54 protein-coding genes, 3 tRNA genes and 2 pseudogenes (1 of these 59 cut by a window edge) are annotated in these 55,738 nt (G+C 69.2%); 34 read left to right on the top strand and 25 right to left on the bottom strand.

Translation table 11 applies throughout. The features are described from left to right. The 4 genes from B118_RS0118725 to rdgB all read left to right on the top strand — a co-directional run. Window positions 1-864: the 3' portion of a PLP-dependent cysteine synthase family protein gene (locus B118_RS0118725; protein ID WP_018220917.1), read on the top strand. Its footprint begins 102 nt before the window's first position; only the last 864 of its 966 coding nucleotides appear in the window; its start codon lies beyond the left edge, outside the window; its stop codon occupies window positions 862-864. Window positions 865-1,032: 168 nt separating this feature from the next. After that, window positions 1,033-1,779 carry an MBL fold metallo-hydrolase gene (locus B118_RS0118720; protein WP_028193216.1) on the top strand — a complete coding sequence of 249 codons (747 nt, stop codon included), beginning with the start codon at window positions 1,033-1,035 and terminating at the stop codon, window positions 1,777-1,779. 89 nt (window positions 1,780-1,868) lie between these two features. Beyond that, on the top strand, window positions 1,869-2,594 hold the full coding sequence (gene rph, locus B118_RS0118715; protein WP_018220915.1) for a ribonuclease PH: 726 nt from the start codon (window positions 1,869-1,871) through the stop codon (window positions 2,592-2,594). Between the two features lie 49 nt (window positions 2,595-2,643). Then, window positions 2,644-3,258, top strand: coding sequence for an RdgB/HAM1 family non-canonical purine NTP pyrophosphatase (rdgB, locus tag B118_RS0118710; protein ID WP_018220914.1), 615 nt, complete (start codon window positions 2,644-2,646; stop codon window positions 3,256-3,258). Window positions 3,259-3,324: 66 nt separating this feature from the next. Here the strand turns inward: rdgB and hutH are convergent, their stop codons facing one another. From hutH to B118_RS0118680, 6 genes are read right to left on the bottom strand one after another with little or no spacing between them, the layout of a single operon-like run. Further along, window positions 3,325-4,863: a histidine ammonia-lyase gene (gene hutH, locus B118_RS0118705; RefSeq protein ID WP_018220913.1), complete on the bottom strand. Its 1,539-nt coding sequence runs from the start codon at window positions 4,861-4,863 to the stop codon at window positions 3,325-3,327. Then, entirely contained in the window at window positions 4,851-6,029 is a 1,179-nt protein-coding gene (gene hutI, locus B118_RS0118700; protein ID WP_028193215.1) for an imidazolonepropionase, read from the bottom strand. Before hutI ends, hutH begins: the two co-directional genes overlap by 13 nt. Beyond that, window positions 6,022-7,383 carry a formimidoylglutamate deiminase gene (locus B118_RS0118695; RefSeq protein ID WP_018220911.1) on the bottom strand — a complete coding sequence of 454 codons (1,362 nt, stop codon included), beginning with the start codon at window positions 7,381-7,383 and terminating at the stop codon, window positions 6,022-6,024. Before B118_RS0118695 ends, hutI begins: the two co-directional genes overlap by 8 nt. Further along, window positions 7,380-8,594: an allantoate amidohydrolase gene (locus tag B118_RS0118690; RefSeq protein ID WP_028188902.1), complete on the bottom strand. Its 1,215-nt coding sequence runs from the start codon at window positions 8,592-8,594 to the stop codon at window positions 7,380-7,382. Before B118_RS0118690 ends, B118_RS0118695 begins: the two co-directional genes overlap by 4 nt. Before the next feature lie 10 nt (window positions 8,595-8,604). Next, a complete protein-coding gene (gene hutU / locus B118_RS0118685; protein ID WP_018826463.1) occupies window positions 8,605-10,254 on the bottom strand; it encodes a urocanate hydratase in 1,650 nt (549 codons plus the stop codon). Between the two features lie 10 nt (window positions 10,255-10,264). Next, window positions 10,265-11,116: a MurR/RpiR family transcriptional regulator gene (locus B118_RS0118680; RefSeq protein ID WP_018820851.1), complete on the bottom strand. Its 852-nt coding sequence runs from the start codon at window positions 11,114-11,116 to the stop codon at window positions 10,265-10,267. A gap of 86 nt (window positions 11,117-11,202) precedes the next feature. Between B118_RS0118680 and B118_RS0118675 the strand changes: the two are divergent. Further along, a pseudogene (locus tag B118_RS0118675) lies at window positions 11,203-12,015 on the top strand (MOSC domain-containing protein); the annotation flags it as partial. An 88-nt stretch (window positions 12,016-12,103) separates the two neighbouring features. On the opposite strand, the gene B118_RS0118670 reads toward B118_RS0118675, so the two are convergent. Further along, window positions 12,104-12,640, bottom strand: coding sequence for a GNAT family N-acetyltransferase (locus B118_RS0118670; RefSeq protein WP_018220906.1), 537 nt, complete (start codon window positions 12,638-12,640; stop codon window positions 12,104-12,106). Window positions 12,641-12,723: 83 nt separating this feature from the next. Here B118_RS0118670 and B118_RS0118665 point away from each other — a divergent pair, with 83 nt between their 5' ends. Further along, window positions 12,724-13,140, top strand: a complete 417-nt coding sequence (locus tag B118_RS0118665) for an ASCH domain-containing protein (protein ID WP_018220905.1) — start codon at window positions 12,724-12,726, stop codon at window positions 13,138-13,140. 1 nt (window position 13,141) lies between these two features. On the opposite strand, the gene B118_RS0118660 is transcribed toward B118_RS0118665, so the two are convergent. From B118_RS0118660 to B118_RS32460, 3 genes are all read right to left on the bottom strand, one after another. Continuing rightward, window positions 13,142-13,228 (bottom strand) — tRNA-Leu (locus B118_RS0118660). A 113-nt stretch (window positions 13,229-13,341) separates the two neighbouring features. Next, complete coding sequence (gene bcp, locus B118_RS0118655; RefSeq protein WP_028193213.1) at window positions 13,342-13,818, bottom strand: thioredoxin-dependent thiol peroxidase; 477 nt, start codon at window positions 13,816-13,818, stop codon at window positions 13,342-13,344. 10 nt (window positions 13,819-13,828) lie between these two features. Then, a complete protein-coding gene (locus B118_RS32460) occupies window positions 13,829-13,969 on the bottom strand; it encodes a hypothetical protein (protein WP_018812901.1) in 141 nt (46 codons plus the stop codon). 91 nt (window positions 13,970-14,060) lie between these two features. Here B118_RS32460 and B118_RS0118645 point away from each other — a divergent pair, with 91 nt between their 5' ends. From B118_RS0118645 to B118_RS0118630, 4 genes are read left to right on the top strand one after another with little or no spacing between them, the layout of a single operon-like run. Beyond that, entirely contained in the window at window positions 14,061-14,777 is a 717-nt protein-coding gene (locus tag B118_RS0118645) for an energy-coupling factor ABC transporter permease (protein WP_028193212.1), read from the top strand. After that, a complete protein-coding gene (locus B118_RS0118640) occupies window positions 14,774-15,166 on the top strand; it encodes a PDGLE domain-containing protein (RefSeq protein ID WP_018220902.1) in 393 nt (130 codons plus the stop codon). Before B118_RS0118645 ends, B118_RS0118640 begins: the two co-directional genes overlap by 4 nt. A 10-nt stretch (window positions 15,167-15,176) precedes the next feature. Next, window positions 15,177-15,947, top strand: coding sequence for a cobalt ECF transporter T component CbiQ (cbiQ, locus tag B118_RS0118635; protein ID WP_018826457.1), 771 nt, complete (start codon window positions 15,177-15,179; stop codon window positions 15,945-15,947). A gap of 16 nt (window positions 15,948-15,963) precedes the next feature. Further along, a complete protein-coding gene (locus B118_RS0118630; protein WP_026185378.1) occupies window positions 15,964-16,716 on the top strand; it encodes an energy-coupling factor ABC transporter ATP-binding protein in 753 nt (250 codons plus the stop codon). 10 nt (window positions 16,717-16,726) lie between these two features. Here B118_RS0118630 and B118_RS0118625 read toward each other — a convergent pair whose 3' ends face one another. Further along, complete coding sequence (locus B118_RS0118625; RefSeq protein WP_018812904.1) at window positions 16,727-17,443, bottom strand: DsbA family protein; 717 nt, start codon at window positions 17,441-17,443, stop codon at window positions 16,727-16,729. After that, window positions 17,436-17,960 carry a MauE/DoxX family redox-associated membrane protein gene (locus B118_RS0118620; protein ID WP_018812905.1) on the bottom strand — a complete coding sequence of 175 codons (525 nt, stop codon included), beginning with the start codon at window positions 17,958-17,960 and terminating at the stop codon, window positions 17,436-17,438. Before B118_RS0118620 ends, B118_RS0118625 begins: the two co-directional genes overlap by 8 nt. Before the next feature lie 278 nt (window positions 17,961-18,238). Between B118_RS0118620 and B118_RS0118615 the strand changes: the two genes are divergently transcribed. The 3 genes from B118_RS0118615 (at window position 18,239) to B118_RS0118605 (ending at window position 21,336) form a co-directional block, all read left to right on the top strand. Beyond that, complete coding sequence (locus B118_RS0118615) at window positions 18,239-19,903, top strand: copper resistance CopC/CopD family protein (protein ID WP_028193211.1); 1,665 nt, start codon at window positions 18,239-18,241, stop codon at window positions 19,901-19,903. A gap of 16 nt (window positions 19,904-19,919) precedes the next feature. Then, complete coding sequence (locus tag B118_RS0118610; protein WP_018812907.1) at window positions 19,920-20,660, top strand: YcnI family copper-binding membrane protein; 741 nt, start codon at window positions 19,920-19,922, stop codon at window positions 20,658-20,660. 103 nt (window positions 20,661-20,763) lie between these two features. Then, window positions 20,764-21,336: a hypothetical protein gene (locus B118_RS0118605; protein ID WP_028188906.1), complete on the top strand. Its 573-nt coding sequence runs from the start codon at window positions 20,764-20,766 to the stop codon at window positions 21,334-21,336. Between the two features lie 176 nt (window positions 21,337-21,512). Here B118_RS0118605 and B118_RS0118600 read toward each other — a convergent pair whose 3' ends face one another. Next, complete coding sequence (locus tag B118_RS0118600; protein ID WP_026185377.1) at window positions 21,513-22,769, bottom strand: glycosyltransferase 87 family protein; 1,257 nt, start codon at window positions 22,767-22,769, stop codon at window positions 21,513-21,515. 74 nt (window positions 22,770-22,843) lie between these two features. Here B118_RS0118600 and orn point away from each other — a divergent pair, with 74 nt between their 5' ends. Together orn and B118_RS0118590 are read left to right on the top strand one after the other, a co-directional pair. After that, a complete protein-coding gene (gene orn, locus B118_RS0118595) occupies window positions 22,844-23,434 on the top strand; it encodes an oligoribonuclease (protein ID WP_026271008.1) in 591 nt (196 codons plus the stop codon). 88 nt (window positions 23,435-23,522) lie between these two features. Continuing rightward, a tRNA-His gene (locus tag B118_RS0118590) sits at window positions 23,523-23,598 on the top strand. A 77-nt stretch (window positions 23,599-23,675) separates the two neighbouring features. On the opposite strand, the gene B118_RS0118585 is transcribed toward B118_RS0118590, so the two are convergent. Further along, window positions 23,676-24,134 carry a hypothetical protein gene (locus B118_RS0118585; protein ID WP_028193210.1) on the bottom strand — a complete coding sequence of 153 codons (459 nt, stop codon included), beginning with the start codon at window positions 24,132-24,134 and terminating at the stop codon, window positions 23,676-23,678. A 155-nt stretch (window positions 24,135-24,289) separates the two neighbouring features. On the opposite strand from B118_RS0118585, the gene B118_RS0118580 reads away from it, so the two are divergent. The 4 genes and pseudogenes from B118_RS0118580 to B118_RS32455 all read left to right on the top strand — a co-directional run. Then, window positions 24,290-25,474, top strand: coding sequence for a helix-turn-helix domain-containing protein (locus B118_RS0118580; protein WP_028193209.1), 1,185 nt, complete (start codon window positions 24,290-24,292; stop codon window positions 25,472-25,474). 96 nt (window positions 25,475-25,570) lie between these two features. Then, window positions 25,571-25,762 carry a hypothetical protein gene (locus B118_RS33025; RefSeq protein WP_080678081.1) on the top strand — a complete coding sequence of 64 codons (192 nt, stop codon included), beginning with the start codon at window positions 25,571-25,573 and terminating at the stop codon, window positions 25,760-25,762. Beyond that, complete coding sequence (locus tag B118_RS33020; protein ID WP_026274039.1) at window positions 25,762-25,989, top strand: hypothetical protein; 228 nt, start codon at window positions 25,762-25,764, stop codon at window positions 25,987-25,989. The genes B118_RS33025 and B118_RS33020 overlap by 1 nt, the downstream gene beginning before the upstream one ends. Window positions 25,990-26,040: 51 nt before the next feature. After that, window positions 26,041-26,680 (top strand): annotated as a pseudogene (locus B118_RS32455) (right-handed parallel beta-helix repeat-containing protein); the annotation flags it as partial. Window positions 26,681-26,739: 59 nt separating this feature from the next. On the opposite strand, the gene B118_RS0118565 reads toward B118_RS32455, so the two are convergent. Further along, window positions 26,740-27,924: a L,D-transpeptidase gene (locus B118_RS0118565; protein WP_202902344.1), complete on the bottom strand. Its 1,185-nt coding sequence runs from the start codon at window positions 27,922-27,924 to the stop codon at window positions 26,740-26,742. Window positions 27,925-28,292: 368 nt separating this feature from the next. On the opposite strand from B118_RS0118565, the gene B118_RS0118555 reads away from it, so the two are divergent. Together B118_RS0118555 and B118_RS30685 are read left to right on the top strand one after the other, a co-directional pair. Further along, window positions 28,293-28,368 (top strand) — tRNA-Lys (locus B118_RS0118555). A gap of 208 nt (window positions 28,369-28,576) precedes the next feature. After that, window positions 28,577-29,035 (top strand): NUDIX domain-containing protein, encoded by a 459-nt coding sequence (locus B118_RS30685; protein WP_080678080.1) that lies wholly within the window; start codon window positions 28,577-28,579, stop codon window positions 29,033-29,035. Here B118_RS30685 and B118_RS0118545 read toward each other — a convergent pair. The 4 genes from B118_RS0118545 to B118_RS0118530 all read right to left on the bottom strand — a co-directional run bounded on the left by B118_RS0118545 (window position 28,980) and on the right by B118_RS0118530 (window position 32,253). Further along, a complete protein-coding gene (locus tag B118_RS0118545) occupies window positions 28,980-29,549 on the bottom strand; it encodes a flavoprotein (RefSeq protein WP_028193206.1) in 570 nt (189 codons plus the stop codon). The genes B118_RS30685 and B118_RS0118545 overlap by 56 nt on opposite strands. Then, the gene (locus tag B118_RS0118540; RefSeq protein ID WP_028193205.1) at window positions 29,546-30,880 is read right to left on the bottom strand and encodes a hypothetical protein; all 1,335 of its coding nucleotides are present in this window, start codon (window positions 30,878-30,880) and stop codon (window positions 29,546-29,548) included. The genes B118_RS0118545 and B118_RS0118540 overlap by 4 nt, the downstream gene beginning before the upstream one ends. A 304-nt stretch (window positions 30,881-31,184) precedes the next feature. Continuing rightward, on the bottom strand, window positions 31,185-31,385 hold the full coding sequence (locus B118_RS0118535) for a DUF397 domain-containing protein (RefSeq protein WP_016818015.1): 201 nt from the start codon (window positions 31,383-31,385) through the stop codon (window positions 31,185-31,187). After that, complete coding sequence (locus B118_RS0118530; RefSeq protein WP_028193204.1) at window positions 31,378-32,253, bottom strand: Scr1 family TA system antitoxin-like transcriptional regulator; 876 nt, start codon at window positions 32,251-32,253, stop codon at window positions 31,378-31,380. The genes B118_RS0118535 and B118_RS0118530 overlap by 8 nt, the downstream gene beginning before the upstream one ends. 1,403 nt (window positions 32,254-33,656) lie before the next feature. On the opposite strand from B118_RS0118530, the gene B118_RS0118525 reads away from it, so the two are divergent. From B118_RS0118525 to B118_RS0118495, 7 genes are read left to right on the top strand one after another with little or no spacing between them, the layout of a single operon-like run. Then, window positions 33,657-34,508 (top strand): sugar phosphate isomerase/epimerase family protein, encoded by an 852-nt coding sequence (locus B118_RS0118525; protein WP_043541564.1) that lies wholly within the window; start codon window positions 33,657-33,659, stop codon window positions 34,506-34,508. Beyond that, window positions 34,505-35,440 (top strand): Gfo/Idh/MocA family protein, encoded by a 936-nt coding sequence (locus B118_RS0118520; protein WP_028193202.1) that lies wholly within the window; start codon window positions 34,505-34,507, stop codon window positions 35,438-35,440. Before B118_RS0118525 ends, B118_RS0118520 begins: the two co-directional genes overlap by 4 nt. Beyond that, window positions 35,400-36,614 carry a methionine adenosyltransferase gene (locus tag B118_RS0118515; protein ID WP_028193201.1) on the top strand — a complete coding sequence of 405 codons (1,215 nt, stop codon included), beginning with the start codon at window positions 35,400-35,402 and terminating at the stop codon, window positions 36,612-36,614. Before B118_RS0118520 ends, B118_RS0118515 begins: the two co-directional genes overlap by 41 nt. After that, on the top strand, window positions 36,611-37,483 hold the full coding sequence (locus tag B118_RS0118510) for a phosphoenolpyruvate carboxykinase (ATP) (RefSeq protein WP_028193200.1): 873 nt from the start codon (window positions 36,611-36,613) through the stop codon (window positions 37,481-37,483). The genes B118_RS0118515 and B118_RS0118510 overlap by 4 nt, the downstream gene beginning before the upstream one ends. Next, window positions 37,480-38,538 carry a glycosyltransferase family protein gene (locus tag B118_RS0118505; protein WP_028193199.1) on the top strand — a complete coding sequence of 353 codons (1,059 nt, stop codon included), beginning with the start codon at window positions 37,480-37,482 and terminating at the stop codon, window positions 38,536-38,538. Before B118_RS0118510 ends, B118_RS0118505 begins: the two co-directional genes overlap by 4 nt. Then, window positions 38,535-39,263, top strand: coding sequence for a coenzyme F420-0:L-glutamate ligase (locus B118_RS0118500; protein WP_028193198.1), 729 nt, complete (start codon window positions 38,535-38,537; stop codon window positions 39,261-39,263). The genes B118_RS0118505 and B118_RS0118500 overlap by 4 nt, the downstream gene beginning before the upstream one ends. After that, a complete protein-coding gene (locus tag B118_RS0118495) occupies window positions 39,260-40,018 on the top strand; it encodes an NAD-dependent epimerase/dehydratase family protein (protein WP_028193197.1) in 759 nt (252 codons plus the stop codon). Before B118_RS0118500 ends, B118_RS0118495 begins: the two co-directional genes overlap by 4 nt. A gap of 343 nt (window positions 40,019-40,361) precedes the next feature. Here B118_RS0118495 and B118_RS0118490 read toward each other — a convergent pair whose 3' ends face one another. After that, window positions 40,362-41,018, bottom strand: coding sequence for an HAD family hydrolase (locus B118_RS0118490; RefSeq protein WP_028193196.1), 657 nt, complete (start codon window positions 41,016-41,018; stop codon window positions 40,362-40,364). Between the two features lie 1,136 nt (window positions 41,019-42,154). Here B118_RS0118490 and B118_RS0118480 point away from each other — a divergent pair. The 6 genes from B118_RS0118480 to B118_RS28545 all read left to right on the top strand — a co-directional run bounded on the left by B118_RS0118480 (window position 42,155) and on the right by B118_RS28545 (window position 48,735). Next, window positions 42,155-43,042, top strand: a complete 888-nt coding sequence (locus B118_RS0118480) for a replication-relaxation family protein (RefSeq protein WP_028193195.1) — start codon at window positions 42,155-42,157, stop codon at window positions 43,040-43,042. A gap of 379 nt (window positions 43,043-43,421) precedes the next feature. Further along, entirely contained in the window at window positions 43,422-44,342 is a 921-nt protein-coding gene (locus B118_RS0118475) for a DUF2637 domain-containing protein (RefSeq protein ID WP_337588124.1), read from the top strand. Then, entirely contained in the window at window positions 44,317-44,727 is a 411-nt protein-coding gene (locus tag B118_RS0118470; RefSeq protein ID WP_028193193.1) for a hypothetical protein, read from the top strand. The genes B118_RS0118475 and B118_RS0118470 overlap by 26 nt, the downstream gene beginning before the upstream one ends. Further along, window positions 44,724-46,193 carry a tyrosine-type recombinase/integrase gene (locus B118_RS0118465; protein WP_028193192.1) on the top strand — a complete coding sequence of 490 codons (1,470 nt, stop codon included), beginning with the start codon at window positions 44,724-44,726 and terminating at the stop codon, window positions 46,191-46,193. Before B118_RS0118470 ends, B118_RS0118465 begins: the two co-directional genes overlap by 4 nt. Before the next feature lie 149 nt (window positions 46,194-46,342). Further along, window positions 46,343-48,004 (top strand): GmrSD restriction endonuclease domain-containing protein, encoded by a 1,662-nt coding sequence (locus B118_RS28550; protein WP_162173355.1) that lies wholly within the window; start codon window positions 46,343-46,345, stop codon window positions 48,002-48,004. 11 nt (window positions 48,005-48,015) lie between these two features. Beyond that, complete coding sequence (locus B118_RS28545; RefSeq protein WP_050592833.1) at window positions 48,016-48,735, top strand: JAB domain-containing protein; 720 nt, start codon at window positions 48,016-48,018, stop codon at window positions 48,733-48,735. On the opposite strand, the gene B118_RS32175 is transcribed toward B118_RS28545, so the two are convergent. The 5 genes from B118_RS32175 to hsdR all read right to left on the bottom strand — a co-directional run bounded on the left by B118_RS32175 (window position 48,703) and on the right by hsdR (window position 55,372). Then, on the bottom strand, window positions 48,703-49,440 hold the full coding sequence (locus B118_RS32175) for a restriction endonuclease subunit S (RefSeq protein ID WP_162173354.1): 738 nt from the start codon (window positions 49,438-49,440) through the stop codon (window positions 48,703-48,705). The two genes, B118_RS28545 and B118_RS32175, sit on opposite strands and share 33 nt — an antisense overlap. 398 nt (window positions 49,441-49,838) lie before the next feature. Further along, entirely contained in the window at window positions 49,839-51,332 is a 1,494-nt protein-coding gene (locus tag B118_RS0118450) for a class I SAM-dependent DNA methyltransferase (protein ID WP_043541560.1), read from the bottom strand. Window position 51,333: 1 nt separating this feature from the next. Beyond that, on the bottom strand, window positions 51,334-52,230 hold the full coding sequence (locus B118_RS0118445; RefSeq protein ID WP_028193190.1) for a nucleotidyl transferase AbiEii/AbiGii toxin family protein: 897 nt from the start codon (window positions 52,228-52,230) through the stop codon (window positions 51,334-51,336). Then, window positions 52,227-52,826, bottom strand: coding sequence for a type IV toxin-antitoxin system AbiEi family antitoxin domain-containing protein (locus B118_RS0118440; RefSeq protein ID WP_028193189.1), 600 nt, complete (start codon window positions 52,824-52,826; stop codon window positions 52,227-52,229). The genes B118_RS0118445 and B118_RS0118440 overlap by 4 nt, the downstream gene beginning before the upstream one ends. A gap of 80 nt (window positions 52,827-52,906) precedes the next feature. Further along, a complete protein-coding gene (gene hsdR / locus B118_RS0118435; protein ID WP_155256565.1) occupies window positions 52,907-55,372 on the bottom strand; it encodes an EcoAI/FtnUII family type I restriction enzme subunit R in 2,466 nt (821 codons plus the stop codon). Between the last annotated feature and the right edge of the window lie 366 nt (window positions 55,373-55,738).

Here is a 55,738-nt window from a genome sequence, read left to right as displayed (position 1 = left end):
CTCTGGGCGAAGCTGGAGGACCGCAACCCGACCGGCAGCGTGAAGGACCGGGCCGCGCTGTTCATGGTCCGCGCGGCCGAGGAGGCGGGCCGGCTCCGGCCGGGTGCCACGATCTTCGAGCCCACCAGTGGGAACACCGGTATCGCGCTGGCCATGGTGGCGAAGCTGCGCGGGTACCGGCTGGTGTGTGTACTGCCGGAGAATGTCTCCACCGAACGGGTGCAACTGCTGCGCATGTACGGGGCGGAAATCATCTTTTCGCCCGCCGCGGGTGGCTCGAACCAGGCCGTCGCCACCGCCAAGCAGATCGCTGCCGAGCACCCCGACTGGGTCCTGCTGTACCAGTACGGAAACGAGGCCAACGCGAAGGCCCACTACCTGACCACCGGTCCGGAACTGCTCCAGGACCTACCCACGATCACCCACTTCGTGGCCGGGCTCGGCACCACGGGCACGCTGATGGGCACCGGCCGCTACCTGCGCGAAAAGGTGGCGGGGGTCCAGGTGGTGGCCGCCGAGCCGCGCTACGGCGAGCTGGTGTACGGGTTGCGCAATATCGACGAGGGGTACGTGCCGGAGCTGTACGACGCCTCGGTGCTCACCCGGCGCTTCTCGGTCGGTACCCGAGACGCCGTGCTGCGGACCCGACAGCTGGTCGAGGTGGAGGGGCTCTTCGCCGGGCTCTCCACCGGTGCGATCCTGCACGCGGCGCTGGCGGTGGCGCACGAGGCGGTTCGGGAGGGGCGCCGCGCCGACGTGGCCTTCGTGGTCGCCGACGCCGGCTGGAAGTACCTCTCGACCGGAGCCTACGACGGCACTCTGGCCGAGGCTGAGAAGGCGCTGGAGGGGCAGCTCTGGGCCTGACCCACCATCTGGGACGGTGTCACGTTCGTGACACCTTTCCGGGGATGATTCATGCGTTCGGGTGGCCGAGCGTAGGCTGCGCAGCGTGGCGTACACGGCGGTTGGGAGAATGCTCCGCGGAGAGGCAACCGGCCCGGACACTGCAGAATGTGACAGTGAGACGACTCAATGCGACTGACAGTGTTGGGTTGCGCCGGGACCTTCCCCGGCCCGGACTCCCCCTGCTCGGCCTACCTGGTCGAGGCTGCGGGCTTCCGGCTCCTGGTCGACTTCGGCTCCGGGTCGCTGTCGACCCTCCAGCGTTACGTGGGGCTCCACGCTCCCGACGCCGTCCTCCTCACCCACCTGCACGGTGACCACTTCCTCGACGCCGCGCTCTACGTGGTGGTTCGCCGGTACGCCCCGGACGGCCCCTATCCGCCGCTGCCGGTCTACGGCCCGGCGGGCACACCGGAGCGGCTCGCCNCCCTCAGCGGAGTGCAGGACAGCACCGTCGAGGATGTGTACCAGTTCGCCGCCCTGACCCCGGGGACGTTCCCGATCGGCCCGCTGACCGTCACCGTCGACCGGGTCAACCATCCGATCGAGACGTACGGGGTCCGGCTGGAACACAACGGTCGGGTGCTCTGCTACTCCTCCGACACCGCCCCCTGCGAGGCGCTGCTGCAGCTGGCCCAGGGAGCCGACGTGTTCCTCTGCGAGGCGAGCTACCTCGATGGGGTGGACAACCCGCCGGATCTGCACCTGACCGGCGGGGAGGCCGGCGAGGTCGCCACCAAGGCCGGCGTCGGGCGGCTGCTGCTGACCCACCTCGTGGCGGCTTGGGGCAGCGAGGCGCAGACCGTCACGTCCGCCGCCACCGCCTACGCCGGCCCGCTCGAGGTGGTTCGACCGGGCGCGCGTTACGAGGTCTGACCGGCGCGGACCGGCCCGGACCTCGGCGGGTCGAGCCGACCGGGGGCACCCCGGGGCGGGCCGCCCTCGCCACCACATAGGGTGCAGACATGGCGCGACCTGACGGGCGGCTGCCCGACCACCTCCGACCGGTGACCCTGACCCGCGGCTGGAGCACCCATCCCGAGGGCTCGGTGCTGGTCGAGTTCGGCGCCACCCGGGTGCTCTGCACCGCCAGCGTCACCGAGGGGGTGCCCCGCTGGCGCAAGGGCTCCGGACTCGGCTGGGTCACCGCCGAGTACGCCATGCTGCCCCGCGCCACCAACACCCGCTCCGACCGGGAAAGTATCAAGGGGCGGGTCGGTGGGCGTACCCACGAGATCTCCCGGTTGATCGGCCGTAGCCTGCGCGCGTCGATCGACCTGAAGGCGCTGGGCGAGAACTCCATCGTGCTCGACTGCGACGTGCTCCAGGCCGACGGCGGCACCCGTACCGCCGCGATCACCGGCGGGTACGTGGCGCTGCACGACGCGGTGACCTGGCTCGCCACCCGCCGTTCCCTCGTCGGTCGGCCGGAGACGGTGATGCATCGCTCGGTGGCGGCGGTCAGCGTCGGCGTCATCGCCGGTGAGCCGCGGTTGGACCTCGACTACGCCGAGGACGCAACCGCCGAGGTCGACCTGAACGTGGTCTGCACCGGCGCCGGTGACTTCGTTGAGGTGCAGGGCACCGGTGAGGCGGGCGTCTTCAGCCGTGGACAGCTCGACGCCCTGCTCGACCTGGCCGTCGCCGGCTGTGTGGAGTTGGCCGAAGCCCAGCGGAAGGCGCTTTCGTGAGGATGGCTCCGCTGCTGGCTTCCGTGGTCGTGAACAAAGGTGACTCAGCATGAACAAGGTCCTGCTCGCCACCCGGAACCGGAAGAAGCTCATTGAGCTGCAACGCATCCTCGATGGGGCCCTGGGCGCGCACCGGATCGCCCTGATCGGCCTCGACGACGTCGAGGCCTACCCGGAGCTGCCGGAGACCGGCCTCACGTTCGGTGAGAACGCGCTGATCAAGGCCCGGGAGGGGTGTCGGCGCACCGGGTTGCCCACCATCGCCGACGACTCCGGCCTGGCGGTGGAGGCGCTCAACGGCATGCCCGGTGTCTTCAGTGCCCGCTGGGCCGGCCAGCACGGTGATGACCACGCCAACCTTCAGCTGGTGCTGAACCAGATCGCCGACGTGCCGGACGAGCATCGGGGCGCGTCCTTCGTCTGCACGGTGGCCCTGGCGCTGCCCGGCGGCAAGGAGCACCTGGTGGACGGCCGGCAGGCCGGTCGCCTGCTGCGGGAGCCGCACGGCGACGGTGGCTTCGGCTACGACCCGATCTTTCGCGGCGACGGGCAGGACCGGACGAACGCCGAGCTGACGCCGGCGGAGAAGGACGCGATCAGCCACCGCGGCAAGGCGCTGCGCGAACTGGCGAAGCTGGTCGCCAGGGTGTTGCCGCCGGCCTGACCTGCCGTACTCGGGCAGCGGCCACCGAACTCGGCAGCCGCTGCCCGGGCACGCCGAGCAGGAGGGTCAGGCCAGCGTCCCGACCTCACGTTCGATCGCCGCCCGAAGCTCCGGGCCGGCAATCACCGTACGGGCGGTCTCCAGCACCGGCGCGAGGAAGATGTCCGGGCCGGGCTCACCGGCGGCCCCGGCCAACGCGGCGATGGCGGCCCGTCCGGCCGGTGACGGTTGTAGCGGCGCCCGGAGCTGGAGCCCGCGGACCGCGGCGAGAAGCTCGACCGCGAGCAGACTGGTCAGGTTGTCCAGGACGGTCCGCAGCTTCTTGGTCGCCGCCCAGCCCATCGACACGTGGTCTTCCTGCATCCCGCTGGTGGGCAGGGAGTCCACCGAGGCGGGGGCGGCGAGTCGGCGGTTCTCCGCGACGATGCCGGCCGCCGTGTACTGGGCGATCATCAGCCCGGAGTTGACCCCGGCGTCGGGGGAGAGGAACGCCGGCAGGTCCCGGGAGCGGGTCACGTCGAGCAGCCGGTCCACCCGTCGCTCGGCGATCGCGCCGACCTCGGCGGCGGCGACGGCGAGGAAGTCCGCGGCGAAACCGAGCGGCGCGCCGTGGAAGTTCCCGGTGGACTCGACCCGGCCGTCCGGCAGGACCACCGGGTTGTCCACCACCGAGACCAGTTCCCGGCCCGCCACCTGTCGGGCGAAGTCCAGGGTGTCCCGGGCCGCGCCGGCGACCTGCGGCGCGCACCGCATCGAGTACGCGTCCTGCACCGCGTGCACCACGTCGTCGCGGTGCGACGCCATCACCGCCGAGTCCTGGAGCAGGCGGTGGATGTTCGCCGCCGAGGTGGCCTGACCGGGGTGCGGCCGGATGGCGTGTAGCTCGGGCTGGAACGGTCGGTCCGTGCCGAGCATCGCCTCGATGGCCAGGGCGGCCGTCACGTCGGCCAGGGTGAACAGGTGCGCGGCGTCGTGGTTGGCCATCAGCAGCATGCCGAGCATGCCGTCGGTGCCGTTGATCAGTGCCAGCCCCTCCTTGGCGGCCAGCTCGATCGGCGTGATACCGACCCGGCGCAGCGCCTCGCCGGCCGGGATCCGGTCACCGGCCGCGCCCAGCACCCAGCCCTCGCCGAGTAGCGCCAGCGCGCAGTGCGCCAGCGGCGCCAGATCCCCGGAGGCCCCCAGTGACCCGTGCTCGGGCACCCACGGGGTGACATCGTGGTTGAGTAGGTCCACCAGCGCGGTGGCGACCAGCGGCCGGACCCCGGAGCGGCCGAACGCGAGAGAACGGACGCGCAGCAGCATCATCGCCCGCACCACCTCGCGGGGCATGGCGGTCCCGACCCCGGCGGCGTGCGAACGGATCAGCGCGTGCTGTAGCTCGGCCCGCCGCTGTGGGGCGACGAAGGTGTTGGCGAGCGCCCCGAAGCCGGTGCTCACGCCGTACACCGGCTGGCCGGCGGCCTCGATCCCGTCCACGACGGACCGGCTGTTGGCCATCGCGTCGATCGCCGTCGGGTCGAGGACGACCTTGGCGTTGCCGCGGGCGACGGCGAGCACGTCGGCGGGGGTGATCCCGGTTGGCTGGATGACTACGGTCGACATTGCGGTTCTCCGTTGTGCAGGACCTGGCGGATCAGTGGCACCCCCGGCCGGTAGGCCAGGTGCAGGTGGGACGGGGCGTCGAGGATCATCAGGTCGGCCCGGGCGCCGGGCGCCAGCCGACCCACATCGGTACGGCGCAGCGCCGCGGCGCCGCCGGCGGTCGCCGCCCAGACCGCCTCGGAGGGGCTCATCCGCATCTCCCGGACGGCCAGCGCGATGCAGAACGGCACCGACGAGGTGTACGACGACCCGGGGTTGCAGTCGGTGGCCAGCGCCACGGTCACGCCCGCGTCGAGCAGCCGCCGGGCGTCCGGGTAGGGCGAGCGGGTGGAGAACTCCGCCCCCGGCAACAGGGTGGCCACGGTCGTTCCGTCGGCCCCGACGAGCGCGTCGACGTCGGCATCGGTGAGGTGGGTGCAGTGGTCGACGCTGGCCACCCCCAGCTCCACCCCGAGCTGGACCCCCGGGCCCGGACCAAGCTGGTTGGCGTGCAGCCGGGTGTCCAGCCCGGCGGCCTGCCCACGGGTCAGGATCGCGCGGGTGTGGTCGGCGTCGAAGGCGCCCCGCTCACAGAAGACATCCACCCAGCGGGCGTACGGCGCGGCGGCGGCGAGCATCGGGCCGCAGACCAGGTCGACGTAGTCATCCGGCCGGTCGGCGTACTCGGCGGGGACGAGGTGCGCCCCGAGGAAGGTGGTCTCCGAGCTCACCTCGGCGGCGATCCGCAGCGAGCGGGCCTCGTCGGCGACGGTGAGACCGTACCCGCTCTTGATCTCGATGGTGGTGGTGCCCTGCCGCAGCGCCTCCGCGTGTAGCCGGCGGGCCGTGGCGCGTAGCTCGTCGTCGGTGGCGGCCCGGGTCGCGCCGACCGTGGTGCGGATGCCGCCGCCGGTGTACGGCTCGCCGGCCATCCGGGCGGCGAACTCGACCGCCCGATCCCCGGCGAAGACCAAGTGGGCGTGGCTGTCCACGAAGCCGGGCAGCACGGCCCCCGACTCGGCGTCGAGGCGTTGATCGGCGGCGGGCGCGTCCCCGCTCGGCCCGACCCAGGCCACCACGCCGTCCTCGACGAGCACAGCGGCGTCGCGGCGGATGCCCAGCGGCCCCTCCCCGGCGGTCGTGTTGGTGACCAGCTCTCCGATGTTGTCGAGCAGCAGGCTACTCATGCGCTCCGGTCACCTCCCCGATCGACGTGGCCAGCTCGGTGGGGACGTCAACGGTGCGGTGCCGTCCGTCCCGCACCACCACCTGGCCATCCACCACCACCTGGTGAACATCCCCCGCGGTGGCGGCGAAGAAGGCGCCGGCCGCCGGTACCCCCGCGGTCCGCGGGCTGTCCAGCCGGAGGGTGACCAGGTCGGCCCGGTCGCCCACGGCGAGCCGGCCGGCGTCGCCCCAGCCGAGGGCGGCGTGCCCGGCGGAGGTGGCCGCGGTGACCAGCTCGCCGACGGTGAAGTGCCCGCGTCGTCGGGTACGCAGGCGCTCGTCCAGTTCCACCGCGCGCGCCTCCTCGAAGAGGTCCACCACCGCGTGGCTGTCGCTGCCGAGACTCAACGGGCTGCCGGCGTTGGCCAGCCGGCGGGCCGGTCCCATCCCGTCGGCGAGGTCCCGCTCGGTGGTCGGGCAGAGGCAGACCCCGGTGCGGCTCTCCCCGAGCAGGGCCACGTCCGAGCTGGTGGGGTGGGTGGCGTGCACGGCGGTGGTGTGCTGGTCGAGGACTCCCCGGTCGGCCAGCAACCGGGTGGGGGTGCAGCCGTGCGCGGCCCGGCAGGCATCGTTCTCGGCCGGCTGCTCGGAGAGGTGCAGGTGCAGCGGGATGCCCCGCTCCCGCGCCGCGCCGGCCACCGTCGCCAGTTGGTCGGCGGGCACGGCCCGCACCGAGTGGATCGCCGCGCCCGCCCGGACGTGCGCGTCGGTGGGGGTGAACGCCGCTGCCCGCTCCGCCCAGCGCACCGCGTCCCCGTCGCCGAAGCGTCGCTGCGGCCCGGCCAGTGGCTCACCCGCCACGCCGGCGGTCAGGTAGCAGGCATCCAGCAGGGTCAGCCGGATCCCGGCGTGCGCCGCCGCCTCGACCAGGGCGGCCCCCATCGCGTTCGGGTCCGCGTACGGGGTGCCGTCCGGGCCGTGGTGCAGGTAGTGGAACTCGCCGACGCAGGTGATTCCGGCCAGCGCCATCTCCGCGTAGCCGGCGCGGGCGAGTGCGAGGTAGTTCTCCGGGTCCAGCCGGGCGGCCACCTCGTACATCCGGTCCCGCCAGGTCCAGAAGTCGCCGCGACCGCCGTGGGTGCGGCCGCGCAGCGCGCGGTGGAAGGCGTGCGAGTGGGCGTTGGCCAGCCCCGGCAGGGTCAGCCCCGGCAGGCGGACCGCGTCGGCGAGGACCTCGACCCCGGTGGTCGGCCGGCCCTCGGTGCTCAGCGGGGTGACCGCGGTGATCCGGCCGGCAGCGGACTCGATCAGCACGTCCGGGGTCGGCTCGGGCTGCTCGGGTAGCCACGCGTACTCGGCCAGCCAGCGGGTCATGTCAGCTCCTCCAGCGCGGCGGTGAGGGCTTGTACCCCGGCCGCGCAGTCGTCGTCGTTCGCCGACTCCGCGGGGGAGTGCGACACCCCGGTGGGGTTGCGGACGAAGAGCATCGCGGTGGGCAGGTGTCCGGCCAGCACACCGGCGTCGTGCCCGGCCCCGGTCGGCAGCACCGGCGCGTCGAGCAGTCGGGCGAGCCGGTCGGCCAACCCACCGTCGAACGCGACGAGGGGCGTGGCCGACTCCTCGGTCAGCCGCAACCCGGTGCCGTCGCGTCGGGCCCGCTCGGCGGCCCGGTCGTGGACCGCCTCGACCAGCCCGGCGAGGGTCTCCGGCTCGGCCGCGCGGGCGTCCAGCCAGCCGGTCACCGCAGCCGGGATGGCGTTGGTGGCGTTCGGCTCCACCCGTACCCGGCCGACCGTGGCGTGGGCGCCGAGCCGCCGGGCCTCCTTGTTGGCGGCGAGCACCGTGAACGCGTACGTGAGCATCGGGTCGCGGCGATCCATCATCCGGGTCGTACCCGCGTGGTTTCCCTCACCGGTGAAGTCGAAACGCCACCGGCCGTGCGGCCAGATCGCGCTGGCGACGGCGACCGGAGCGGCCTGCTCGACCAGGGCCCGGCCCTGCTCGACGTGGAGCTCGACGAAGGCGGCGAAGCGGCCGAGCAGCTCCGGCCGGGCGCCGGCCGGCGGGCCGCCCAGCGCCTCGGCGAAGCTCACCCCGGCCGGGTCGCGCAGCTCGGCCGCCTGCTCGACCGGCAGCGCCCCGGTGAGCAGCCGAGACCCCAGACACGGTACGCCGAACCGGGCGCCCTCCTCCTCCACGAAGGCGGCGACCGCGATCGGCCGGGTGGGGGTGGCGCCGGCGGCGCGTAGCTCGTCCACGGCGAGGAAGGCGCTGACGATGCCGAGCGGCCCGTCGTACGCCCCGCCGTGCGGTACCGAGTCGAAGTGGCTGCCGGTGAGCACCGCGTTCCCCGCCTCCGGGGCGCCCCACCAGGCGAAGAGGTTCCCGTTGCCGTCCTCGGTCACCGGCATGTCACGCTGGTCGGCCTGGGCCCGGAACCACTCCCGCAGCCGCAGCTCCGGGTCGGTCAGCGCGTACCGCAGGTACCCGCCGCTACGGTCATCCCGGCCGATCGGCGCGATCTCGTCCCAGAGCCGCCGGAACCTGCGTGGAAGGGAGCCCTCCACCACCGGATGCGTCAACACGGAGCTCTCCTTACGCCGTCGCCATCGGGATCTGCAGGCCGGTCCGCTCGGCGACCTGCCGGGCGTCGTCGTAGCCGGCGTCAACATGCCGTACGACGCCCATCGCCGGGTCGTTGGTGAGGACTCGTTCGATCTTCTGCCCGGCGAGGGCGCTGCCGTCGGCGACGCAGACCTGGCCGGCGTGGATGGAGCGGCCGATCCCGACCCCGCCACCGTGGTGGAGGGAGACCCAGGAGGCCCCGCTGGCGGTGTTTACCAGGGCGTTGAGCAGTGGCCAGTCGGCGATCGCGTCGGAGCCGTCGGCCATCGCCTCGGTCTCCCGGTACGGGCTGGCGACGCTACCGCAGTCGAGGTGGTCCCGGCCGATGACCACCGGCGCGGAGAGCTCTCCGGCGGCGACCATTTCGTTGAACCGTACCCCGGCCCGGTCCCGTTCGCCGTAGCCGAGCCAGCAGATTCGGGCCGGCAGCCCCTGGAACGCCACCCGGTCGCCGGCCATCCGGATCCAGCGGGCCAGCTGCTCGTTCTCTGGGAAGAGTTCGAGGATGGCCCGGTCGGTGGCGGCGATGTCGGCCGGGTCGCCGGAGAGCGCCGCCCACCGGAACGGGCCCTTGCCCGCACAGAACAGCGGCCGGATGTAGGCGGGCACGAAACCCGGGAAGTCGAAGGCGCGGGGGTAGCCACCGAGCTGCGCCTCGCCGCGGATCGAGTTGCCGTAGTCGAAGACCTCGGCACCCGCGTCGAGGAAGCCCACCATCGCCTCGACGTGTCGGGCCATCGACGCGCGGGCCCGGTCGGTGAACTCGGCCGGCTTGGCCGCCGCGTAGTCGCGGGCGTCGGCCAGCTCAACCCCCTCCGGCAGGTACGACAGCGGGTCGTGCGCGCTGGTCTGGTCGGTGACCACGTCCACCGGGACACCGCGGCGCAGCAGCTCGGGGAAGACGGTGGCCGCGTTGCCGACCACGCCGATGCTGCGCGCCCGCCGGTCGTTGCGGGCGGCGGTCGCCCGCTGTACCGCGTCGTCGAGCGAGTCGGCGACCTCGTCCAGGTAACGCTCGCGTACCCGGCGTTCGAGGCGGGAGCGGTCGACGTCGACGATCAGACAGGCACCGTCGTTCATGGTCACGGCGAGCGGTTGGGCCCCACCCATCCCACCGCAGCCGGCGGTCAGCGTCAGCGTGCCGGCCAGCGACCCGCCGAACCGCTTCGCGGCGACGGCCGCGAACGTCTCGTAGGTGCCCTGGAGGATGCCCTGGGTGCCGATGTAGATCCACGATCCGGCGGTCATCTGCCCGTACATGGTCAGGCCGAGCTGCTCCAGCCGGCGGAACTCCGGCCAGGTGGCCCAGTCGCCGACCAGGTTGGAGTTGGCCAGCAGCACCCGCGGTGCCCACTCGTGGGTCCGCATCACCGCGACCGGCCGGCCGGACTGCACCAGCATCGTCTCGTCGTCGCGCAGGTCGGTGAGGGTGTCCAACAGCGCGCGGTACGACGGCCAGTCCCGCGCGGCCTTCCCGGTCCCGCCGTAGACGACCAGGTCTTCGGGGCGTTCGGCCACCTCCGGGTCGAGGTTGTTCATCAGCATCCGCCGTGCGGCTTCCTGGGGCCAGCCCCGGGCGGTGCGGGTGGCGCCGCGCGCGGCGCGGATCGGCTGGGTCATGAGGAACCTCCTAACCGAGGAACAACTGACGACGGGCGGCGGAGGCTTCGAACGCCTCCAACCGCCGTTGGGTTTGTACGGGTGCGGCGTCGCAGATCGCCTGGAGTAGCACCATGGCCAGGGTCATCGGTGCGGTGTGTAGGTCGAACACGAGCTGTGCGCCGACGGCGGCGGGAAGCACCACGTCGGCGTGCTCGCGGGCCGGGCTGACCGGTGAGTCGGTGATGGCGACGACGGTCAGGCCCGCCGTCCGGGCCTCCCGTAGGGCGTCGAGGGCCTCTCGGGGGTAGCGGGGCAGCACGAGGGCGAGCAGGGCGGTCGCACCGGCCTCGGTGGCCTGTTCGATCCGGTCGGTGAGCAGGCTGCCGCCGTCGTCGAGGACCCGTACGTCCGGGAGCACCTTGGCGGCGAAGTAGGCGAAGTAGGCGGCCAGTGGCGCGGCGGCGCGGAGGCCGAGCACCGGCAGCGGGTGGCTGGCGGCGAGGAGCCGGCCGGCGGCGGCGACGCGGTCCCGGTCGGCGAACTGGTCGGCGAGCCGGTCCAGGTTCTCGATCTCGGCCCGCACCGCCTGCTGGAGTTCGTTGTCCGTGTTCGGTCGTTCGCCGCGGGGTGTCGCGGTCAGCTCCCGGAGGTGGCGGCGCAGGGCGGGGTAGCCGTCGTGGCCGAGGGCCATCGCGAAGCGGGTGACCGAGGGTTGACTCACCCCGGCCAACTCGGCGACCTCCGCCGCCGACAGGTACGCCACCGCCGGGCCCTGCTGGATGAGGCAGTGCGCGATCCGTCGCTGGGTCGGGGTGAGCCGAACTCCGCGGAACAGGTCCAGCACCCGGTCACCCGGGGGGACGACGGATCCCTCATTCATGTTTTGACCATATGCATAGAAACTTTCATCGGCAACCGGGCCGCTGCGGCCGGTGCGAGGCGGGGTGCGGGTGGCAAGGTGAGCCGATGCGGCTGAGCGCTGTGCACACCTACCCCGTCAAAGGGGGCCGGCGGCGGGACCACGATGCCGCCCCGGTGCTGCCCTGGGGCCTGGCCGGCGACCGGCGCTGGATGCTCGTGGACGCGGCGGGCATCGGCATCACCCAACGCGAGGTCAGCAGCCTCGTCGCGCTGCACGCGGTGGCCCGGGTCGGCGGCCTCACCCTGCGCGCCGCCGGCCACCCCGACCTCGATGTCGCGGAACCGGTGGACGGTGCCCCGATCGCCGTGCGCACCTTCCGCAGCCGCAAGCTGGACGTGTGGGCGCACGCCGCCGGTCCGGCCGCCGAAACCTGGGTCAGTCGATTCCTCGGCCGCCCGGCCCGACTGGTGTGGCTGGCCCGGCCGGCCCGCCACATCCCCGCCGCCGACCGCGAGCATGACCCAGGTGACCAGGTCACCTTCGCCGACGAGGCCCCGATCCTGCTGGCCAGCACCGCCTCGCTCGCCGCGCTCAACGGGTGGCTGGCCGAGGCCGGCGAGCCACCGGTGCCGATGACCCGTTTCCGCCCGAACCTCGTGGTTACCGGAGCGCCGGCCTGGGCGGAGGACGACTGGGCCGGCCGCCCGGTGCGCATCGGTGGTGTCACCTTCCGCGCCGCCGGCCCGGCTGGTCGCTGCGTGGTCACCACCACTGACCAGGAGACCGGGATCCGGGGGAAGGAGCCGCTGGTCACCCTCGGCCGCTACCGCAACGTGCGGCAGAAACTCCGCTTCGGGCTGCACCTGGTGCCCGTGGGGACCGGCTGGGTCGCCGTCGACGACGAGGTCGTGCCCGCCGCCGGACCGCAAGCGGGTTCGGCCGGGTCACCGCTCACCCCGGGCGCCGTTGACCATCCGAGCCGCAGCTCACCCCCGGGGCCTTCGCTCATCCCCCGGGCCGGTCGGCGCTCAGGTCGAGCCACATGAGGAACTCGTCCCGATCATCTCCCGCCGCCACTCGCAGCGCCCCCGGCAACCGCCCCACCTCGCGGTAGCCGAGATGCCGGTAGAAGCGGTCCAGCCCCAACCCGTCCCGGGCGGTGACCTGGAGCGCGGCGAGTCCCCACCGGCGGCCGATCCGCTCCGCCGCCCGCATCAGCTCCAGGCCGTGGCCCTCGCCCTGACAGCCTGGGTGGACCATGACCCGGGTCAGGACCCGATAGTGGGTCTTCAGGTGAAACCGGTTGTCGGTGAAGATCGCCATCGCGGCGAGCCGGTCGCCGGCGTAGCCGAGGAGCAGCCGGTCCGGGCCGTCGGCGATCGCCGCGAGGGTCGGGTCGGCGATGGTCCGCACCTCGGCGGCGGTGACCGGCGCGACGAAGCCCACCGCGCCACCGGCGTTGGTGACATCAACCCAGAGCGCGACGATCTCCGCGCGGAGCGCGGGCGTCAGGTCGGGGTCGAGCACGAACCGGAGGGCCATGCCGCTCATCCTGACCGCTCGGGTAGGGCCATCGCCCGAGAAAGTGAGGAGCCTTACACGTCGCGCCTCGGTAGGGTCCCCGCATGATCGCAGACCTGCCACCGTTCGAGTTCGCCTTCCCCGGTCCGTTGCGGGACCAGCTGGTCGCCCTGGTGCTCGCGGGGACCAAGACCACCACGACCGGCCTGCGCCAGGACTACGAGATCGAGGGGGAAGAGCTACCGGTCGTGGGTGCCCGGGCGGCGGTGATCGACTCTGCTGGTCGCCGGGTGGCCGTGATCGAGCTGACCGAGGTGCGGGTCACCCGGCTCGGCGACGTGGACCTGGACCACGTCCGGGACGAGGGCGAGGGGGACGACTCGGTCGCCGCCTGGCGAGCTGGCCACGAGAGGTACTGGCACGGGGCCGACTACCGAGGGTGGATCGGCGATCCGGACTTCACCGTGGACGACGACACGCTGGCCGTGCTGGAGCGGTTTCGACTGGTGGAGACCCGCTGAGTGGTGCGGGAGGGGGGACTCGAACCCCCACGTCCTCTCGGACACAGGCTCCTAAGACCTGCGCGGCTGCCAATTACGCCACTCCCGCTTGCGGGAAGAGTCTAGAGCCTCCGGTGGCGGGCCCGCGCCCCGCCCGGTGGTCAGCTCGGCGCGCCGGCGGATCACCCGCCGGGGCGTGGGGGCGCGGCCCGTCGGGCGTCGTCAGTCCAGGCCGAGATCGCGACGGAGCTTGGCGACGTGGCCGGTCGCCCGGACGTTGTAGAACGCCCGCTCGATGCGTCCGTCGGCGTCGATGACGAACGTCGAGCGGATGACCCCGGTGACCGTCCTACCGTACGACTGCTTCTCGCCGTACGCCCCGTACGCGGCGAGCACCGCCCGGTCGGTGTCGGAGACGAGCGGGAACGTGATGGCGTCCCGCTCGCGGAATTTGGCGAGCTTCTCCGGCTTGTCCGGGGAGATGCCGACGACCTCGTAGCCGGCGGCCTGGAGCCCGGCGAGGGAGTCGCGGAAGTCGCAGGCCTGCTTGGTGCAGCCGGGGGTCATCGCGGCCGGGTAGGCGTAGAGCAGCATCTTGCGACCGCGGAGGTCGGCCAGCGCGAGCTGGTCGCCGCTGTCGGTGGGGAGGGTGAAGTCGGGGGCGGGGTCGCCGGGGGAGAGGCGGGCAGGCGCGGTCATGGCTGCGACCCTACCGCCGTGCCAGCTCCCGGTCCGCTTCGGTGGCGTGGCGTTCGGTGGCGTGGCGTTCGGTGAGGGTGGCGTTCGGTGGCGTGGCGCTCGGTCGGCGCACCTCGGTTGCCAGGCCGTGCGACCACGTGACCGATGTCATCTGTTGTTGCCAAGGATTGGCAACAGCTTAGTTCTCCTAATAGCCTGTTGCGGTGGCGTGGACAGACCCGCCGGACACGTGGGGAGGTCGCGTGGAGCACCTGGCGATGCATATCTCCAACGGGATCATCAATGGTCCCGTCGCCGCGATCTTCGCGGTGATCGCACTGGCGGCGATGGCGCTCTGCGTCCAGCGCGGCCGGCAACACCTGGACGATCGGCTGGCGCCGATGGCCGGCTTGGTCGCCGCCTTCATCTTCGCCGTGCAGATGATCAACTTTCCGATCTTCACCGCCGGGGTCAGCGGCCACCTGCTCGGTGGTGCGCTCGCCGCGCTGCTGGTGGGGCCGTGGGTCGGCGCGCTCTGCGTGGCCGTCGTGCTGACCGTGCAGGCGCTGGTCTTCGGCGACGGCGGCGTGGCGATGCTCGGTCTCAACATCACCAACCTGGCGATCATCGGCACCGCCGCCGCGTACCTGCTGATCGTCGCGCTGCTGCGGGTGCTGCCGCGTACGCCGGCCGGGCTCGCCGTGACGGCGTTCGTCTCGGCGCTGGTCAGCGTCGTGGTGGCGGCGCTGGGCTTCGTTGTGCAGTACAAGCTCGGTGGCGCCGTCGATCTCGGCGACAACATCGCCGGCCTGGCCGGCACGATCGCCGGCACGCACCTGCTGATCGGCGTCGGCGAGGGCCTGATCACCGCGATGACGGTGCTGACCGTCGCGAAGACCCGACCCGATCTCGTGTACGCGCTGCGCGCCCGCGGGCCGATCGCGTTGTCCCCCGTCCCGGCTGTTGGAGGTGCCCGGTGAGGAAACGGACCTGGGGCTTCATCGCCAGCGGGCTGCTGGTCTCCCTGCTGCTGGCCGGGGTGGTGAGCAGCTTCGCGTCGGCGGACCCGGACGGGCTGGAGTCCGCGCTGCGGGAGGGCTGCACCGTTGACGCGGAGGGCACTGTCACCGGCGGTGACTGTCCCGCGCAGCGGGAAGAGGAGCACGAGATCGGCGGTCCGCTGGCCGACTACGGCGTCACCGGCATCACCGACGACGCCCTCGCCACCGGGCTCTCCGGCGTCGTCGGCGTACTGCTGACCTTCGCCCTGGCCGGAGGCGGGTTCTGGCTGGTCCGGCGCCGGACCGGGCAGCAACCCACCGGGGATGGGGACGCGGCGCAGCCGACCTCCACCGCCGGAGTGGGCTGAGGAGCGGGCCGTGGGCGCCGGGCACAGCCAGCTGCTCTACCACTGCTCCGACTCGCCGGTGCACCGGCTGCCCCCCGAGGTGAAGATCGCGGCGATGGTGGCCTTCACCCTCGCCGTGGTCGCCACCCCCCGGGAGGCGCTCTGGGCCTTCGGCGGCTACGCCGTGCTGGTGGTGGCGGTCGCGGCGGTGGCCCGGGTCCGGCCCGGCTGGCTGCTGCGCCGGTCACTGATCGAGCTGCCGTTCGTGCTGTTCGCGTTCGCCCTGCCGTTCCTCGGCGTGGGCGAGCGGACCGAACTCCTCGGCCTGTCGGTCTCCGTGGACGGGCTGTACGGGGCGTGGAACATCCTCGCCAAGGGCACCCTGGGCGTCCTGGCGTCACTGCTGCTGGCCGCGACCACCACCACCCGGGACCTGATCATCGGCCTGGACCGGCTGCGCTGCCCCCAGCTGCTCACCCAGATCGCCACCTTCATGCTGCGCTACCTGGAAGTGCTGGTCGGCGAGGCCCGGCGAATGCGGGTGGCCCGGCTGTCCCGGGGAGACGATCCCCGCTTCGGGTGGCAGCTGCGGGGCTTCGCGACCGGGGTCGGGGCGCTGTTCCTGCGCGCCTACGAGCGGGGGGAGCGGGTGTACCTGGCGATGCTGTCCCGCGGCTACACCGGGCGGATGCCCCAGGTGTGGCAGGGCGCGGAGGCGGCGACCCCCGGGCAGTGGCTGGTCGCCTCGACCGTCCCCGCCGTGGCGGCCGGCGTCGCCGCCACCGCCCTGGTCCTGACATGATCGGAGCGTGCAGCCGATGACGCCCCCCAGCCTCGACGTGCGCGACGTGCGCTACGCCTACCCGGACGGGCACGAGGCGTTGCGCGGCGTGGAGTTGACCGTGCCCCGGGGCGACCGGGTGGCGCTGCTCGGGCCGAACGGCGCCGGGAAGACCACCCTGGTGCTGCACCTCAACGGCATCCTCACCCCCACCGCGGGGAGTGTGACCGTCGGTGGGCTCACCGTCCGCCCGGACCGGTCGACCCTGGCCGAGATACGCCGGCGGGTGGGCATCGTCTTTCAGGACCCGGACGACCAGCTCTTCCTGCCCACCGTCGCCGAGGATGTGGCGTTCGGCCCGGCCAACCTGGGGCTGCGCGGCGCCGAGCTGACGACCCGGGTGGACGAGGCGCTCGCCGCGGTCGGGATGAGCGAGCACCGGGACCGGGCCCCGCACCACCTGTCGTTCGGGCAGCGTCGCCGGGTCGCGGTGGCGACGGTGCTCGCCATGCACCCGGAGATCCTGGTGCTGGACGAGCCGTCGTCCAACCTCGACCCGGCCGCCCGGCGCGAACTGGCCGAGATCCTGCGGGCCCTGCCGGTGACCCTGCTGATGGTCACCCACGATCTGCCGTACGCGTTGGAGCTCTGCGAACGCTCGGTCATCCTGGACGCCGGCCGGCTCGTCGCCGACGGCCCCACCGGGGAGATCCTGGCAGACGAGGCGCTGCTCGCCCGGCACCGCCTCGAACTGCCCTACGGATTCACGCCCCGTCCGACGCCCCGCTGATCCCGGTGGATCAGCTGGCGGCCTCCACCGCGGCCCGGATGTTCTCCGGCGACGTCCAGTCGGCGACCGGCTCCCCGTTGACCAGGACCGTCGGCGTGCCGGAGACGTTCGCCCGGCTGGACTCCTCGGTCACGTGCTTGGTCCAGGACAGATAGGTGCCGTCCTTGACGCAGGAGCCGAAGCTGTCCCGGTCCAGCCCGACGCCGACTCCGATGTCGATCAGCTCGTCGTTGTTGAACTGGGCGCCGTCCTCGCCCGGCTGCTGGACGAAGAGCGCCTCGCTGAACTCGCGGAACTTCCCGCCGGCCGAGGCGCAGCCCGCGGCGGCGGAGGAGCGGGTCGAGTACTGGGTGGTGGAGCGACTGTCCAGGATCGCCACCGGGTGGAAGACCACCTGCGCCTTGCCCTCGTCCGCGAGCTGGTCCACGGTCTCGCCGCTGACCTCCTGGAACTGCTTGCAGGCCGGGCAGAGGTAGTCCTCGTACAGGTCGATGGTGACCGGCCCGGAGCCGTACACGATGCCGGTGCCGGCCTCGTTGGCGCCCGGCGGCGGGGTGAACTCGCCGGCGCGCTGCTCGGAGTAGACGGCCCAGCCGACGAAGCCGGCGATCACCAGCACGAAGACGGCGGTCACCGACACCCACAGCGTCCGCTTGCGCCGCCGCTCCTGGGCCAGCTGCTCCCGGACCACCCGGGCGGCCTCCTTGCGGCCCTTCCGACTACTCATCCTTGTCCTCCACTGCGCGGTCGCCCAGCAACCAGCCGTCCACCGAGAACGGGGTGCGGGGCCAGATCAACAGGAACCCGGCCAACGCCAGGAATCCCAGGTCCCGGAGGATCTCCGGGAGGTAGCTCGGGGTCTGCCCCGGGGCCAGCTCGCCGCCGACGCCGAAACAGCCGCAGTCGATGTTCAACCCGCGGGTCCAGGCCGAGACGATGCCGGCGATGAAGACCAGCAGCAGCGCCACGGAGACCCCGGCGGTCAGCCGGGTCGCCAACCCGAGCAGGACGAGTACGCCGAGGGCCAGCTCGAGGAAGGGCAGCGCGGCGCCGATCACGGCCGCCAGGTCGTACGGGAAGATCTGGTACGCGTTCACCGCTCGGCCGGAGGCGGCGAGGTCCCCGACCTTGGCGGCGCCGGCCAGGAGCCAGACCGCGGCCAGGCCGAGCCGGGCGGCGAGGCCGATCCAGGGGCGGAGGGTCGGCCAGCGGGCGACAGGGCTGCTCGATGTGGTCACGTTCATGTGGTCGCTCCTCGCCGCCGGCAAGTTCCCGCCCTCAGCCGATCCACGTCAGGCCGACAGCGGATGCGGTGTCGCGCGGGGCCGGGATCATGACAATCCAGGCTACGCGGCGCTAGATGTGGCGGTAGGGACCTTTGCCCCTAGATGGGCTCCGCCACGTCGGGAACTTTTCGCCGGCGAGATCCGACCACCCATTCACGGGCTGGGGAGGCGCGGCCCGGTCCTGGGGCCCCGCCGGCCCGGGTCCGGTTGGGCATCAGGGAGCGTTCTGGGTGAGCATGACCGGCATGACTGTCGTCCTCCGCCGCTGGAGCGCCCGGCTCACCGCCGCTGGTGGCCTCCTGATCACCCTCGTCGCCCTGCTGCTCGCCCCGGCCGGCCCGGCCAGCGCCCACGCGGTGTTGGTGAGTAGCAGCCCGGCCTCGTCGGCGGTGGTGCCGGACGCACCCACCGAGGTGGTCCTCACCTTCAGCGAGTCGGTCCGCAAGGTGCCCGGCAAAACCCGGGTGATCGCCCCGGACGGGTCGCGGGCTGATCGGGGCGAGCCCAACTTCGACGGCGCGGTCGTCGTGATCCCGGTCGACCCGAACTCCGGTCGCGGCACCTACCTGGTCAGCTTTCGGGTGATCTCGGCCGACAGCCACCCGGTCTCCGGTGCGTTCACCTACTCCGTCGGTGCCCCGTCGACACCCCCGGTCGACACCGGCAGCGACAGCCGTGCCGACCCGGTGGTGAGCGCGGGCATCAAGGTCGGCAAGTATCTCGGCTATGTCGGCCTGCTGCTCCTGGTCGGCCCGGTGTTGGTCCTCGCCCTGCTCTGGCCCCGCCGGCTGCCCCGTCGCGGCCCGGCCCGGCTGGCGTGGACCGGCCTGGGCCTGCTGGCGTTCGCCACCCTGGCGACCGGCTGGCTCCAGATCCCCTACACCAACGGCGGCGGCGTCTTCGACGTCACCGGTGCGGGCCTGAGCACGGTGCTGGGTAGCGCCTTCGGCGCGGCGCATCTGGTCCGGCTGGGCCTGCTCGCGGCGGCGGCGTTCGTGCTCCGGCCGGTGCTGGCCGCCCCGGTCGGCCGGACCGATCTGGTGATCCTGGGTGTCCTCGGCGGTGCGGCCCTGCTGACCTGGCCCCTGTCCGGTCATCCGGCGGTCTCTCCGGCCCCGGTGGTCTCGGTCGTGCTCGACGCGGTGCACCTGGGCGGGATGGCGGTCTGGCTCGGCGGGCTGGTGATGCTTGTCGGCTTCCTGCTGCGCCGGGCCGACGCGGGGGAGTTGGCCGCGATCCTGCCGATCTGGTCCCGCTGGGCGGCGCTCTCCGTCTCCGCGCTGCTCGTCGCCGGGGTCGTACAGGCGCTGATCGAGGTCGCCTCCTTCGCGGCTCTCGTCGACACCCCGTACGGTCGGCTGCTGCTTGGCAAGATCGGGCTCTTCGCTCTGGTGGTCGCGGTGGCCGCGTACTCCCGGACCCTGGTGCGTCGGCGCGCGGCGGCGGCGCGGCCCGCGCCGGTGCGGCGGGCGATAATGGTCGAGCTGGCGATCACCGCCGTGCTACTCGGCCTGGCGGCGGCGCTGGTCCAGACCACCCCGGCGCGGACCGCGGTCGCGGACACCGCCCAGTCCAACAGCGGCTACTTCTCGACGACCCTGACCAGTTCGTTGTACTCATTACAGGTCGAGGTGGACCCGGCCCGGCGCGGCAACAACTCGGTCCACTTCTACGCCTACACCCCGGACAACCGACCCCAGCCGGTGGCGGAGTGGCGGGCCACCGTCGCGCTGCCGGCGGCGGGAATCGAACCGATCGAGGTGCCGTTGCTGCCACTGACCGACAACCACGCGACCGGCGAGATCAACCTGCCGGCGTCCGGGGATTGGCAGCTGCGGGTGACCGTCCGCACGTCTGAGATCGACCAGGCCACGGTGGCGACCACCGTGGCCGTCAAATAGGAAAGGGTTCCACTTCATGATCCGTCTCCGGCGCACCTCAGCCACCGCCCTGCTCGCGCTCGGCGCGGTCACCGCTGCCGTTTTCGGCTCCGCCGGGGCGGCCTCGGCACACATAACGGTCGACCCGAAGGAGGCAGCCCAGGGCGGGTACGGCCGGTTCGCCTTCCGGGTGCCGAACGAGAGCGACACCGAGTCCACCACCAAGGTGGAGATCTTCCTGCCGGAGAATGCCCCGCTCGGATCGGTCTCGACGATGCTGGTCCCGGGCTGGACGGCGGAGGTGGAGAAGCGCACGCTCGACCAGCCGGTGGAGGTACACGGCAGCCAGCTCACCGAGGCGGTAGCGAAGATCACCTGGACGGCGCAGCCCGAGGCCGGGATCGGGCCGGGCACGTTCCAGGAGTTCCCGGTCTCGGTGGGGCCGCTGCCCACGGTTGACACGATGGTTTTCAAGGCGCTGCAGACGTACTCGGATGGTGCGGTCGTGCGGTGGATCGACGAGCCGACCGCCGACGGCGTGGAGCCGGAGGCGCCGGCGCCGGTGCTGGCGCTGGCGCCCGCCGAGGACGCCGATGCGGCGGCCGCCCAGGACGGGGCGCCGCCCGCGGCGGATGACACGGCGGCGGGGGACGCGGCGGCGGGGGACGGGCTGGCCGTCGGTCTCGGCGTCGCCGGCCTGGTCGCCGGCTTGGGCGGGCTGGTGCTGGGTGGGTTGGCCTTCACCCGGTCTCGGCGCGAGCCGGCGCCGAAGGCCTGACCCGCAGCGTCTTTCCGCGCCGGGGGCTGTGGATATCCCCTGATCCGTCGCTTGGGATCGGTAAGGTCAGCCGGGTGTTCGGCTACGGAGAGGGGTTGGGTCGGTGCGTTTCGTGCGGGTGATCACCGGGGTGTTGTTGTTGGTCACCGGGATCCCGGTGCTGCTCGGTGGGGCCGCACTCGGCGCTGATCTGACCCTGGACCTCCGTGCTGAGCTGCGGGAGAGCTGGGTCGCGCCGGTGACCGCCGGTCTTCTGGCTGGTGGGATGCTGCTGGTGTCGGGGGCCCTGGCGCTGCTGCTGCGACCGGTTCGCCCCCGGGAGGTGGTCTTCGTGGTCGAGCCGGACCAGGTGCCGCTGCTGGCCGGCCAGCTGGGGGTGACCTCGCTCAGCGGGCTCGGTGCACCCGCTGCCCGAGCGGGAGATCACCCCGTCGTCGCGCGAGCCGGAAGCCAGCTCGTCCGGCCGGCCCGGCAACTCGTGTCGGTCGGCGCCGCAGGTGAGCGACCCCACTCGATGCCTCGCCCGTCCGGGGAGCGCACCATCGGCCCGGTGGGGCATCGGCGAGCCGCGGAGGCCGGCCCGGCCTGGCGGCTCAACGAGCCGACGGAGGCCGACGTGCCGGCTGATTCCGTGCGGCGGCTGCGGCCGTCCGCTCCGTTCGACTCGCCGCGGTAGCGATTCGAGGGTCCCGAACCGAGTCCAACCTCCCTTGGCGCGATGCCGATCAGACCGGGCGGGGTGTCGGTAGCGGAGGCACACGAGGACGGCCCTCCGTGCTGCCGACACGGAGGGCCGTCCCGCACCGGGGGATCGGTGCTACTGAAACGTCACTTACTTTCCCTGAAGTCAGGTTAGCGCCCTGTGGGCATCTCGTGAAGAGTGTCCGGTTGAATCGCTTTGCTACGGATCGGTAGGGCCGCCAGCAGCGCCAGCCCCAGCAGCACGTAGACGTTGCGCTCCACGAAATCCGCGACCGTGTCGGTGGGCACCGGGGCGGTGCCCCAATCCTGAAACGTCACCACGCCGTACACGGTGATGACGGCGACGCCGGCGGCGAGCAGCCACAGCCAGCAGCGCCGGCCGCCCGTCCTCGCGGCGAGTGCCGCGTCCACCAGCACTACGGCGGCCGGCACGAACCAGTAGATGTGATGGGGCCAGGTGATCGGGCTGATCAGCGCACCAACCAGGCCGGTGAGGGTGAGGCCGGCCAACGCGTCGCCGGCCCGGGCCGCCCGGGCCGCCCGCCACAACCCGTACCCGGCGACCACCGCGACCAGGGCGAGCCACAGAAGCTGGTCGGGTTCCTGCGGCACCGTGAGGCGATGGATCAGACCGAGCAGTGACTGGTTGCCGGTGTAGTCGGTGCGGCCGACCCGGTCGGTCGCCCACAGCTCGTGTGTCCAGTAGCGCCACGATTCGAGCGGCAGGAGCGCCCCGGCGAGCAGCGTTGCGCCCGCCGCCGTCGCGCTCGCCACCGCCGCCGCCCGCCACTGCCGGCCGGCCAGCAGATAGACGATGAAGATGCCCGGGTACAACTTGAGCGCCGTCGCCAGCCCCACCCCTACGCCGGCCCAGCGCCGGTCCTGCGGTACGGCGAACAGCAGATCCGCCAGAATCAGCACCACCAGCAGCATGTTGATCTGCCCGAAGGAGATGGTCTCGCGGGTGCTCTCCATGGCGAGTACGAGCAGCGCCGCCACGGTGAGGGTGAAGATCCGGGGCAGGTGGTGTCGGGCGATCACCGGGTCAACCAGCCACCGGGTGGTCACCACCACCGCCAGCACGGTCAACACCGTGAAGATCATCGCAGTGACGCCCAGTTGGAGCAGCGCGAACGGCGACAGCAGCAGCGCGCCGAACGGGGGGTAGGTGAAGCGCAGCTCGCCCTGCAACTGGTCCGGCTGGGCATAGTCGTAGAGTGGATTGCCCGTGACCCACCAGTCCATCGTCGCCATGTAGATCTTCAGGTCGAAGAAGTCGTGCCATCCCTTCTGGTAGAGCGCGGGCAGCACAGCGGCGATGGCCAACACCGCGACGATCCGACGCGCCGTCCGCCCGCTGGTGTCGTCTTGAACCACGACGGGAGGGGAGACGGGTTCGGCTGGCACGAGAGAACCCTAACCGTCGCAGCACCGACAGACGCGCGGCGCGCGGGCCGCTGGGCTGCGCGTAGGCTGGGCCGGTGGCAGATCTACTCGTCTGGATCGACTGTGAAATGACCGGCCTGGACCTCGGCGGCGACAAGCTGATCGAAGTCGCCGCGCTCGTCACCGACCCAGATCTCAACGTGCTCGGTGAGGGCGTCGACGTGGTGATCCACACCGACGAGGCGGCGCTGGACAAAATGCCCGAGATCGTGGCGACCATGCACGCCAAGTCCGGGCTCACCGAGGAGGTCCGCCGCTCCACGATCGGGCTCGCCGAGGCGGAGGAGCTGGTCCTCGACTACATCACCAGTCACGTGAAGGACCCGCGTAGCGCCCCGCTCTGTGGCAACTCGATCGCCACCGACCGGGGTTTCATCGCCCGGGACATGCCCCGGCTGGACAACCACCTGCACTACCGGATGATCGACGTCTCCTCGATCAAGGAGCTCTGCCGACGCTGGTATCCCCGGGTGTACTTCAGCCAGCCGAAGAAGGGCCTGGCGCACCGGGCACTGGCCGATGTGCGCGAGAGCATCCGGGAGCTCGAGTACTACCGACGGACGCTCTTCGTGCCGCTGCCGGGGCCGGACGTGGAGAGCGCCAAGGCGATCGCCGCGAAGCTGTAGCCCGTAGGGCCGAACCCACTGGACGCGGCGGTGCCGGTTGCGGCTATCATTGGTCGCGCCGCCAGGGCGTTCCCTGGTGCGGCGGATGGTGGCTGTAGCTCAGTTGGCAGAGCACCGGGTTGTGGTCCCGGTTGTCGTGGGTTCAATTCCCATCAGTCACCCCAGAGGTGGATCTACTCCACCGCAGCTCAGGCCCCCTCCGCGGAGGGGGCCTGAGTCGTTGTGGGGGCGGCGTCGGGCCCTAGGACGGGTCCGTTGGTGCCGGCGGCGTCGTCGGGGGTCGCGGCGGTGCGCCAGCTATCCGCAGCACCAGCACGTCCATGTTTGGGACCGATCTGGGTCTGATCTGCCCGTACTGTCGCCAGCCCATCCGTTCGTACAGCCGGCGTGCCGGCACGAGCAGCTTCTCCGCCGCCCGCAGGAGCGCGGGTGGCTCGTCCGCGTTCGGCTCGATCCAATCGCCGCCGGGCATGGTGTAGCCGTAGCTAACGCCTAGCAGCCGGCCACCGTCGGTAGCGTAGGCGAAGGCAAAGCCAGGTCGCCGGAGGTGATCCGACCACCAGCGGCGGAACTGCCGCACATGCACCGGCCCCTCGTGGTAGGGGGCCTCGGCATAGACGGCGGCGTACAGGTTCCGCACGTCCTCGGTGAGCTGGCGGGCGGCAGCCGAGTCGGTGATCGTGTACGTCAACCCGTCCACGTGCGACAGCCTAGCCCGATGGCAGCTCGCCGAGCCGTAGCGCGCTGGCAGGTGACGGTGTGGCCGGTGGGCTGGGCGTATCGTCGATATCGGCGGCTCGCCGGGTAACGGCCGGGCGGCCCGCCGCCCAGTCCGCTACCTGGGAAGGTTTCGGCATGCCGGCCGACACGATTGGCGCACGTATCAGATACTGGCGGCTTCGCCGTGGCGGCATGAGTCAGACTGTGCTCGCCGGGCTGGCTGGGCTCTCGCAGCCATTCATTTCCCAGGTGGAGTCGGGACGCCGTAGTATCGATCGCCGGTCCACGCTCATCGCCATCGCCGCAGCGCTACAGGTGACCGTCGCTGACCTGCTCGGGCAGCCCGGTGACCCCACCGAGCCGACCCTCAACGGCGCCGCCGACGCGGTACCCGCTATCTGGGCTGCTCTCCTTGAGATCAGTGATGGTGACCGGGGCGCTCCGACTATGCCGAGCGAGCAGGTCACCGCAGTGTTGCGGCACAGCAATCAGAAGCGCTTGGCCGGTGACTACCCGGCCGTGGCCCGCAGGCTACCGCCGCTGCTCGATGAGGCCGCCCGCCACGGCGGGGCAATCCTCGCTGAAGCTGCCTACCAGGCGACCACCTGTCTGCGGCATCTCGGGCAACGGCACCTTGCCGTTGACGCCGCTCGGATTGCGCAGACGGCGGCGGAGAACGTCGATCACCACGGGTGGCGGGGGGCGGCCCGGTTCGGGTACGTGCAGGCGCTACCCGTGGAGGCGGCTGGCGTGGCATCTCGGGTCGCGGAGCGAGCGATGGGTGATCTGCAGCGGCAGGCCGCAAACCCCCAGGTTCGGCAGGTCCTTGGACAGCTGCATTTGGCTGCCGCCCTACGAGCGACAAGTGACGGTCGGACCACAGATGCTGATGGACACTTGGTCGAGGCCGAGCGGGAAGCCGCCACTCTGGGAGATCCAGGTCCTGGTGGTGGCTTCAACGCCATGTGTTTCGGTCCCACCAACGTCGTGCTGTGGCAGATGGCTATCGCCGTCGAGGTCGGCGAGTACGGGCGGGTCATCGAACTTTCCCGCACTGTCTCGGTCGATGCCTTGCCGATTGCCAACCGCCGTCAGGCTTACTGGATGGATCTCGGTAGGGCGTTGGCGTACTCGGGTCGAACCGATACGCAGGCGCTGGCCGCGTTCAGCCGAGCTGATCAGATCGCACCGGGTCTGTTCGTGTTAAACCCGCTGGCTCGGGATGCCGTAGCGGCGATGATTCGTCGTGCCCGCCGTCGCACGGTGTCGAAAGAGCTTCGGACTCTCGCCCGCCGTCTGTCCATCACGATGGAGGTATAACCACCGGTAATAGGTGAGGGGCGATTGTCGCCCTACCGTGCGTGCAATGGCGCTATCGGCGCCGTGGCATTCCTTTGGGAGGCAGTAGATGCACGCGTGGTTGTTCAAGTTCCGTACCCTGGTCCCAGGGCTTTCCGCCGTTCCGTACGGCTGGACGCCACTGGTCCTGCCACCGTGTACGCGGCGCGAGTCGGCGTGTACTGTCCATTGTGTGACCAGTCGACCGTGATCTTTGATAGCCGGCCGTTGCTGACCCGGCTGGCCCGTCAGCGGGCCTGCCAGCGGTGATGGCCACCCAGCCCCGGCCCCGCCCGAGCCTGTCGGCGGTCCAGTTGCGGAACCGGATGATCCTGTCCGCCCGGCGGATCATCACCGAGCACTGGCCACGGGTGGACCGGTGCCCGGTCTGCGGTTGCGGGTGGCCGTGCCCACCTACCGATACCGCCTACGACTACCTGACCTCGGCCGGTCAGGGTAGTTGGGCACCTCCGGGGCGCACGGGGAGCCGGCCATGACGCCGGCCAGCGGCCAGACCGGCGGCGTCCGGCCGCGGGCCCCACGGACCCGACGACCGGACCTCGGGCTGGGAGCTGCGCGCGGACGGACGTGGTGCGGGCCAGGACGGCAAGAACGACCGGGGCGAGGGCAAGCCGGTCGGCACGGCAGTCCCCTGTGACACGGACCGGCTGATCGCCGAGATCACTCGGGCGAACGCCCGCGGTGGTGCCGTGCTCGACCTGGCGGGAGACTGCACCTACCTGCTCACCGCCGACCTCGACGGCAGCGGGCTGCCCGCCATCACCACCCCGATCAACCTCAACGGCGGCAAGAACACCGCCATCGAACGCGCCGCCGCCGCCCACCAGCTCCGCATCGTCACCGTCAACGCTGGCGGCGACCTCACCCTCAACCACCTGACCATCACCGGCGGCCACACCAACGGCGCGGGGGAGGGGGATCCTCGTCAACGCCGGCGGAACCCTCGCCACCAACGACAGCATCGTCACCCGCAATCTCACCGTCGGCAACGGCAGCGGTATCCGCAACGCGGGAACGACCATCGTCACCCGCTCCCACGTCAGCCGTAACACCGCCGACCAAACCGGCGGCGGAATCGAAAGCACCGGCCGGTTGGAGATCGTCAAGTCGCAGGTCGACGACAACTCGGCCCTCCTCGCCGGTGGCGTCTTCGCCCCGGGCGTCACAACTGCGTCAACGTTCCCGGCTGCTCGGGCTGACCTTGGGCTGACTCCGGGCTGACCGGTTCAGGTGTCAGTGGAGGGAGATGTTCCCGACTCCACCGGCAGGGCGCTGCCCTTGACGTACTCCTCCCAGCTCAGGTTCCAGTCGGTCCAGCCGTTGCCGTTCTGCAGCTTCCGTTCGGTGCCCTTGACCTGGACCGGGTCCCCGATCCGGGTGTTCTCGAAGAGCCAGGCGCCATCGGCCATCGACACGTTGACGCAGCCGTGGGAGACATTCACCGAGCCCTGCTGCCCCTCTGACCAGGGCGCGGCGTGGATGAACTCCCCGCCCCAAGTGAGCCGCTGCGCGTACTCGATGTCCGTCCGGTAGCCCTCGTCCGGCCCAAGCTCATCGTAGGTGTCGAAAACCGTCTCGCGGAGCTTCTCGATCACCACCATGGTGCCGCTCGAAGAGGGCGTGGACTTCTTGCCGAGGCTCACCGGGATGGTGCGCACCTTCTCGCCGTCCTTAGTGACCACCATCTGCTTCGTCTCGTTCTCCACCGTCATGATCAGCGCTGCGCCGATCTTGACGTCGACGGTAAGGTCGGCCCGGCCGTACCAGCCGTCGCCGAGCGGCAGGCCACCAGCCTGCACCCGGTACGAGACGGTGCTGTCCGCCTGCCAGAACTCGCGTGGGCGGTACCGCACCTCGGTCGGGCTGACCCAGTGCCACACCCCCTCCTGCGCGGGAGTCGCCGTCACCGTCATCCGCCGCTGCACGTCGTCCCGGTACTCCTCCGGGATGTCCCGTCCGAACTTCACGATGAGCGGCATCCCGACCCCGACCACCTGCCCATCACCGAGGAAGCTGCTGATCCGAACCTGCTGATCCGGCTCGGCCATCGTGGTGAAGGTGCTGGTCGCGGTTACCGGAAGGTCATCGTCTCCGGTGGCGGTGACAGTCGCCGTGTACGTCTCGCCGTATTCAAGCGCACCGGTGGGCAGCCAACTCGCACCGTCGGCGGTCAACCCGCCCTCGACCGCTCCGCCGGTCGAATCCACCAGTGCGACGGTGGTCTCCCGGGACTCCTCCGCCGTGAAGGTGATGCTCGTTGACGCGGGTACATCCTGGGCCTCCGCGGCCGGCTCGACGATCACGACGGAGGCCAGCGGGGTCGGTGTCGGGTCGTCGGTGCCCTCGGCCGCTTGGTCCCCGGAGGCGCAGGCGGCGGTGAGCGTCAGGACACCGGTGAGTAGCCCGGCCACGAATGCGGGCCGACGCAGACCGGGACGGCGCCTCTCGTGCCGGAGCGGCGGGTGCGGAACGGCTCGCATGTGCTCTTCCTTACTTCTGGTCGTCGAAGTGGTTGACCGGGGTGTCAACGCCGGCGCAATCGGTCCGGCGGAGCCGATACGGGGCCGGTCGTCGACCGTCTGCGGAACTGTCTCCCACGCCTTCGGCGCGCAACGGGCACACATCGTGCCGCAACCACGCCCCTTCGCACCCACCCGCCCAAGGCCGCCCTGGTGGTTTTGGTGCTATCTGTCCTGAAAACTCGACCGAAAGAGGGGAGCGGGGATCGGATTAGAAGCCGGCTGAACTGGCGTGCTAGGGTTCTCCCCGTTGCCAACGAGCGCCGCTAGCTCAACTGGCAGAGCAGCGGACTCTTAATCCGCGGGTTCGGGGTTCGAGTCCCTGGCGGCGCACCAACGAGCAAGGCCCTGACCTGGTACTTCTGTGCCGGTCGGGGCCTTCTTCGCGTACGGCGGTGGTGGCTGGTGGCTCGGTGGGTGCTCGGGAGCCGTTGGACCGGGTTGGCGTCGGTGGGACGGGGTGGGATGCCAGCCGGTCGGCACCATGGATCAATCGGGTGCGCCGCTGTCCGGTGGCGGGGCCTGGGCGTGGTTAGGGTCGGTTGTGCGGCGGATCGTGCGTAGGTCGGTGCGGGCCATCCTTGTCGATGGTGACGGCCGCCTGGTGCTGATCAAGCGGATCAGGCCCGGGCAGGTGCCGTACTGGACGACGCCGGGCGGTGGGGTGGAGTCGACGGATGTCTGTCTGGAGGCCGCGCTGCGTCGTGAGTTGCGTGAGGAGCTTGGTGGCGAGGCCGGTCGGCTTGTTCCGGTGTTCTTGTTCACTGCTCCGGTTGGTGCGGGTGTTTCGGTTCAGCACTTCTTCGCGGGTCGTTTGCTTCGGTTGCGGGCGGAGGCGCGTAGTGGGCCGGAGTTCGCTGATCCCGCGCGGGGTGAGTATCAGCTGGACCGGGTGGCGATTGACGAGCTGCACGCGGTGGAGTTGAAGCCGGATGCGCTCAGGGAGTTCATTGTCGCCAACGAGGAGGCGTTGCTCTCGGTCCGCGGCGATCATGCAGGGTAGTGCGGTGGAGAAGGTCGAGCACGCTGTCCCAGTGGAATGGCCCGTCCGGGGTGTCGGGTCGTAGGGCTTCGGTGGCGGTGAAGTGAACGCCGGCGTTGGCGAGTAGTTCGAGGTTGCGGTGGAAGGCTGGGTGTGCGGCGAGCGCTGCCTTGGCGTAGGGCGAGACGATGATCGGTGTTCCGGCTCCGAGGGCTTCGTTGAGGGTGCCCAGGGCTGCGGTGTTGTTGATGCCGGCGGCCCATTGGTTGATCGTGTTGAAGGTGGCCGGGGCGACGATGATGGCGTCAGGCCGTGGTAGTGACTTCGGCTCCTGCGGTCCGCGCGGTTCGCTCCGGACGGCGTGGCCGGTTGTCCGTTGCAGGGCTGGGAGGTCAACCCATGCGACGGCGGCCTCGGTGACGACGGGGTGCACGTCCCAGCCGTCGTGGCGGAGCCGTTCGGCCAGCTCGGTTACTTTCGCGGCCGGTGGGGCGGCACACACGACGAGCAGGAGGACGGGGGTGGCCTTGGTCATGCGTCTTGGACTCCTGCTCGGTCGGCGAGGGCTCGTAGCCCGGGGGTGCGGCTGGGGTGTTCCCGCCGGAGCAGCTTCGTGATGAGCCCAGCGGCGGTGGCGTTGAGCTTGATCGCCTCAGGGACGAGGCGTTCGTACTCCAGGAGGTGGAGCATCGCTTGGGGGGCTGAGCTGTCCGTCGCGCTGTGCGCCACGGCAAGGTCGAGGTGCGCTTGAGCGCGCCGGCTGGCTAGCGTCAGTGGGAGCTGTGCGGTGTCGAGCTGGTCGGCGAGCCGGAGTGCCTGTTTGTTGTCGTGTAGGGCGACCGCGACGGAGATTTGGTGTAGCCGGACGTTGGTGGGTCCGAAGGCTGTCCATAGTTCGTTACCGTTGCGGCCGAGTTCATCGGCGGCTGATTCAGCGGCTCGCAGGTGGCGCCATGCGCTGCGAGTGTCTGCCTGGCGGGCTGCCGCCACGGCCGCGTGGAGCAGGAGCGCTCCATACGCCGAGAGGTAGGCGGGGGTGCGGTACAACTGGTGGCCGGCGATGGCCTCGGCTGCGGTTACCGCGACCTCTTCCGCTTCGGCGGCACGGCCTGGCTGCTTGGCGAGCGCGCATGCGGTCTGGTAGGCCGCGATGGCGGTCCGTGCTGGATCAGCGGCTATCAGGCCGAAGCATCGGGCGCGGTCCGCGGTGGTCCAGGCGAGTTCGCCGTCACCGAGTTTGGCAGCCAGTTTTGACGCCAGCAGGTAAACGCCGCTAGCGGCTCGGGCAACCCTGGGCATCTCCACAGCCTTCGGCTGTTCGGCGAACAAGGACTCGGCCCCGTTGATGAGGATGGGTAGCTGCCGCAGTTTGCTGTACTGAGCGCCCTGGTAGGCGATGTTGCCGACCTGTAGGGCGGCTTCCAGCTCACGTAACGGCAGCAGGACCTGCCCGTTGTCGCGAGCGAGGACCGCGCGCCGCAGCGCCGCACGCCATTGGCTGGGCGAGCCGGAGGCATCGAGCGATTGGCTGGTCTGTGGCGACTCGGGCTCGTATATCTCGGGCCGTGGGTGGGCGAGGGCCATCCCCTTGTGTTGGTGACGAGAGTGCGGCTCTGTGGGTTCCGGGAGTTCGTCATTCTTGGCGTTGTCGGGCCGGTCGATGTAGAGCCCGAGCGAACGCTTGTCGGTTTGCAGAACCGCGCAGAGCGCCCATCGGTAATCCTCATTGGGCCACCGGATCTCGCCGCGTTCCAGCGCGCCAATGGCCTTCTCGGTGAGTCCTGCCCAGTGCGGCCTGCGACCTTGCCTGCCGTACATCGAGGCCAGTTCGGCGTTGCAGGCGTCGGCCAACTCCTGGCGAGACATCGGGCGGCCGGAACCAGAGGGGGACCGTAGCGCCTTGCGGGCAGCCCTGAGGTGACTGTTCGGGACGCTGTCCCTCCCCACGATCTGCCCCCAGGATCGACCCAGCAATGACGTGCCCTTGCGCCACATTGTCGCAGCACTACGCTCCTACATGGTCCCAGTGCGTCCCTGCCCGGTTCAAGCGATACCGATGGTCGTCGGCGGCGTGGGCCACTTCCTGGCCTTGCGGTCCGCGCCGCAGGGCTGGGTGCTACGGTGAGGCCGCCACCCCGCGAGCGCGGCTGGCGGCTGCAACCCGTGCCGGTCAGGCGTCGAATTCGCCGTTGCGAACCCCCTCGATGAACTCGAACCAGCCATCCGGGCCGAACACAAGGACACCGTCGTCGGGATTTTTGGAGTCCCGGACGCCGACCTGCAGGTCCGTAGCGGTCGCGACTTCGACACAGTTGTCGGCACCACCGCTTCGGGTGGACTTCCGCCACGGGCAGAACTGCCTGTCATTCATCGTGAATATTCCTCCTGATTTCTTCGGCCGTTGCGGTGAGGAAGTCGAGGCTTTCGCCCGGTGGCATGGCGGCGTTCGCCAGCCTGCCGTACAGGTCGAGGTAGCGGTTGACGTCTGCTACCTCTGTCAGTACGAGGTCGTCGGTGGCCGTGTCAACGGCAACGACCACGGGGTCGTGCGGGTCCGGGTACCGGTAGGTGAAAAACGCCGAGCGGGGGACGGAATGCTGGCGGATCTTGGCGGCGATTGGCAGTACTCGGATGCTGATGGTTCGGCGGTGGTGTCCGACGAGCGTTAGGTGGTCCAGTTGATCGGCGATCACCGGCGCGGGCGCGGCAAAACGGCGGATGGCCAGTTCGTCGATGATCACCTCATACCGAGGGCCGCCCGGCCGCTCCAGCATGCGTTGGCGGCCGGCGCGTGCTTCGAGTGCTCGGGTGTGGCTGTAGGTGGCACCGTTGGGAGCGTCCATTAGCAGGCGTGCTTCGGTGTACGGCCGCACCTGCAACAAGCCGGGCAGGTAGACCATCTGATATTCGCGAATTTCACTCGCGCCCGCCTCAAGGTTTGCGTACAGGGCCTGTCGGGTGCCCATTTCATCGGTGTACTTCGCCCACCACCCGCGTTCCTGTGCCTCGCGGGCGATCGTCATGATCTGCTGCCAGCGCTGCTGATCTACGCCGAACAGCTGGAGAATCCGCATGACCTCGTCGAGGTCAGCGGCGACGTGACCGTTCTCCAACCGCGAGATGCGTTGGCGTGCGACGCCGATCTCCGCAGCGACGCGGGCGGCTGGGTATCCGTGCTCGTCGCGCAGGCGGATCAGCTCGGTGGCGAGCCTCCGACGACGCACCAGCGGGCTGATCACACCACACCTCCGGAGAACAACCAACGCCGGAGGACAATTACGCACCGGCGATGCGGGGAGCGTAACCCCGGGCTTCTTCGTTGGAGCTGGGCGTGAGTTCACGATCGGCTGCTGAGGCCCTGATCAGCGACCATCTGGGCAGCAGAACGGGTACCGGATCAGGTGGTGGACGGGGATTCCCGCGTATGTGGACTGTCCGTGAAGGTGGACCTATCAGAAGCGATCTGTCGATTTATGTGATCCGGTACGGCCGAACCGGCTGGATCCGGCTCGTGACAGCAACGCGGTCCTGGGCGTGTTCTCGCCTTCCGCCGGTGCACGGTACCGGGTAGGTGAACGCGCCGGACGGCGTGGCTGCAGTTGGTCTCCCGCTCGCCGTCGCTGCTACAGGGCGTGGCGGCGGGCGGGACTTCACCACCATGCGTGTCCCTGAGGAGGGCCGGTTCCGTGTTCGCAGGTGACTACTACTGGCTCGACCGCGATGACGCCACCGGTCTCGGCCGGCACATGTTCTGGGCCGTATCGGTAGCAACCCAGTTTGGGTGCGCCGCGGGAGTGACACATCAAGATCGCCAGCGCGGCGCACCTGGTCCACATCGGTCGAAACGGAAGGCAGGCATGGCGACCTACCACGGTGGCGAAAAGGTCGAACAAGCGCAAATAGCGTTGCAGCAACATGCAACCAGCAGTGCATCCGGAGCGTGCATTACCTGCCGCAGCCCCGGCCCATGCGCCCAGTTCGAGCAGGCGGCGAAAGTCTTCTGGCTTTCACTTCGGCTGCCTCGCCGAACTCCTGGCGCTACCCGACCCGAGCTAATCAATGCCAGACGAGTTGGTGATCGCGGGCTGCTGGCAAGCAGACCTCACCATCGTGTAACGGCAGCTCCCACGGCAAACGCGCGGCGGGCGCCGTCGGTGCTATCTGTGGGTAAGTCGTCCTGACTATCAGAGTGGGAGGTGAAGTGGTATGCCAGTTAAACCAGTGACCGTGCCACCGCTACCGGTTACCGCAAGAATGCCCCTGAATGGCGAGTCGAACACGGTAGTCGAATTGACTGAGCAGGCAATTGCACTGCGTAGCGTCCATGTTGAGCGCGATGGAATTTGTGCCGGATGCCTCGACATGTGGGCGCGGCTGGCGCCTCACCCGTGTCCGCAGGCGGACTGGGCAGAGCGCGTTCTCCAGCAGGCAACACCGACTGCTTGACATCCTTATCTGCTCCTGGCGCATTGCTCGATGCTGGAGGTGCCGCCTAACCCGCGTTTTCACCCTTGCGCTAACGAAGCAAGGCGATCGTTTATCGCCCTGGCCTTGCGGTCGCGGCTACCGGGTCGCGGGCTATTAGCGGCGGGAGGTCTCCCGCCCCTACCTACTACTGAAGGAGAAGACGGCCGTGGACAAAATGCCGGCGAGCAGGCTGGTGCTCAACCCTGACGAACTCAACTCCGATCCAGTGCCGGGCATGGACTTGGCGGTGAAGTTGGGCATTGGTCAGCTGGAGATCCGCTCAGCCGAGGGCGCCAATGCGGTTACGCTGCCCGACGACCGGGTTCGGTACCTCCGTACGCTGGCCGAGGAGCGAGGCCTGAAGGTGGCCGCGCTGGCTTCGCCGCTGTGGAAGTGGTGCCGGCCCGAGGCGACGCCCGAGAGGGTGGACACCTTCGGCTTTCCCACCCAGGTTCCGCCCGAGGAGCGGCTCGGCTGGATTGAGCGGGCCGTTGAGGCTGCCGTCATCCTCGGAGCCCCGGTGGTGCGGGTCTTCTCCCACCTGCGGGTCGAGCCGGAACTCACCGAGCAGCTACTCGGTGACCTGCTGTTGGTAAAAGCCCTGGACCTGGCGAACTCGGCTGGGGTGCGGCTGCTGCTGGAGAACGAGCCAGTGTGCACGGTCGCCCATGCCGAGTCACTGCTCGAGGTCCTGGATCGGTACTACGGGCAGGGCCTGGGACTGTGGCTGGACGTGGCGAATCTCCACGAGGTCGGCCAAGCCACCGGTGAGGTGGTCAGCTCCCTCGCCCCGTACGTGGGGTACGTGCACGTCAAGGACTACCGGCCCGCCGCTGACGGTGGTGGCCGGGTGTTCTGCCCGGCCGGTGAGGGTGTGGTGCCCTACGGCCAGGTGCTACCGCTGCTGCACGCAGCCCAGCCCGTGCTGCCGTACGCGCTGGAGACCCATGTGCGCGACACCCCAGCCGACGCCCTCACCTCTGGCGCCGCGTTCCTGCGCTCCGCTGTTCCCGGCGGTGTGGCATGAAGCGGGTGCTGCTGGTAGGAGCGGGGGAGGTCGGAGCCAAACACCTGGCCGCACTCTCCGGCGTTCCCGGCGTGCTAGTCGCCGGGGTCGCTGACCCCGACCCGTGCGTCGATGTCCCCAGGGGCGTGCCGGTGTTTGCTTCGTGGCGGGCGGCGCTGAGCGCCGCGACGCCGGATCTGGTTGTGGTGGCCACCCCGCCGGGGACCGCGCTTTGGGTAGCCCGGGAAGCAGCCCAGACCGGAGCCGCCGTGCTCGTGGAGAAGCCCTGCACCACCGAGCCGGCGGCCCTGGTGCCCCAGCCGGGCGACGGGCGGATCTTCGTCGCGTTCCAGCCGCACTTCGCCCCCGGCCTGAACGCCCTACTCGCGATGCCTCCTGCTGTTACACGCGCCGACGTGCTTCTGAGCGTGCACCGAGATCCCGGATACTTCCGCGGCTGGCGCCGCACCTACGCGGATGCCGGCGGAATCCTGCACCAGCAAGCCATCCACGGCCTGGCACTCGCCCTGCGGCTGCTGCCCGGCGACGTCGAAATGGTCAACGCAACGGTGACCCACAGCCGCGGCCTGGCAGAGACCGAGGACCAGGTCATCGCCGTACTCGCCCTGTCCGGCGGGGCCACAGTGCAGATCAACGCCCGGGTCGACCACCCCGGCCCACCGGCCCACGAGCTCATCCTCCACCTCACCGACGGGCGTCGGCTTCACGTACGCGGGCGGAACCTTGAAGCCGGACTCGGCGAGATCGCCGCCGCCCCCACGCATGAGGAACTGCGGCGCGCGATGTACGCCGCCGCGTTGAACGCTGCCGAGGGCCATCCGGCCCACCCCTGCCTGTTCTCGATGACGGCGCTACGGCGCCCTCTGGAGGTGATCGATCGTGTCTACCGCGATGCCCGCGTCGTCCGGACTGCGTACGCCGCTGCCGCATGAGCTGCCCGTCGAGGTCGTCGAACGCAAAGGGGTCGGCCACCCCGACACCCTCGCCGACGGCATCGCTGAGCTCGCCTCCATCCGTTACAGCAGGCACTGCCTGGACACCGTGGGGGCGGTGCTGCACCACAACCTGGACAAGGTCGCCGTCTTCGGCGGCCGGGCCGCCTTCAGCGACACCGACGGTGTGTACGACCGGCCGCTGCGAGTCGTCTTCGGCGGCCGGATCTCCACCAGCTTCGCCGGCCAGGAACTGCCAGTGCGGGAGATCCTCGAGCACGCGGCCGTTGACCACCTGCGTACCGCGCTGCCGGGCTTCGACCGCGTGCAGCTGGAGGTGAGACACGAGACGACCAACTCCTCCAAGTTTTCCCACTGGTTCGCCCCCCGTTCCTTGGACGATCTGCCCGAGAGGCCGAGGCCGTTTTCAAACGACACCGCCTACCTCGTCGGCTCGGCCCCACGCACGGTCACTGAGGCCGTGGCCCTGCTGGCCGAGGCGTGGTTCCGCCGCCACGCGTGGGCAGGCAGCGACATCAAGGCCCTCGCCGTCCGCAACGGCGCGACCTGGACGGTGACCGTGTGCGTGCCCGCCCTGGCCGGGCACCTGAGCAGCTCCGCCCAGTTCGCCGAGGCGGTCACCTCTGCCGCCGGCGAACTGACCGACCTCCTTGCCCAGCGGCTGCCGGGTCGGGTGTCGGTGCTGTGCAACACCCGCGATTCCCGCATCGGGCCCATCTCCGGCCAGTACTTCACGCTCTCGGGGTCGGCTGTCGACTATGGCGAGGATGGCCTCGTGGGCCGGGGCAACGCCCGCACCGGCGTGATCAGCGGTGCCCACCTGGCCGGGAACGAGGCGACGTTCGGGAAGAACCCGGCCTACCACGTCGGCAAGGTCGGCGGCTGGCTCGCCGATACCGCCGCCCACGCGGTAGCCACCGAGTTCGGACCATGCCGTATCGCCCTGCTGTGGCGCAACGGCGCCCGCTACGACGAGCCCGCCTCGATCGAGATCACCACGGTTAACCCGGCGCCGCTCGGGCCGGCCGAGGAGCTGGTGCGGGCCACGCTGTCCCGCACAGACTGGATGGCAGACCTGCTGACCGGGCGGTATTTGCCCGCCGTCGCCCCGGTCGACGAGCTGCTGGCCGCCCTGGAGCGAGCAGTCAGATGACCGTGCACCGGCTCGTCACTGGCCACATCTCCGCCCGCCTCGCCTTGCCCGAGTACCTGGACACCACCGCGGCGCAGGCCGCCAGCCGGGCCCTGCCCGGCGGCTGGACCCTGACAGCAGATCCCGCCACGGAAGCCGTGGACGTCGAAGTCACCACGGGGGCCGCGGCCGTCACCGTCGCGGCGGTCACCGTGCGCCTCCGGCTACCGGCACACGTGGCCGCCTCGAACTCTCTCGCCTACGTCACCTACACCGCGTTCGAACGTGCACGCCAGCACCAGCGCAAGGCCACCGTGCATGCCACAGCGCTGATCGCGCCCGACGGGCAGGCCGTACTACTACTCGGCGCGAAGGGGGCAGGCAAGACATCAACCGCACTCGCCCTCGCGGCGCAGGGATGGACCCATGCCGGAGATGACGTGGTCGTCCTTGGCGAGAGCGACGATGGCCGGGTGTCGGTGTGGCCCGGCAAACCTACCGCCGCTATCCGCGACCCCGCTCGGCCGCTCGCGCCCAAGCCTCAGCTCGCCCTGGAACCGTTCGCGACCGGCCTGGCCCCGCTTGCCCGGGTTGTGCGCATGGCCGTCCACCCTGCGCTCGACACCGCGTCGCTGACGCCTGCCGTGCCGTTGTCGGTAAACGAGCGGCTGCGACTGCACGAGACCTTGGGCCGCTACATCTCCGGCCTTCCCACCCCCATCACCGGCGTGGCCGGCGTGCCATACGGACCGGTGTGGCCCCTGGACAGCCCCGCCCTGGCCCGCTGGCGCAGCCACCTCATCGCCCGGCTCGCCGTTGGCCCGTTCGACTACCTATACGCCCCCGACCCGGATACCGCCGCTGACCTGCTGACCAAGGAGGCCGGATGAACTCCGCCGCGATCCTGCCCAGCCGCAACGAGCCAGCCACCATCGCCGCGGTCACCACCGCCGTTGACACCGCGCTCGCCGAGCACCGGTCCATCATCGTCCACGCCGACTCCTCCGACACCCTGGCGACCGCCGACCAATTCACCACCACCGCCACCCGGGCGGCCAAGGTGCCGCTGACCGGCCTGGTCCGGGGCAAGGGTGCCCAGATCCTGGCCGCAGCCCACCTTCCGGACCTCGCCGGCATCGATGCTGTACTGATCGCGGACACCGACACCCGGGGCCCCGACCCGGCCGTCTACGCCGCATTACTGGACCGCGTACGGGCTGGGGCCGCCATAGCAGTCGCGGACTACCCGCGGCACTGGGACGAAGCCAACCTCACCAACCACCTTGCCCGACCCCTTATCGCCGCTACCACCGGCCACGACGTGCCCCAGCCGCTCGCTGGGGACCTCGCCCTCTCCCGACCCGCCCTGGACGCCGCCCTCCGCGCTGCCCGGGCACTGCCTGCAGAGCTTTCGGCGTGCGTGGACGGCTACGGCATCGACGCATTCCTGCTGCTGACCGCCGCCACCGCCGGGCCCATCGCCTCCGTGCGATTCGACCAGCCCAAACAGCACGCCGGGTCCTTTGCTCACCTGGCGGCCATCTATCACCAGGCTGTCCCAGTCCTGCTGCACCTGACCAGGACAGGTAAACCGCCACCGGCCACGTCAGACGGTGCGACGGCGCACTACCGGGTCGCCGACCGCACCCTGGAATCCGCCCGCCTTTCGGACATGCTCACCACGCTGGACAGCTTTGGCCCGTATCCCGGCAGATACGATGAACACCCATGGCCAGAGCCCGTCGCGGACGCCTGGCGCAGCGTCAACTCCGGTACACCAGTGCGCGACGCGGCCCGTCAGCTGTGGCCGCACTACCTACGGCGCGTGACCGACTGGTTGACCAGGGGACCACGCGCCAGCACACGGCAGCGGGCCGAGACACTCGCCGCCGGACACGCCCGCCTGTACACCGCTGTCCTCACTCCCGCAGGAGCCCGACGATGACCGCCATCCCGACCTCTGGTTTCTCCGCTTTCGCGCTGGAACCTTTTCCCGAGCTCCAGCCTGGTGTGGACCTGGCGGGCGCTATCACCGGCGTTTTGGCCTGTACTGGCACCGAGTTGCAGGACGGGGATGTGGCGGTGGTGGCTTCCAAGGCCGTGAGTGTCGCGGAGAAGCGGTACGTCGACCTGGCCAGTGTCGTGGTTGGTCCGGAGGCGCTGGAGTTGTCCGCTCGCACGGGCAAGCCTGCCGAGGTCGTGCAGCTGATCGTGGATTCCAGCGACAGCTATTTTCTGGCCACCGACAGGGGCCCGATCATCGCGCGGCACCGGCTCGGCTTCCAGCTCACCTCCGCCGGGATTGACCGGGCCGGCCCGCAGGGTGCGTGGCTGTTGCCGGCGGATCCGGACGCCTCCGCCCGCGCCCTGCGCGACGCGTTGATCGCTCACACGGGTGCGGAGGTGGCGGTGGTGGTCGCGGACTCCGACGGCCGCGCCGACCGGCGTGGGGCGACTGTCATTTCGATCGGCGCGGCGGGTGTGGGGCCGCTGCGCGTCACGGAGCACGGCGGTAAGCGGCAGGAGGAGACTTTCACCGACCTGATCGCCGCAGCGGCCGGGATCATCCTCGGGCAGCGGGGCCGTGGGGCCCCGGTCGCCGTCCTGCGCGGCGTCGGCTACGAGAGCAGTGATGCGGGCGTGGTGTCGATGCTTCAACGCCGGCCGTGAGGCTGCTGCTCACGGGCGCCGCCGGGAGCATCGGCACCCGGCTGGCGGTCGATCTGGCCGCCCAGGGGATGTCGCTGCGGCTGCTTGACCGGCGGGCTTGTGCCGTCGAGCTGCCTGCGGGTGCCGAGTTCGTTCAGGCCGACCTGCGTGACCTGGATGCGGTCGAGAAGGCCAGCACTGGGGTCGCGGCCGTCGTGCATCTTGCGGGGATCACCCAGGAGGGACCGTTCCCGGAGTTGGTGGAGCACAACGTCACCGGCACCCACCACGTCCTGGAGGCGGCCCGCCGCCAGCGGGTGCGGCGGGTGGTGCTGGCCAGCAGCCACCACGTGACCGGCCTGAACCCCGTCGGCGCCTCGACCGCGCCGCTGGCCCCCGACAGCTTCTACGCGGTATCCAAGGTCACCGCTGAGGCGCTGGGCCACCTTTATGCCGACAAGACCACAATGCAGGTCGTCGCGGTTCGTATCGGTAGCTACCGAGATCACCCCACCGAGCCCCGTCACCGTGCGACCTGGCTGAGCCCCCGAGATGCCACCGCCCTGCTGTACGCCGCCGCCACCCGGCCCCTGACCTCCCCGTTCCTCACGGTGTACGGCACTTCTGACAACCGCGATTCGTGGTGGCCGCGCACTGGCTGGGACGCCCTCGGCTACCAGCCGGCTGACAGCGCCGACCGCCTATGCCCCGGTCTCGGGCCGCTGGCCGACCGCTGGATGGGCGGGGCCTTCGCCAACGCCGACCTTCCCACATAGGAATATAGGGAGGTCGGCCCCCGCGGGTGCCTGGATCTGCTGCGCCGCCGCGTCGACAGGCCCTGCCCGGTCTTGGATTTCTCCCCTGGGGGCGGGCTTTCCCTACTTGGGAAGGAGGTGGTAGTCGGTGAATGATCTGGTCCTTCGGGTCCAGTCCTAGCTGAGCGGCCGTGATCGGGTGTTGCTGGGCTGGTTGTACGACCACGGTGTCGGGACGTCGTTCCAGCTCGCGAACGCCTTGTTTTTCGTCGTTGGACGTCGGTCAGCGGCGGTTGCGGACCCTGTACCGGCTGGACGAAAGCGTTGCCGCCCTCACTGCCAGCCGGGCCGCGCTGCCGGGTAGTTAGCGTGCCGACTGGTTGTGCTTGTGTACGAGGTCAGGCAGCTCGGCCAGCGAGTCGAGCTGGAACACGCATCGGTCGCTGACCGTCTTGTCGCCGAGGATGTAGCCCCACGGGCCGCGACGGACCAGGGCGGTGGCGATACCCGCCTCCTGCGCCGGCCGGATGTCGTTGTCCAACCGGTCTCCGACGTAGAGCACCTGGTCAGCGGGGCATCCTGCCTCGGTGATTACGCGCTCGAAGAACGCGGTGGAAGGCTTCTCCACACCCCAGCCGTCCGAGGTGCCGATCACGTCGACCGGTAGGTCCAGGGCACGCAGGATTGTCTCCGCCCGCGCCGTCTGGTTGCCGGCGAGGCCGACCTGTAGCCCCGACTCGCGTAGCGCGGCCAGGCACGGCCGCGCATCCGGGTAGAGGTCTTCCTCGGTGAAGGACTCCGGTTGGCCCGCCGCCGTCCGGCGCTCCCGTTCCTCGGTTAGGTCGAAGCCCGGTCGGAAGACCTGGAACGTCTCCCGGTAGTCCAGGCCGCGAGCGATGGTCGCCCCGAAGACGGCCGAGAAGGTGTGGCGCGGCACCCCGAGCCAGTCCGCCCAGGTGCCGTACTCCCGGGACTCGTCAACGATGGTCTCGCCCACGTCGAAGAATACGCTCGTGATCACCCGGCGATTGTGCCTGGTGCTCCCATCAGGATCAACGTCTACGCGAGCCGAGCCGCCCGGCGGGCCAGTGCCGACCCGTCGGCCGCACCGACTACGACCCGGTGCGGGAAGCCGTGCCGGTCCGACTCACCGATGGGGTCCTCGGCGACCTGCACCCTGGCCGCTCGGTTAGCGGGAGCGCTGTTTCGCAAGGTGAGATGAGTGAACGGGTGGTTCAAGATTTTTCTGTCATTTTCGGCAGCGAATTCGTACCACTGGATACCAGTACGGGTCGACGGGTACCAGCGCGTCCTAATGGGTTCGGAAGAGTCATGATCGACTGCCGGTGATGTTGGTTGACAGGGTGCTGCCGGCGGAGGCGTACTGATACGAACGCGACCGCGTGACGGTCTGCCCGCCATGTTCGATCGGCCGGGGTGGTGGCGCTCCTTCGGGAGCGTCGCCGGTCGTTGGAGGCTTGGGAGTGGGCGGGCTGTCGATGGTGTCGAGTGACAGGGGAGTCGTCATGAAGGATCTTTCTCCGGCGGGTTGAGTCGACGCCCCACCGGGCCGTCGTGATGTCGACGATTCCCGGAATTACTGTTCTCAGGCTGAGGTGAGCCCGCTGCCAGCGCGGCACGCTGCCGCCCGCTTGCCCTCCGTAACTGCGACCGCTGTTCCTGCTGCCGCGACAACAACCTCACTGGTGGTCGTGTCGGCTTGTTGCTGCCCTGATCCGTGCCTCGGGCCGGCCGGTGTGCCGGTTGGCGTGTTCATTGAAAACTCCACAGTGCGCCTTGCCGTCGTCTCCCGCGCCCGGCGGTGGCTGCGGCGCACACCTATGGCGTTATGACCATCGACGCCCCACATTCTTTCGATCAAGGAGCTCTTGTGTTCTCTGTACATCCTGTCTCACCGCGTTCCGGCTTTCTGCCGGTGGCGCTGACAGATTCGGTGTTGACCTCCGTTGCGGGGTCCGGGTTGACGTCCCCGCTGGGGTCAGTCTTCAGCCGGACACCCGAACGGACCCCATTTCCCGCTCACACCGCAGGTCAGCCCGTCTGTCAACACTGGCTGGTTGTGCTGCGACAGACCCGTCCTGGTCTCGGGTCTCTCCCCCTGGGAAGGCATACGTATCAGAAAGGAGGCGATGGTGGATGGATGATCCGGTTCTGCGGGTCCAGTCGCAGCTGACCGACCGTGACCGGGTCCTGCTGGGCTGGCTGTACGACCACGGGGTGTTGACGTCGTTCCAGATCGCCGAGGCGTTGTTCCCGTCGTTGGACTTCTGCCAGCGCCGGTTGCGGACCCTGTATCGGTTGCGGTTGGTGGCCCGGTTCCGGCCGCAGCGCGCTGACGGCGGCTCGTATCCGTATCACTACGTCATCGACCAGATGGGTGCCGAGGTCGTCGCCGCCAGCCGCGACGAACGCCCACCCCGGCGCGACCACGCCCGGGTGGAACGGCGACGCTGGACCTCCACCCGCAGCCTCTCTCACCGCCTCGGGGTGAACGGCTTCTTCACCGACCTGGCCGGGCACGCCCGTACTCATCCGGGCACCGGGTTGGTGGAGTGGTTGCCGGAGATGGTGTGCCAGCGTGCCGGGACGTTCACCAGCCAGCAGGATCCGGGGCTGGTGCGGGCGTATCAGCCGAGGGTTCGCCCGGACGGCTACGGCCGGTGGGTCGAGAATGATGTCGAGGTGCCGTTCTTCGTCGAGTACGACACCGGCGCCGAGCAGTTGTCGATCCTGGCCGGCAAGGTGGACGGCTATCGGGAGCTTTTCGGCGCGATCGGGCGGGCGTGGCCGGTGCTGTTCTGGCTGCACTCCGCTGCCCGAGAGTGCAACCTACGCCGCGTGCTGGCCGACGTGCCGCTGGCGGTCCCGGTCGCCACCGGGGCCCGCGACCACGCCGCGATGACGGGCCTCGGCCCGGCAGCGGCGGTGTGGGCCGTGGCCGGCCGCGAAGGGCAGCGGCTGCGGCTGGCAGATCTGGCCAGGTATGCCGTTGACGCATCCGGCCGGGAGGGTGCGGCTGCATGATCGGCGACGGCACGACGGCCGTGGACAGTACCTCCGCGGCGGAGCTCACATCAACGGCCGGCGTCTGTCACGGATCTGTCGTGAGCAGCGCGGTCGGCGCTGACAGATCCGTGAGAGCACCAATCGTCCGCTCCCCACAGCGGCGGAACCAGTCTCGGTCCGGCGTCCGCGTCGGGTGGTCCGCGACCGGTGTCCGGTCCCCGTCCCGACTGTTGTCCGACGCCAGGTCAGTCCGTTCCTCGGGTCCTGCCGCCTACCGCTGGCGGACGGACCGGAACACCGGTCAGTGCTGAGGAGGTGATGGGCCACGACAACGCCGGTCCCTGCCCCGGACGGCAGTCCGCGCGATAGCCGCGTCGAGGGCATCGTCCAGGTCGTCATCATGCTGGCCATCGGCGGCGCAGCGGGGGCGGCCAGCTTCACCCACGTCCACAACGTGGCCGCCGCACACGGCCAACCCGGTTGGCTGGCCTGGGCCGACGCGATCGTCCTGGAACTGATGTCCATCGCCTCTGGCCTGGAACTGCGCCGCCGCAAACGCGCCCACACCTCCACCGTGTTCCCCGCCACCGTGCTGACCTGCGCCGTCACCCTGTCCCTGGCAGCGCAGGTCGTCGAGGCCGAACCCTCGATCATCGGGTGGATCGCCGCCGCCGTACCCGCGCTCGGATTCCTCGTCATGGTCAAGATCGCCCTCGGCCGGACCAGCACCGCCACGCCCGCCAACACCGCCTGGACGGTTGAGGACGGCCGACGGGATGAGGCCGGGCGGACCGTTCCGGACAGCGGACCGGACGAGACGGTACGGTCCGCTCTCACGGCGGGGGAGCGGTCCAGCACCCGGACCGTCCGCTCACCGGATGCTCGTCGCCGACAAGGCGGACGGGAACGGCGGAGAACGGACCGGGGACCGTCCCCGCAGCCGTCCCGCGCGGTGGCCGAGCTGCTGCCAGCGGCGCGAAAGGTCCGGGACCGGCTCGCCGAGGACGGGCAGGCACTGACCCGGGCGGCACTCGCCGAAGCCCTCCGCGCAGCAGGTCACACCGTGTCCAACACCCGAATATCCGAACTGCTCAAGACCCTCAAGGTCGAGTCGTCGGCACCACCTGAGCTGATCGCGAGCCCGGCCGTGCCGACCAACCCGACGCCACCGCCTCTGTCACCGGAGCGGCGCAACGGTGGCGGAGCAGCCACCCCTGCCCCGGTCGACCCCGACGGAGCTACCCCGTTCCTACCGCACAGCCATCCATCTCAGAACCAGGAGAACCCTGATCATGAACAGCCCCACGAATCACGCTGACCAGACAACCCGCACCACGACCGACAACACCACCACCGCGCCCGGCATCGGGGAGGTGTGGACGATCGAGCGCATCCGTGCCCTCGGCGTCACCACCACCCTCGCCACCACCGCCTCGGTGCTCGGGATCAGCCGATCCCAGGCGTACCGGCTCGCCGCCACCGACCAGTTCCCCGTACCGCTGTTCCGGGCAGGCAGCCGCATCATCGTCCCGGTCGCCGGCCTCCTCCAACTCCTGCTGGTCGGGAACCCCGCTTCAACCGACGACCACCGACGACTTGATGCCGACGCGAAGGTGAGCGTGGATGCAACGACCCCGCCACCAGCGGATTCCACCCGGCGCCGCTGGCGGCACCAAACCGAGCATCCAGGAGACGACGAGTGAAGGGATCGACCTTCAAACGCTGCGGCTGCCGCGACAGCGTCACGGGCCGCAGGCTGGGACGCTCCTGTCCCCAGCTGCGCCGGCCCGGTGGTGGCTGGTCCCGCACCCACGGCCACTGGCACTGGCAGATCGAGATCCCCGCCCGCGTCGACGGCACCCGCCGCCCGCTACGCCACGGCCCCTACACCACCCAAGCCGACGCCGACACCGTCCTCGACCGCATCCGGGCCGCGCTCGCCGTCCCTGACCCCACCGATCCGCACTCCACCATCAAGACCGGTGACCTCATCGAGGCCGCGGTGAAAGCCGGCACGCCCGTTCCCAACCCGGATCAGGTCCGGCGGGCGCTGCACCTGGACATCACCCCCACCGAACTACCGACGATGGAGGCGTATCTGACCGACTGGCTCGCCGGGCGCAAGAACATCAAGGCAGGAACCCTGCGGTCCTATGAAGGGCACATCCGGCTGTACCTGATCCCGCACCTCGGCTACCTACGCATCGACCGGCTCCGCCCCGGCCACATCGACGCCATGTACGACGCCATCGCCGTACGCAACACCACTATCGCCACCCTGCGCGCCAGCCGCGACCCCGCTAAACGCGCCCAGGTCAAGAACCAACGGATCGTCGGCAACCGGACCCTGCACGTCATCCACGCCACCCTCCGCAAGGCCCTCAACGACGCGATGCGCCGCCACCGCTACCTCGACACCAACCCCGCCCTCATGATCGAACTACCCACCGCCCGGCCACCCAAGCCCACCATCTGGACCGACCAACGCATCCGCACCTGGCGCGACACCGGCAAGCCACCCAGCCCCGTCATGATCTGGACACCCGAACACACCGGCCGATTCCTCGACCACACCCACGACGCCGGCGACCGCCTCTACGCCCTCTACCACCTCATCACCTTCACCGGCCTCCGCCGAGGCGAAGCCTGCGGCCTGCACTGGGACGACCTCGACCTCGACGCCGCCACCCTCACCGTCCGCTGGCAACTCGTCCAACACGGCTGGGCCACCGCCATCGACACTCCGAAAACCACGGACAGCGAAGCCGCGGTCGCCCTCGACACCGAGACCGTCGCGGTGCTGCGCGCCCACCGCGCCCGGCAACACCGTGAACGCCTAGCGGCAGGTGTCGCCTGGACCAGGACAGGGCTGGTGTTCACCACGCCCACCGGTGAGCGGCTCCACCCCGCCGATGTCACTGATCACTTCCACCACCTCGCCACCCAAGCCGGCCTACCACCCATCCGACTCCACGACCTCCGCCACGGCGCCGCCACCATGGGCCTCGCCGCCGGAGTCCAAATGAAAATCATCTCCAACCGACTCCGCCACTCCAGCCCACACTTCACCGCCAAGTTCTACGGGGACGTACTGCCCGAGCTATCCCACGCCGCAGCCGAAGCCACCGCATTGGTCGTACCCCGCCGATGCGGCACGAAAGGGGCGTGAGCACCGATTCAATGCGACGCGGCGGCATGTCGGTGTCTCTCTATAGGATGCGCAGAACACTCCTCCCGGCGACCACACAGGGGGCATGGCCAGTGACCGCACCAAGCCGATGGCGCCAGCCAGCGGGTCCAGAACCAACGATCGTGCCGATGACTCGGCTCGCAGATCGCGTGCTGACGGGCGAAATCGTGCTGCCGAAGTACCAGCGCGCGTTCGTGTGGGGGCCGCACCAGGTCCTCGAGCTCCTCGACTCAGTCCTGCGCAACTATCCAATTGGCAGCCTACTGTTGTGGGAAACCACCGAGCAGCTTGCGAGCGAGCACACTGTAGCTGGCCTCGCTGTGGAACGTCCACGGCCGGGTCGAGCGGTGAGATACATCCTGGATGGCCAGCAGAGGCTGGCCAGTGTGCTCGGTGCCCTGCATGGAGGCACCGGTCCTTGGGACATCGTCTACGACCTACAGAAGGAGCAGTTCTTCCATAACACCCCGGATGCAGCGATGGCCGCGCATCTCGTGCCTATGCGTGCGGTGAGCTCGGCGAGTCTTCTCTTTGGGCAGGTTGCCGAGCTTCCCGCCGACTTACGAGAACGCGCCACGCGCCTGTACGAGCAGTTCGCCAACTACCTGGTCCCCGTGGTCACGTTGGACCACATGTCGGCAGAGGAGTCGGCGCGGGTCTTCGTACGGATCAACAGCACCGGCACGATGATGAACATCGTCGACGTGGCACGGGCGAGTACGTGGAGCCCGGAATTTGATCTCAAGGTTGAGATCGAGTCGCTACTTCAGGTGCTGGACGCGAAGCAGTACGGACGCGTGGACACCATGACCATGCTCCGCACGATCGCGGTCGCGGCCGGCTTCGGGTTCTCCAGGCAGGAGATCAACCGCCTGCGAGAGTTGGATAAGCCGTGTCTCCGGGAGGCCGTCAAGGAAGCGGGGAAGGCAGCCGAGCGTGCGGTGGACTTCCTCAGTACCCAGATCCGCACTCCGCACGCCGACGCGCTGCCCTATTACAACCAGTTTGCAGTGCTTGTGGAGGTGTTCCGGCAGCTGCCAAAGCCCTCGTCGGTGCAGTACGACGCGTTGCGCCGCTGGTTCTGGCTGACCGCTAGCGGCGAGTACTTCAAGGGCTGGAGCGAGGCACAGATGACACAGGATGCGCAGGCGGTAGCCGCGTTCGCTCGGGGAGAAGCCGGTGAGGTCGACACGGTTGCGGCACTGCCCCGCAGCGCCCTATGGCGGCATAGTACGTTTTCGAAACGGAACGCTCCGAGCAAGCTGCTCGCCTTGATCCTCGCGTACGAAGACCCACTAGACTTGCTTACGGGGCAGCGGATCGATGTGGGCAGAGCTTTGTCCTGGCAGAACGACAAGGAGTTCCATCACTTCTTCCCCCGGGCCTTCCTGCGTGCGCGCGGAGTCAACAGCGCTCGGGTCAACGTCTGCGGCAACCTTGTCATGCTGACATCGAACAGCAACATCTGGGTGTCCGCCCGCCCGCCGTCGCGATATCTGCGGGACCTGGTCGATATCGAGGGAGAAGGAGCACTCCGGCAGCGGCTGCGGACCTGCCTGGTGAACGAGGACGCGTACCAGGCGGCTCTACGGGACGACTACGACACGTTCCTGCGGGTGAGGTCCGAGACGCTACACCGACGGCTGTTGCAGCTGATCGGGGTGGCGGCAGAGCCGACGAACGTCGCCAGCAGCAGTGCCAGGCCGCTAGCAGGAGACGAGATCATCGGTTCGGACCGTGATGCGGATTCCCTAGCCGATGAACCAGTCGACCTCGACTCGGTGGACTGAGGGAACACGCGATGCGCATCGCCGATGTCCCTGTCAACGACCGGCCACGGGAACGGCTCCTCAACCGAGGCTCGGAGGCCCTGTCCGATCGGGAATTGGTGGCACTGCTGCTGGGCTCCGGTACCGATGGCTGCGACGCCGTGGAGCTTGCCAGCCAGCTCATCGCCCGGCACGGCGGACTGTACGAGCTGTCGCGGACTGACGCGCACGAGATCGCAGCGGGCATGGCAGGCATAGGCCCGGCCAAGGCCGCCCGGGTGGCAGCGGCGTTCCAACTCGGTCGCCGGGTGCGGCCGGCGGACCCGCAAGGGCGCCGACGGCTTCGTGGCTCCGCAGATCTGGCCGCCGTGGCCAGACCACTGCTGGCCGGACTGCGGCACGAGCGGGTGGTGGTCGTGATCTGCGACAGCGCCAGCGTGGTGCTGCGGACGATGGTGTTCAGCGAAGGCGCGGTCGATCGCTCCCTCCTTCCGGTCCGAGATGTTCTGGCTTTGGTGCTGGCGACCGGAGGTACGGCGTTCGGGATAGCCCACAACCATCCGAGCGGACGGGTGGAATCCAGCGAGTCCGACCGCCAAGCCACAGCCCGCTTGGCGGCAGGGGCGGAGGCGGTCGGACTTAAGTTCCTGGATCACCTGGTTGTCACGGACCGGGACTGGCGCCGGGTGCAGCACGGTTGCGGCTGGGCTCCGATCGCACTACAGATTTCCGGCGAAAGCCGCGTTCAGTAAGGCGATACGTAGAGCGGCTACATGGGCGGTTTGCTTCGTGCCAAGCTCAACCGCGCTCCCGACCGTGGTGAGCTGCTGCGCGATACGTCGCTGCTGAGGGAGTGAAGGCAGTGGGATCTCCGTCGCCAAGAGCCGGTCGACATTTACCCGTTGTCGCCTGGAACCCATTCCCGTGCCCTTATCTTTCAGAGCGTTATGCAGGCCGGGCCATCGAGCCAGATGGCCCATGTACTCTACGTCGGCGGCGGAGTGGTCGATGTCGAACGTCGGGAACTCGTGTGATACGTGGACACCTTCGAAGTCGGAAGGCACAACCGCGAGTGAACCCTCCCAGCCAAAAAGCTTGCTGTAGACAAACTGGCTTGTGTGAAGGCGGTTATATCGCGTGTATTTGGTGTCTCTTCCGGGGATGGCTGGGCGACGGAAGAGGCCTCGTCCGCGATTCAGGATACCTGCAGTTTGGTAAATCCCATCTGGGTCGACCTCCACAAAGTCGCTGTTTGGGTCCAGTGCGGTTGAGAGCGGAGCGCGACTTTCGATAGGTTGGAGTAGTGCGTCCGCGTGCTGTAAAGCGATCCGAATGGAGCGTTCGCGTAGAGAATTGTAGTGCATGAGTTGCAAATTTGCGCCGTCTAGCTTGTCGGCAATGCGGCGCTGTTCGACGATATCCGGAACCTCTACTTCGATGTTCTCGAAGGACCGCATGCTAAGGGTCCTGTTCCTATCGGCTGATCCGGGTGACGCTTGTCCTATTTTCCGGATACCATCGTGCGTTAGAAAGTAGTAGCGCAGGTACCGTACGTCCACCTCTTCTCGCCGTGGGACATAGAAGAGGAATCGGCTGGACGCGACGGATTTAGTGTCACCCTTTTCGGTTACTGCTATCGCGCCTTCCCATGCCTTTATGTTGCTGAGGGCCAGCGCATCAGGTGGGAACCTAAAATGGGGCAGCTTAGTAAGCTCTTGACCGCTACAGGGTTCATAGTGGAAGATTCCTCGCCCGAATGACCGGATTCCGAGCGCCACGTATTGGTCGTCAGCACTCACAGTAACCGAACGGCGACCCAAAACTAGAACATCTCCCATTCGAACGGTGCGGCGCTTCACAGCTTGCCCTCCAACCGTCCACGCAGATCCTCGAGTAGCGATAGAATCTCCTGTTCGGTCTTGACGAGATCATTTAGAAGATCTTTCGGCGGGCGGTGGGCCAGTTCGTCGCCCGTGTGCGGGTTTGCAATGTCAAGGTTGTAACCGGACTGCTCGATGTCGCTTGCCGGGACCTTCCAAGCGTTGGGTCCTTCTTCGCGGTTCTCGCGTTTTTCGCCGCCCCACCATTGGATGCAGGGCTTGAACTCCTCGACCCGCATTGGTTTGGTCTTGGTGTAGCTGCGCCGGCCGCCCGGAGGGGAGATTTCGTAGAACCAAACCTGTTCCGTCGGCTGGCCCTTTTCGAAGAACAGAAGGTTCGACGGGATCTGGGTGTAAGGTGCGAAAGTGCCCTGCGGCAGTCGGACGATGGTGTGCAGGTTGCACTCTTTCATCAGCTTCTTCTTGATGCGGGCACCGATACTGTTCTCACCCGTGGCGAACAGGCTGCCATTCGGCAGGACTATTGCGCAGCGGCCATCTCGTTTCAGTTGATCCAGGATCGCGTGAAGGAATAGCCACGACGTCTCCTGGGTTTGGTAGCCCTTGGGGAACTTCTGGACGACCGAGCGCTCTTCCTCGCCGCCGAACGGCGGATTGGTCAGCACCACATCGACCCTGTCCGCCGCCGTGGCGTCACGCATCCGCAGCAGCGCGTTGTCCCGGATAAGGCGCGGTGCATCGATGCTATGCAACAGCATGTTCATACTGGCCAGTAGATAAGGCAGCGGCTTCTTTTCGATGCCTCGTAGATTCGCCTGTACTTGCCTGCGCTGGGTGTCTGTCTCGATCAGTAGTCGAAGTTCCTCGTATGCCTGCACCAGGAAGCCCCCCGTGCCACAGGCCGGGTCTAGGATCGACTCGCCTAGCTTGAGAAAAGACTGTTGCACCATGAAGCGATTCACCGGGCGGGGGGTGTAGAACTCGCCGGAGTCGCCGGCCGCATCGCGCATCTCCTTCAGAATCGACTCGTACACGAAGGACATGGTGTGGATGTCGTCCGACGAGTCAAAGTGGATCTGATCTACCAGATTCACCAGATCCCGCAGCAGAGTTCCCGACTGCATCCGGTTAATGACGTCTTGGAAGATGGTCGACAGGACGTTGCGCGGATCATCGGCATTGCCGGCGCTGTCCTTCAGGCCGGCGAGGTAGGGGATCAGCTTCCCGTCGACGAACGTCTTCAACTCGGCGCCGCTGAAGTCGCGATCTGCCGCCCAGTCCGACCAGCGGTACGGCTTCTCGATGGCGGGCCGATAGTCGGGGTTTAGCATCGGCCCCACCTGCTCGACACGCTGGTCGAATGCCTTGAGGAACAGCAGCCAGGATAGTTGGGGGAGCCGGTCGAGGTCGCCGTTGAGGCCGGCGTCCTTGCGCATGGTGTCGCGGGCCGATTTGATGATGGACGCGAGCCGTGCTCGCGACGTGGTGCCCGTCTTCGCGGATGCCATCTTAATCTTTCTGTTCCGGGTCAGTGTTGCCGTTGTCGAGTGATGCGGCCCAGAAGCCGCGCACGAGTTCGAGCCCGGCTTCCAGCCGGGGTGGGGTTTCGGTCAGGCCCTCGGCCATGTCGGGGTAGGTGTCCGCCCAGGCCGGAGGCGGGTCGGGAAGCGTGCCCGGGATCGGGTGCGTCGCCCGTACCACGAAGACGTGCCGTACGGCGTTGACCACGGCAGCGTCTGCTGCCAATCCGCTCTCGATGAGCAGAACCAGGTCCACGAGGTCCTTGACGCGGGTGTTAGGGCGGCCTCCGTAGTCTCGGGTGAATGCGTGGATCTTCTCCGCGAAGTGTTGGCGGCGGTCCACGGCTTGGATTTCCCTGGGCGGCGTTCCGGCGAATGCCAGCGTGTTGGGCAAGGCGAGTCGCTCGATGCGAGAGATTTCCTCACCACGCACAACGACGTCGATGCGTACGGTGGCAAAGGTCCGGCCCGCTAGCCGACTCTCGAGAGAGAAACGCCAGCCGCTGCGGCCGGCGGTGTCCGCCTTCAACGGAGTGGGCGGAGACACCTGGAAGAGGAATCCATCACCATCCGCATCGAGCACGAGCGCGTCGATCAGGAGGTCTCGTACTTCCCGGCCGTCTAGCCCTGGGCCGCCGTCAGGGCAGGCGGCGAGGTCCATGTCCTTGGTGGCGCGGGCCTTGCTGTGAAGGCGAAACTCCAGAGCGGCACCGCCCTTGAGTATCCAGCCGCCGGTAGGGTCGGCCGAGAGACGGGCTGCGACGCGGTCGAAGACGACGAGGCGGCGTCGCCTTGCCAGATCGGTCCCGGTGTCGGTTGCCTCCTGGTTGAGCCGGGTTTCGAGGGCCCGGCGTAGCGCGCTCGCACTCCGGTACCTTTCGGTCATGGCACCTCCCGCAGCGCCCGCTCGACACCGAGTTCCGATCGGGCACCGAGACGTTGGGCGGCGTCAAGGAGACGCCGATGGGTAGTCAGCCCTTGTTGAAGCGCCTCGGCAACGGCGGAGTCCAGTAGGTCTTGATCCACACGCGTGGCTGCGCATTCGGCGATCGCGCGGACGGGTGTGGTGACCCGGTAGCCCTCACGTTCTTCGATTTCGTCGGCGGCGAGGTCGGCCCGGTGGAGGATTACGGCGGTGTCCTTCTGCCGGAATCCGGGCGGTACGGTGAGGTGTATTCCGGACGGGTTGGCCGTTCCCAGGTCATGGACGGACAACGCGGTGGTGTGCGAGACAGTCGCGCGGCCCCTGCTCCACAGGGCCCAACGCACCAGATGGTCGTCCGCGCCGCCCGGCAATGTGCTGAACTCTCGAAAGCGATAGATGCCCCGGTCGACGGGGGTCCAGTTGCCTCGCTGCGCGTGGTGGCGCTGCGCCTGGTACGAATATCCTGCCTCCAGCGCCTGTCTGGCGGTGAAGTAGCCGCGCTGTCCGCTCGCGATGCGCCAGAGGGCGGCTCGCGTGTCGGTACGGTCGTGGAGCACACGGCTACCCTAGCATCCCGAAATCCTATAAGAAAACTTTAGTTTCGTGCGGGCATGTCGCCCGATGCTAAAAATGACTATTAGGATGCCTCGATTAGGCGCCTGCTCAAGTCGTCGATCGCCTCGTGCAGAGGTTGCGCGCCGCCGAACCGGGCCGCGAGTTCCACCACCGATCCCAGGTCAGTGAAGGGTCGGACCGCAAGGGTCTCTGGCTTGAGCTGCGGCGAGCCGTACTCGGCGAACTTCAGCAGCATCTCGTCCAGCACCTGTCGGGCCTGTGGCTGGAAGGAGTCTAGAAACTCTTGGTGCTCGTGCAAGAACCGGTACAGCCGCTCCTCGCGGCTGACTAGAGGCAGTCCCCAGGCCACGTTGAGCAACAGATCGATCGGGTCGACGTCCGGGCTGCCGAACTCCGCAGGCAACCCCTCGGCCTCGACGTCGGCCTTTCGTAGGATTGTCATGATTTCTCGCCGGCTCCTGGCGGCAGCCCAGCGAGAGCGCAGCTTGTCCGGTGCCAGGTCGAGTTCCAGGACGCGATCGTGAACCCACTGCTGGATCGTCACCAGCCTCATCGTCCGGCCGTCCGTATCCAGCTGGTAGCGCCGCTCGCCCCACTTGTACACCTGTACGCCGCTAACCACGTAGCGCCTGCCACGGGACCGAATGCGATCCACCTCGTCCGGGTCGTTCACCACCCCGTCTGGCGAGGACGCGTCGAAGGTACCGCCCTCCTCTTGTACGTACTCGGTCTCCGGCTCAGCGACGGTGTCAGGGTCGACCTCGTCGCCGTCCGGCGCCTCAGGCGTACTCTCCAGCAGATGTCCCTGCTCATCTGCCGTGTCCCGAACGACTCGCAGCGGCGGGCCGTCGAACCCCGGATCGTTGAAGAGCCTGGTGGCCTCGACGAAGTCGATGATGTCGAAGGAGCCCTTGCCGATCTCCGGGCACAGGCGGGTGCCACGCCCGATGGTCTGCTTGAACTCTGGCATTGAGCCGATACGGCGGAATAGCACGATGTTGCGCACGGCCGGTAGATCGATTCCCGTGTTGAGAAGCTTGGACGTTACGGCGATCACCGGTTCGTCGGAGTCGTCCTTGCGGAACTCGTCCAGCAGCGCCCGTCCGTGCGGCCCGTCGGCGTCCGTGATGCGGACGACGTAGTCGTGGCGCGAGTTCACCTCTGCCGAGGCGGCGTTGAACAGGTCTTTACGCATCCGCGCGGCGTGGTCGTTGTTTTCGCAGAACACGATGGTCTTGCCATGCTTGCCGTCTTCTGCAGTCGAACGCAGGTAATCGATCACGTACTGCGCCGCGGTCTCCGTGCGCTCCAGGATGATCATCACACGTTCGAAGTCCTTCGGCCCGTAGATCCCTTCCGGGATCTCGTTGCCGTACCGGTCCCGCTGTCCCGGCACGGTCTGGTATCCCTCCATGTCCACGTTGAGCCGGACGCGGCGCACCCGGTAGGGCGCGAGGTAGCCGTCCTCAATGCCCTCGGCTAGAGAGTAGGTGTAGACAGGGTCGCCGAAGTAGTCGAGGTTGTCGGCATCCTTCTTGCTGATCGGGGTGGCCGTCATGCCGATCTGCGTCGCTGGGGCGAAGTGCTCCAATACCCGGCGCCATTGCGAGTTGTCTCGGGCGCTGCCGCGGTGGCACTCGTCCACGATCACGAGGTCGAAGTAGTCGGCGTCGTAGCGCCGGAACAGTTCCTCCTCGTCACCTTTCTCCAGGGCCTGATATAGGGCGAAGTAGATCTTCCGGCCTTGGACCGGTTCGCCACTGATCTTGTGGACGTCATCTGGCCCGAAGACCGGTAGGAAATATCTATCCTTCGGGTCATCGACGAGCATTGAGCGGTCCGACAGGTACAGCACCCTGGGCCTACGCCCGTCGACCCAGCGGGATCGATAGAGCTTGGCGACCGTCTGAAGCGCCACCATCGTCTTTCCGGTCCCGGTGGCAAGCACGAGCAGGATCCGCTTCTGGCCGCGTGTGATCGCCGCGAGCGTACGGGCCACCGCCACCCGTTGGTAGTAGCGCGGGCGTTTTGCGGTGTTGTCGGAGTTTCGCAGTCCGTGTTCGTAGGGCGCCTCGAGTAGTTCTCGTCCGACTTCGGTGTCAGCCTGCAGGTCAGTGACGTATCGGGCCCACAGCTCGTCTGGGGACGGGAAGCGGTCGACGTCGCGAATGGCGGGGGCGGTTCCGCTGTAGTCGATCTCTACAATCTGGTGGCCGTTGGTGGCGTAGGCGAAGGAAAGTCCCAGCTTCGCGGCATACCTGCGTGCCTGCTCTACCCCGTCGTTGGCGTCAATGCGCCACCGCTTGGCCTCCACGACCGCGACGGCAACGTCCGGCGTGTACTCCAACACGTAGTCGGCGATCAGGGGATCATCCTGGGCATGACGCTTGGGTGTGGGTGTCAGGCGGCCGTCGTTGATCCGGAACTGCGGCCGGATCTGCTCATCTGCCCATCCGGAGGCTTTAAGGGCGGGGATTACGAAGGCCCTGCAGGTCTCGTCCTCGCTCATCCCGTAGCTGACTGTCACCGTGTGTACCTTAGTGCCACCCTTGGATGCCTGTCTTCCCCTGCTGAGCTCGGTTGTCGTGACTCGGCCTCATCGTTCCCACCTCTATCGCCGGCAGGGCAGGCGGTCCATCGGTCGCGGCTGCGGGTGCTCCACGGATGCTCGGAGGCCGTGGGAGCGGTTCGGATGCTGGCAGACTTCGTGGGACTACGCTGGCGCAGAATCAGCGCGAAACGAGCACTGTATGGACCCCTGAGCCCGGATGGGACAGAAGAGCACGGATCAACGCTGGCTCTTAATCCGCGGGTTCGGGGTTCGAGTCCCTGGCGGCGCACCAACGAGCAAGGCCCTGACCTGGTACTTCTGTGCCGGTCGGGGCCTTCTTCG

Source organism: Salinispora pacifica CNR114 (assembly GCF_000514775.1).
Classification (GTDB): domain Bacteria; phylum Actinomycetota; class Actinomycetes; order Mycobacteriales; family Micromonosporaceae; genus Micromonospora; species Micromonospora pacifica.
Note: the sequence above shows the minus strand (reverse complement) of the source record. Positions and strands in the feature narration are given on the sequence as shown.

What these genes read in the sequence shown, in the direction of transcription:
- rph (WP_018220915.1), top strand. Translation starts at nt 1,869, where the DNA reads ATGGCGCGACCTGACGGGCGGCTGCCCGACCACCTCCGACCGGTGACC.
- rdgB (WP_018220914.1), top strand. Translation starts at nt 2,644, where the DNA reads ATGAACAAGGTCCTGCTCGCCACCCGGAACCGGAAGAAGCTCATTGAG.
- hutH (WP_018220913.1), bottom strand. Translation starts at nt 4,863, where the DNA reads ATGTCGACCGTAGTCATCCAGCCAACCGGGATCACCCCCGCCGACGTG.
- hutI (WP_028193215.1), bottom strand. Translation starts at nt 6,029, where the DNA reads ATGAGTAGCCTGCTGCTCGACAACATCGGAGAGCTGGTCACCAACACG.
- B118_RS0118695 (WP_018220911.1), bottom strand. Translation starts at nt 7,383, where the DNA reads ATGACCCGCTGGCTGGCCGAGTACGCGTGGCTACCCGAGCAGCCCGAG.
- hutU (WP_018826463.1), bottom strand. Translation starts at nt 10,254, where the DNA reads ATGACCCAGCCGATCCGCGCCGCGCGCGGCGCCACCCGCACCGCCCGG.
- B118_RS0118680 (WP_018820851.1), bottom strand. Translation starts at nt 11,116, where the DNA reads ATGAATGAGGGATCCGTCGTCCCCCCGGGTGACCGGGTGCTGGACCTG.
- B118_RS0118670 (WP_018220906.1), bottom strand. Translation starts at nt 12,640, where the DNA reads ATGGCCCTCCGGTTCGTGCTCGACCCCGACCTGACGCCCGCGCTCCGC.
- B118_RS0118665 (WP_018220905.1), top strand. Translation starts at nt 12,724, where the DNA reads ATGATCGCAGACCTGCCACCGTTCGAGTTCGCCTTCCCCGGTCCGTTG.
- bcp (WP_028193213.1), bottom strand. Translation starts at nt 13,818, where the DNA reads ATGACCGCGCCTGCCCGCCTCTCCCCCGGCGACCCCGCCCCCGACTTC.
- B118_RS32460 (WP_018812901.1), bottom strand. Translation starts at nt 13,969, where the DNA reads ATGACATCGGTCACGTGGTCGCACGGCCTGGCAACCGAGGTGCGCCGA.
- B118_RS0118630 (WP_026185378.1), top strand. Translation starts at nt 15,964, where the DNA reads ATGACGCCCCCCAGCCTCGACGTGCGCGACGTGCGCTACGCCTACCCG.
- B118_RS0118625 (WP_018812904.1), bottom strand. Translation starts at nt 17,443, where the DNA reads ATGAGTAGTCGGAAGGGCCGCAAGGAGGCCGCCCGGGTGGTCCGGGAG.
- B118_RS0118620 (WP_018812905.1), bottom strand. Translation starts at nt 17,960, where the DNA reads ATGAACGTGACCACATCGAGCAGCCCTGTCGCCCGCTGGCCGACCCTC.
- B118_RS0118615 (WP_028193211.1), top strand. Translation starts at nt 18,239, where the DNA reads ATGACCGGCATGACTGTCGTCCTCCGCCGCTGGAGCGCCCGGCTCACC.
- B118_RS0118610 (WP_018812907.1), top strand. Translation starts at nt 19,920, where the DNA reads ATGATCCGTCTCCGGCGCACCTCAGCCACCGCCCTGCTCGCGCTCGGC.
- B118_RS0118580 (WP_028193209.1), top strand. Translation starts at nt 24,290, where the DNA reads ATGCCGGCCGACACGATTGGCGCACGTATCAGATACTGGCGGCTTCGC.
- B118_RS33020 (WP_026274039.1), top strand. Translation starts at nt 25,762, where the DNA reads ATGGCCACCCAGCCCCGGCCCCGCCCGAGCCTGTCGGCGGTCCAGTTG.
- B118_RS0118545 (WP_028193206.1), bottom strand. Translation starts at nt 29,549, where the DNA reads ATGACCAAGGCCACCCCCGTCCTCCTGCTCGTCGTGTGTGCCGCCCCA.
- B118_RS0118540 (WP_028193205.1), bottom strand. Translation starts at nt 30,880, where the DNA reads ATGTCTCGCCAGGAGTTGGCCGACGCCTGCAACGCCGAACTGGCCTCG.
- B118_RS0118535 (WP_016818015.1), bottom strand. Translation starts at nt 31,385, where the DNA reads ATGAATGACAGGCAGTTCTGCCCGTGGCGGAAGTCCACCCGAAGCGGT.
- B118_RS0118525 (WP_043541564.1), top strand. Translation starts at nt 33,657, where the DNA reads ATGCCGGCGAGCAGGCTGGTGCTCAACCCTGACGAACTCAACTCCGAT.
- B118_RS0118520 (WP_028193202.1), top strand. Translation starts at nt 34,505, where the DNA reads ATGAAGCGGGTGCTGCTGGTAGGAGCGGGGGAGGTCGGAGCCAAACAC.
- B118_RS0118515 (WP_028193201.1), top strand. Translation starts at nt 35,400, where the DNA reads ATGCCCGCGTCGTCCGGACTGCGTACGCCGCTGCCGCATGAGCTGCCC.
- B118_RS0118510 (WP_028193200.1), top strand. Translation starts at nt 36,611, where the DNA reads ATGACCGTGCACCGGCTCGTCACTGGCCACATCTCCGCCCGCCTCGCC.
- B118_RS0118505 (WP_028193199.1), top strand. Translation starts at nt 37,480, where the DNA reads ATGAACTCCGCCGCGATCCTGCCCAGCCGCAACGAGCCAGCCACCATC.
- B118_RS0118500 (WP_028193198.1), top strand. Translation starts at nt 38,535, where the DNA reads ATGACCGCCATCCCGACCTCTGGTTTCTCCGCTTTCGCGCTGGAACCT.
- B118_RS0118480 (WP_028193195.1), top strand. Translation starts at nt 42,155, where the DNA reads ATGGATGATCCGGTTCTGCGGGTCCAGTCGCAGCTGACCGACCGTGAC.
- B118_RS0118470 (WP_028193193.1), top strand. Translation starts at nt 44,317, where the DNA reads ATGAACAGCCCCACGAATCACGCTGACCAGACAACCCGCACCACGACC.
- B118_RS28550 (WP_162173355.1), top strand. Translation starts at nt 46,343, where the DNA reads ATGACTCGGCTCGCAGATCGCGTGCTGACGGGCGAAATCGTGCTGCCG.
- B118_RS28545 (WP_050592833.1), top strand. Translation starts at nt 48,016, where the DNA reads ATGCGCATCGCCGATGTCCCTGTCAACGACCGGCCACGGGAACGGCTC.
- B118_RS32175 (WP_162173354.1), bottom strand. Translation starts at nt 49,440, where the DNA reads ATGCGGTCCTTCGAGAACATCGAAGTAGAGGTTCCGGATATCGTCGAA.
- B118_RS0118450 (WP_043541560.1), bottom strand. Translation starts at nt 51,332, where the DNA reads ATGGCATCCGCGAAGACGGGCACCACGTCGCGAGCACGGCTCGCGTCC.
- B118_RS0118445 (WP_028193190.1), bottom strand. Translation starts at nt 52,230, where the DNA reads ATGACCGAAAGGTACCGGAGTGCGAGCGCGCTACGCCGGGCCCTCGAA.